Origin of the sequence: Kitasatospora sp. NPDC057542 (genome assembly GCF_042801945.1) — a bacterium.
Lineage (GTDB): Bacteria > Actinomycetota > Actinomycetes > Streptomycetales > Streptomycetaceae > Kitasatospora.
The window spans coordinates 1-50,648 of record NZ_JBHVFE010000012.1 but is presented as its reverse complement, the minus strand read 5'-3'; the positions used below and the strand labels follow the sequence as shown (position 1 = coordinate 50,648).

The following is a 50,648-nucleotide window of genomic DNA, read 5'->3' as shown; positions in this document are numbered from 1 at the left end:
GGGCAGTGTGATCCGTGCGGCCGCACAGCACCGTGCGAATGATCAGTGTGGACATCCAGGACCTCCAGCCGTCCTCGGCTCCACGGGTGGGCCGGTGTACTCCTGGCGCGAGGCGGTCTCAGGCTTCAGGCGTCACGGCGCCAGCGGTCGGCGGCGAACCGGGTCAGCGCAACCTCCAGGTCGAGCGGAACCACTTCGGTGGAGCCCAGCTCCCACACCCGGATCCAGCCGTCCGAGTCGGTGAGGGACGGCGGCGCTTCCCGTCCGGCCACCGGTTTCATGGCGAGGCAGTACGAGACGTTCAGACCAGGGGAGCCGGGCTCCACGTTCCTGCGGGATCGGACCCTGACCACCTGTACCTCCGCCACGTCGTCCCACCGCAGCCGTAGCTTTCGGCCTTCGTTGAGCTCCACGCCCTCGCTGTCGATGCGCAGCCGGGTCGCGACCGCCCGCAAGGCCAGTGCCCCGAGGAGGAGCACGCCGAGCACGCCCAGCAGCGCAGGCCACCAGCGCACCGTCAGCAGCCAGGTCCGGCGCAGGTCGGCCTGAAAGCCTGACCCCGAGGACATCGGGGAGACCACCAGAAGGAACACGGCGGTCAGCCCCAACAGATCGAATGCCAAGGCCCGCAGGGCTCCGATACTGCGCGAACTGCTCCTGAGCACCACCTCGCGTGGTCCTGCGGTACTGCCGGGCATCCAGCCCGGCGCCTCACCGGTGAGCCGTGATCCCAACCCGGCGTGCCGGAACTGGTAGACCCCGCCGAATCGCCGCAGCACGCCCAACTGGCGGCCGTCCTCGAGGAAGCCCAGCACATCGCGTGGCAGACGTCGACGCCCCGCCACGATGAGGCGTGTGGCGGTCCAGCGGCCCCATCGACTGAGGGCGATCAGCACGGCGGCCGAGCACGACCAGCCGATGACGAGACCGCCGGCGATGAGGAGCGGATCGCCGTTGAGCCAGTGGAAGAACGCCAGTGAGGTTCCCGCGATGGCCGGTGCGACCACTGTGGATTCGACAAGAGCGATCCTGCGCTCCTCGCGCAGCAGTTGCCTGGGTCTGGCCGCCGTATCGGACTCGGCCGACCGGGTCAGGAGCACACCGGAGAGCAGGGGAAGAAGAAAGACGCACAGGTTCGCTGACGTGCTGCCGGGCAGCGTCACGCCGACGGCCGTCGTAGCCGCGGCCGATACTGCCAGGAACAGCCGTCCACTGACACCGGCCGCCCGTCGTCGTGGGCGATCGTCGAAGCCGCTGAACAGGTGCCTTGTGAGGATCCTTCCGAACGCCGTTGCGATGATGGCGACTGCGGCGACGGCCCCGAGCACGTGGCCCACTCCCTGGATCCCGAGCCCGGGCCGCGGGGGAGAGACCCCCAGGAGGGCGGCCAGCCCCGCGATTGCATAGCTCGCCGACGTGCCGTAGATGCCTACGGCGACGATGACGACGGTGCCCCAGATGCCCGGCCCGGTCAGCAGGCTCCGCAGCTGCCACCAGGCGATGTCCTGAGTGCGTCGGCGGTGAAGCTCGCCGGCGAGGAAGCGAAAGTACGCGGGCGCTCTGTCGGACCTCCAACGGCGCGCCGGCCCGGGGAGGTAGGACGGCCGGGGCCCCTGTGCGCAGACAGTCGGGATCAGCTCGTCCAGGAGGTGCCCCTCGATGTCCTTCGGGGTGGGCAGCCGCGTCGCATCGAGCAGCTCACGAGGATCGGCGTTCTTCGGCGCGTACACCGTCGCCGCGAGCCAGAGCATCAGGGGCGAGGAGAGGGCAGTGGCGACCGGTCCTTCGGGGTCGCTCTCCATCGCGTCGAAGAGCGACTGCCAGGGGCCGAGGCGATCTTGATGACACATCTGGGTGAGGTAGGCCCTTCCGGCCTCGGGAGGCACCGGGCAGAGGCGCAGAACGGGCACATTGCGCAGCACCGGCGAGTCGTCCACGGCACGCTGGTAGGCCTCCGGCCGGGAGGTCAGAATCAGGGGGTCCGTCGTGCCGATTGCGCGCGTCAGCGCCTTCACCGCGTCCTCGCGAGCCAGCGGTAGCAGCTCGTCGAAGCCGTCGAGTACGGGAACGATCCGCCGATCCCGCACCAGGGACTCCACGGTCGGCTGATCCAGACCTCTGACGAGCCCTCCGTACTCCTCGCTGATGCGCCTGATGACCCAGTCCTGGACGCTGTTCCCCGGCTCCCAGTCCGGCATCGACAGGATGACCGGCACGCTCTCCAGGGAGCTGGGCTCCCTGGCTTTCAGCAGCTCGACCACGAGCAGGACGACCAGGGACGACTTCCCCGCTTCGCCAGGGCCGGTCACCACCAACTGGTGCGGCGTGAGCGCTCGGACCCAGGCAACCAGATCCTCAAGCCCGGCCAGTTCAGGGCGCTGCGCGTTCGGGTCGCTCCAGTGCCCCTGCTCCAGCTTCCAGGGGATCGCCATTGGGACCCGATGGTGCAGACCGCGGATGCCGGCCTCATCCCGCCACTGATCCAGGACCTCGCGGGCCAGCCCGTCCAGGACATCGCTTTCGGCATCGGCGGAGGCCGACCGTCTGCCAGGGGAGGCGCAGTCGGAGCCCAGATAGATGTTGCGGACGTTTCCTGCCTGGATCAGGTTCCGAGGCGAACCCTTGTTGTCGTTGTGCACCGCACCAGTCATCTCGACATGCTGTCAGGCCGGCGTGTGTGGGCGACGGGCTTCCGGGGGAGCGGGTGACGGCTCTTTGACGGCTTGTCCGGACCAGTGGAGGCTGATGACCTCGGACGATCGTGAAATTTCGCGTTGAGCCGTTTCTGCGGTCAACGTGGAGAACATAAAAGACTCATGTAAACCGCTTATAGACGCCACAGGTCGGGCGTGACCTGCTCACGCCAGATTGTCCTGGTGGACAGCAGACCGGCGTGCCCTGGGACTGATCGAGGCTGGTCGCCGGACCCCGGGCACCGCTATCGGCCCCCATTGCCCGGTTCACCGAATCGTTGAGCACGAACGCGAGCCGCCTCCGACGGGATGTGCCATCGGGAAGATCGACGGCAACCCCGTGGGGTACGCGTACGGCTTCGCGCGCACGGCCGACTATCAGCGGCCGGGGCTCACCGGCGTGCTGACCGAGCAACTGACCGAGATCGCACCCGGACCCTCACGTGTGCGAAGCGATGGCGCGCGGCCCGTGTCGGGCGGGGGAGGAGGGCGGAGGGGGTAACCAACCGGATGGCTCGAATGCCTCGGCATTGAGAAGTCATCTCTTTGGCCTCAAGTAGCCTTTGGAGGTGTGATCATGATGGAACGCTTGGCACCCGCTGGGTTGCGGGAACCGCACTGTCCTCGGCTACGACCGAACAACCGCGCACTGGCCACCTCGTGAGCGACAGATACTGCGAACTGGCCCTCCCTTCAACCGATCTTGCGCGCGACACACTGCGCTACGCACAGGCCCTGGTCCCAGCGGCGATCTTCAATCACAGCGTGCGTACCTATCTGTACGGACGCCTCCTCGGCGAGCGACGTGGTCTGCAACCGGACCGCGACTACGACGACGAACTCCTCTTCTTGGGCTGCGTCTTGCACGACTGCGGGCTCAGTATCGAGGGCAACGGTGACCAGCGGTTCGAGCTGGACGGTGCCGATCTGGCAGTCCGCTTCCTGACCGAGCAGGGAGTGCCACCGGAGCGAACGGACGTCGTGTGGGACGCGATCGCGCTGCACATGGACCGTGAGATCGCCCTGCGGAAGCGGCCGGAGGTCGCGCTGGTCGCCCTCGGCGCGGGCTTCGATCTGGGCGGCGGCCCAACCGCACTCCCGGACGGCTACGCGGACCGCGTCCACCAGGTGCTGCCCCGTCTGCACGCTGCGGCGGTCCTGCACGACAGCATTGTCAGCCAGGCGCTGGAGAAGCCGCACAAGGCACCGCCCTTCACGATGCAAGGCGAGCTCGTTCGCCAGGTGACCGGCCGGACCTCGCCAGCCTGGGAACAGCTTGCCCGATCCTCAGGGTGGAACGACTACGACCACTACCGCCCTGATTCACCGAGCACGCCTTCAGACGTCGGCCGCCGGTAGCGGGCCCGTTCTCGTAGCCACGCTGATGCCCTCGCAGGTCACGACGGTCGGCCCCGCATGCGGGGGGTAGCTTCCTCCGTACGAGGGGCCGGAGTCTGCGGGATCTCACGGTCGATCCCGTCCGGGTTCGGGGCGAGCAGACGGTGGTGCGGCGGCCTCCGGTCGGGGCAGGCAGTGGTGGCTGAGTGGTGCGGGGTGGCGGGGTGGCGGGGTGGCGAGCCTGGGGGAGACGCCGTGTCAACCGTGCTGCACCCGACCGAATGTCACAGTCCGGTGCCTGTCATGTCCGGGCGATTGTGACGCCGTTCATGGCACCAAATGCCGTCGGCAGACCGTCATGTGAGGTGTCCACGCAGTCAGCGCACACCGCCATCGGGGAGTCATCATGTCCGTCCGCCACCACCGTCGCCCGCTGTTCGTCCCCGCCGTCCTGGTCGTCGCTGCGGGGCTCGCGTTGACCGCCTGCGGGCCGGAGAACTCCGACTCGGCCGGCGGTTCGGCGGCCTCCGCGCCCGCCACGGCGGCCGTCACGCCCTCGACGGCCGGCGGTCCGGCCTCCGGAGCCCCGTCGGCGGGCGCACCGGGCGCGGGAACGGCATCGCACCCTGCCGCGCAGAAGCCGTCCGGCGCGAGCCCGTCGGGCGGTACCCGGCCCGGCGGTGGGAGTACCGGTTCCGCCGCCGACCACCCCTGCGACATCCAGAACCTCGCGATCCAGGCGACGGCCCGCGCCGGGGCGCCCAACCAGTGGGTGATCGAGGTGCGTAACACCGGCGCGAACGCCTGCAGCCTGAGCTCCTCCCCGGGCGTCGACCTGGGCAACTCCACCTCTCCCGACCAGAGCAAGAACATCAAGCCGGTGCTTGCCAGCGGCACCTCGCGCTTCGCGGTCCCGGCGGGCCAGAAGGCGTACGCGGTGATCGACCTCGACCCGAGCGGCGCCGCCACCGGCACCGTCCCCGGCATCAACGAACTCAACGTGCTGGTCGACCAGGACGGCACCAACATGCCCCTCGCGAACACCCGCAACTTCCCGCTCGACAGCGGCGTACGAGTCCTGAACCCCAAGATGGGCCTCTACCGGTCCAGCGTGGCGGACGCGGTCACCTCCATGGCCGCCGCCCCCAAGTAGCTCCGAGCGCATTTTCGCCACTGACCCACGGCCGGCATCCGCCGCGCCCGCCGCCGCCCCGGCAGGAACTCCCGCCGGCCGTCACAGCGGCGTCGATCGTGGCGGCCAGTGCGGGTGGCCCGTGCTCCACCTCGCCGAGCGGGCGGTGAAAACCCCGTGCCGTGCCGGCCCGGGCGGGGCAGAATCGCTCCCATGACGGACATGCGGGCGTTCCGGGAGGCGGTCATCGGCTGGGCGGCGGGAGAACCCGGCGGGCCGGCGGGTGAGCTGGCCGGCCGGCTGCGGGTCCGGACGGCGGTGCTGCTGGAAGGACCGAGCGACCTCGCGGCCGTCGAGACGCTGGCCGCGCGCCACGGCCGGGATCTGGCCGCCGAGGGGGTGTGCGTCGTCCCCATGGGTGGGGCGATGAGCGTCGGCCGATTCGCCGGCCTGCTCGGGCCGCCCGGGCTGGGCCTGCGCCTCGTCGGGCTGTGCGACGAGGGCGAACGGGGCTTCTACCAGCGCGGTCTCGAACGGGCCGGCGCGCCGTGCGACGGGTTCTTCGTGTGCGCGGCGGACCTGGAGGACGAACTCATCCGCGCGCTGGGCGTGCCACGGGTCGAGGAGATCCTGCGGGCCGAGGGCGACCTCCCGGCCTGGCAGATCTTCGTGCGTCAGCCCGCCCAGCAGGACCGGCCGCCGCACCAGCGGATGCGGCGCTTCCTCGGCACGAAGAAGGGACGCAAGATCCGTTACGGCCGCCTCCTGACCGAGGCCCTCGACCCGGAGCAGGTCCCCGCACCCCTCCAGGGCCTGCTCCTGCACCTGTGACGGCGGTCCACAGCCGAGTCATCCGCACTGTTCGGGCCGGGCCCTGCGCGTGAGGCTGCGGCCTACCAGGTGTCGCCGACGAAGGTGAGCTTCACGGCACACAGCTGCAGGAGTCCGGCGGAGGGTGCGGCTGTGCCCAGCCTTCCGGCTGCTGCTGGCCGGGCCAGCCGTCGCTGTCGCGCGCCGCAGCGGCGGCGAACTGCTGCGGGTGGACGACGGCGGGCCGGCCGTGGATCAGCTCCGGCCACGCGGCTTGGCCGCGGTAGGAGGCGAGGGCGCTGTCCACGCTGATCTACTCGGCCGCCGGTCCGGGAACCGCGGCGGCCCGGGCAGGGCCGGTCGCCGCGCAGGGCGGGCAGGCCCGGATGGTCCGTCAGCAGCTCGTACAGGGCGACGAACCGTGCCTCCGTTGCGTCGCCCAGGCGGTGCCCGGCTCGATCTCGGGCAGGCGGGCGGCGAGGTGGTCGGTGACCAGGTCGAGCAGGCCGGCCAGGTCGGTGCGGCGGCGCTGGAGGGACGCGACGGAGATGTCCAGCGCGGACGCGGGGGTGCGGAAGCTGAGTGCGGTGTGCCCGTCCTGATCCACGATCAACAGGGTTTGCTCGGCGATCGGTTCGGGAGTCGCCCGGTCCAGGGAAGTGGATTGCCTCGGCATGCGAGTGAGCGTACGGTGCAGCGTACCGTCACGGTAGGTCCCCGACTCCTCACGGAGGTGACATGTCGCTGTTCAGCGCGGTGGACAGCACGGTCTTCACCGCCCGGCACCTGGCCGACCTCGCGGCCGGCACTCTTGCGGCCGTCCGCCCTTCGCGTTCTTCCTCGGCCTGACCACCAGCGGCCGGCTCATCGCCTGGTCGTGACCGACTCATCGCAGGAGCAACGACGTGCACCAGCTCACGTACGGCGACATCAAGGCCGCCACCGACCGCACCGCCGGACGCATCCGCCCCGTCGCCCTGGCCCGGCTTGACCCCGGCGCGATCCGCACGGCCCGGCTCGACCCCCTGGACGACTGTGAGGCCGAGCCGTGCGAGGTGTGGCTGGCCATGGAGTTCATGCAGCACACCGGCTCGTTCAAGGCCCGCGGCGCGCAGAACTTCATCCAGGCCCACCGCGACGCCGACACCCTGCCCGACGCCGGGGTGACGATCGCCTCGGGCGGCAACGCCGGTCTGGCGTGTGCCTGGGCCGCCCAGCAGCAGGGCGTCCGGGCGACCGTCTTCCTGCCCGAGACCGCTCCGGCGGTGAAGGTGGCCAAGCTCCACGGCTACGGCGCCGAGGTCCGCCTGGCCGGCGCGGAGTACGCCGAGGCGCTCGCGGCCTGCGAGGAGTTCGCCGCCGCCACCGGCGCGCTCGCCTCCCACGCCTACGACCACCCGCTGATCGCCGCCGGGGCCGGCACCCTGCTGGAGGAGATCCACCAGCAGATCCCCGGCCTGGACACCGTGGTGGTCGCGGTCGGCGGCGGCGGCCTGTTCGCCGGCGTCGCCACCGCCGCCCAGCACCACGGCATCCGCACCGTGGCGGTGGAGCCGGAGAACTGCCGCGCGCTGAACGCCGCGATCGAGGCCGGCCGCCCGGTCGACGTCATGGTGGACTCGATCGCCGCCGACTCCCTCGGGGCCCGCCGTACCTCCGCCATGGCCCTGCACGCCGCCCACCAGGACGGCGTGCACTCCGTGCTGGTGGCGGACGACGGGATCGCCCGGGCCCGCCAGGCGCTGTGGGACCACCGCCGTGTCGCGGTCGAGCACGGCGCCGCGACCGCGCTGGCCGCGCTCACCGCCCCGGACCAGCACGGCGCCGACCGCGACCTGCCGACCCGCCCCGCGAGCGCGGACCGCAGCTACCGGCCCGGCAGCGGCGAGAAGGTCTGCGTCGTGCTGTGCGGGGCGAACACCGACCCGTCCGACCTCGTGACCCCGCCCACCGCGCACTGACGAACACGACGAGGGGGCAGCCGAGCGGCCAACCGCCCGGCTGCCCCCTCCTCGTGTGCGAAGAGCATCACCCGGCCGTTGAGAGGCTCTCTGCAGTCAGAGACCTGGACACACCGGACACATTCCGGGGATCGCGCAGAACTCTCGCAACTGTTCATTGTGAGAGTGGCACATCGTCACGGCCGCCAGGCTCGGCTGCACGAAACGTCTCTCTCGGCCGGGGTGCTTGGGGGGGACGTACGTGTGGTGCGCCGGAACCTGGTCCCGGCGCACCACATCGCCTTCATGTCACCGCGCGAGCGGTCAGCTCCTCGCGCCCGGTCGCGATTCGGCGGCCGCGAGGCCGGCGATGGCCGTGAGCATCAGCACCGTGCCGACGACCGTGGCAGCGGTGAGCCGCTCGCCGAGGAACAACACGGCGAGCACCGCTGCACTGACCGGCTCGATGAGCATCACCACCGACGCCGTGGCCGCCCGGACGGCGCCCGCCCCGGCGAAGTACAGCGGGTAGGCGAGCGCCGTCGTGATGGTGGCGACGTAGAGCATCAGCAGCACGACGTGGCCCGGGTGGGCGGTGTGCGGCACGAGGCCCTCGCCCCAGGCGAACGGCAGCATGACGGTCGCACCGACGGCGAACGACCCCACCGTGAGGGTGTACGGGTCCTCTCCGGCGCCGTGCCGTCCGGTCCACCGGCCCAGGATGTTGGAGGCGGCGTACCCGGCGGCGGACAGCAGGGCCATCCCCACGCCGACAGGGTGGACGGCACCGGCCTGGTTGCCCAGGACCAGGATCGCGAGGCCGGCCAGCGCGCCGGCGACCGCGAGCAGCCCGGCGCGTCCGATGCGCTCGCCCAGGAACAGGCGTCCACCGGCGGCGGTGAACACCGGGGCCGCCCCGAGCGTGACGATGGTGCCGACGGCCAGCCCGGTGTCCTGCACGGCGGCGAAGTAGGCGGTCTGGAAGACCGCCAAGCCGACGCCGGTGCCCGTGAACAGCAGCACACGGCGGCCCAGCGTCTGCCGCGTCCTGGGCGCGGTACGGGAAGGGCGGAAGGCGCGGGCCGCGAGCAGCAGCGCCATGCCGGTCAGAAAGCGCCAGAACGAGACGGCCATGGGCCCGAAGTCGCTGGACCGGTAGACGATGTCCACGGCGGCTCCGGTAGTGCCCCAGGTGATGCCGGCGAACGCCAGGCAGGCAAGGCCGCGGCGCACTGATCGGGGTGCCGCCACGGGGGCAGGGGTCATTGCAACAGCAGTTTTCGACACGGAAGGAATCTCCAGACGGAGCAGATGGTCGTGGTCTCGCGTCTGCGGGCACAACCGATCAGCGCGTCGCGGCCAGTGGCCTGCCTACGCGCCGGTGTCGATGGCGACCCGCCTCAGAGGGCGGGCGGCGAGAGAACTGCTGCAGAAAACATGGTCTCCACCGTACGGCATCCGAGGTACGGCGCCTCCTTTCGGCCCTCGGGTGCTTCCGCCCGGCCAAGGGCCCCGTCAGGTGTCCGACAGCCTCACCACGTGCGCGCTGTACCCTGCCCGTCGGGGGTGAGGGTCCGATGAAGCACACGACGACACCCGACGGGGTCCGTATCGCCTACCAGGTCCAAGGCGAGGGGGCTCCCCTTGTCCTGCTGGCGGGCCAGGCGAACAACCACCACTGGTGGGACGGGGTGCGCGACGACTTCCACGCCGTCCGCAGCACCATCACGCTCGACTACCGAGGTACGGGGGAGAGCGACAAGCCCGACGAGCCCTACAGCACCGAGGTCTTCACGCAGGACGTGATCGCTGTGCTCGACGAACTCGGTATCGAGCAGGCCGACGTCTACGGCACGTCGATGGGCGGGCGTGTGGCCCAGCAGCTCGCGGCCCGCCACCCGAACCGAGTGGGTGCCCTGGTACTCGGCTGCACGTCGCCCGGAGGTCCGCACGGCGTCGAACGCGACAACGACGTGCGCAGGTCACTGGTGCAACCTCGACCGACGGCGGCTCGGCAGGCCCTCCTGGAACTCATGTACACCCCGGACTGGCTGTCGACCCATTCGGGCCCCTACCACACGCTCGGCGACCCGGGCATGCCCGCTCACGCCCGGCGTCGCCACCTCGCGGCCAGCAACCAGCACGATGCATGGGACCTCCTGCCGGGAATCAGCGCACCCACCCTGGTCGTGCACGGAAGCGACGACCTGCTCAACCCCACTGCCAACGCACACCTGCTCGCGCACCGAATCCCCGGTGCCCGGCTGCATCTGATTCCCGGCGCACGGCACGCCTACTTCGAGGAGTTCCGCGCCGTCGCGAGCCCGCTCGTTCTGGACTTCCTCATCACCGCGTGATCAGTCCAGGTCAACGCGCTCGTCAACAAGATCTGAACATCGCGCGGCTTCGGGTGGAGTTCGCGCCGCAGCTCGGCCCCGGAGAGAGCCGACGTTCGCCTGGCCCCCCTGCAGCCCGAGCAGTGGCAGCATCTGCAGCCTGGTGATGTGATCACCATGCACGAGGCCCAACCTGCCACTGGCATCGCCGAAATCATCGAGGTCCTGCCGCCTCGCGTCTGAGGCCACTGCGCAGCCAGGCGGGAAGGGCCCGTAGTCGGACGGCCGTCAGTCGCCGTCAGGGCTCTCTCATCAGGGCGGTGCCGATGGAACGGCTGCGGAGTTCCGTGTGGCTCTGGACGTGGTTGACGGTGCCCCAGTGCGCGACGAGCGCGTTGAGGTCACGGCGGAGGTTCAGCCGGCCCGCGAGGACGCCGTCGACGACGGTGAGGAGGAGTCAGCTGCGTTGAGGAGCGAGGTCGGCGATGAGCCGGTCGGCGGCGGGACCGACTTCGTCCATGCCGACGGGTGGGGAGGGGAAGGAAGAGGTGCGCCGGCCCCGGGAGGGAGAACCGGGGCCGGCGCGCGGAGTGTCATCACACCGGGGTGCCCGGAATCTGGGCGAACCCTGGGCCGCAGGCAGCCGCCAGGTTCGACGCGCTGAACGGCGTTCCGGTGATGTTGCACACGGCCTGGAAGATCTTCCCGTCCTCGCTCTCCACGTTGAGGAAGAGCTTGTTGGGGATGTTCGCGCCGCTCTCGGTGGCGGACAGGTCGGTGCCGATCACACACTTCGGGGCGCCGGGGATGACGTCGATGTCAACCCATGCTCCCGGGTTCCGGCTGTCATTGAGGAACGCCTCGCCCTGGCGGTCCGTAGCCAGGTGGAACTGGGTGTCCGAGAAGTCTCCGAAGTCCACGACGTCGGAGCTGAAGCCGCGCTGTACCCGCTCGCAGTGCTTGTTGCCTCCGGTGCTGCCCTTCTGGTCCGCCGTGTGCCCGGACAGGAGTCGGGGAGCGGTGGAGTCGGTTCGAGCTGTCGAGCCCGTGCTGCCCTGGGCGACCGCGGGCGAGGCGAGGAGGATCGCGGCGGCCACCGCTCCGGTCACCGTGGACAGGCGTCTGAAACCGTACTTCATGTGTGAATCCCTTTCCTCGGAGGTGTGCGACGCCGGCCCGGCAGCTCCAAGGAATTTCTCCGACCGGTTCACTGGCAGTGCGATCTCACTGCGAACGACTTTCAGCGGCCTTCGGAGGTTTCATGGAATCAGGCCGCAGCCCTTCTGCCAGGCACAGGCTGCACACTCGAACGAAGTCGATGATTCCCAGGAATGACGCGCGGGAGTTCACGCCATGCCGGAGCCGTCGCTCGCTGGGGGCAGGGCGTTGCGCCCGAACGGATCAAGCGTCCGCCGCAGCCATGCCGGGCCCGCGGCCGGCGGTCGACGACCACCGGCCGTAGCGCCGTCGCCCGTCGGCTACCAGATGCGGCCTCCCTGCTGCGTGACGCGGGCGGCGGTCCTGGCCCGGGCGCGTTGGGCGGCCTCGTTGCGCTGCGAGTACAGGCGGTCGGTCAAGCGACGGCGGGACTGCGGCGTTCGACCAGGACGACGTCGCGCCAGCGCCCGTGGTGGCGGCCCAGACGCTCGCGGGTGCCGACCACCCGGAATCCGGCCTTGGCGTGGAGAGCGAGACTGGCGGTGTTCTCCGGGAAGATGCCGGACTGCACGGTCCAGATACCGGCGGCGTCGGTGGAGGCCAGCAGCGCCGGCAGCAGGGCCAGGCCGACGCCCTGTCCCCGGGCGTCGGGGTGGACGTAGACGGAGTGCTCGACCACCCCGGCGTACGCGCACCGGTCCGAGACCGGTACGACCGCGGCCCATCCCAGCACCCGGTCGCCGTCCAGGGCGACCAGGCGGTGCTCGGCGAGCCGGGAGCCGTCGAAGGCCTCCCAGGTCGGTGCGGCTTCCTCGAAGGTGGCGTCACCGCCGTCGATCCCGGCCTGGTAGATCGCCAGCACCTGCGCGGCGTGCTCGGGGAGCATCCCGGTGACGGTCACCGCGGTGGTCACGCGGCGGCCTCGATACCGAGCTCGGCGAGCAGGCCCCGAATCCGCTGCTCGATCTGATCGCGGATCGGGCGGACCGCGTCGACGCCCTGGCCGGCCGGGTCCTCCAGCTTCCAGTCCAGGTACCGCCTGCCGGGGAAGTAGGGGCAGGCGTCGCCGCAGCCCATGGTGATCACCACGTCGGAGGCCTGCACTGCCTCGACGGTCAGCACCTTCGGCACTTCGGCGGAGATGTCGATGCCGGCCTCGGCCAGGGCCTCGACCACGGCCGGGTTCACGGTGTCGGCCGGGGCGGATCCGGCCGAACGGACCTCGACCCGGTCGCCGCCGAGGTGGCTGAGGAAGGCGGCGGCCATCTGGGAGCGGCCGGCGTTGTGCACGCAGACGAACAGCACGGACGGGACGGCGGCGGGAGTACTCACAGGGATCTTCCTTCGGGCAGGAGTGGAGGGGCGGGGTTCAGCGGCCGGCGGCGGCCGGGTGGTGCTCGCCCCGCGGGACCGCAACGTCCTTGGCGGCGGGCGCGGCGGGGCGGCCGAACAGCACGGCGACGAGGGCGAGCCCGACGGCCAGGCCGACGAGCTGGGCGGCGACGAACGGGCCGACGGAGGCGGGTGCGATTCCGGCGAAGGTGTCCGTGAAGGTGCGGCCGATCGTGACGGCGGGGTTGGCGAAGCTGGTGCTGGAGGTGAACCAGTACGCGGCGCCGATGTAGGAGGCGACCGCGACCGGGGCGAAGTGCGCGCGGCCGGTGCGGGCCAGGCCGAAGATCAGCAGGACCAGCCCGGCGGTGGCGACGACCTCGCCCAGCCACAGGTGCGGGGCCGAACGGTCGTGGGTGGACCAGCGCACCAGCGGCTCGGCGAACATCGCGTCGGCCAGCACCGCGCCGCCGATCGCCCCGAGGATCTGCGCGGGCACGTAGGCGGCGACCTCGCGCAGGCCGGGGCCCTCGCCGCCGCGGCGGCCGGTCCACCAGGCGGCCAGGGTGACCACGGGGTTGAAGTGCGCGCCGGAGACCGGGCCGAGGAGCGTGATCAGCACCCCGAGGCCGAACACGGTGGCCAGGGAGTCGGCGAGCAGCTGCACGCCGACGTCCGGGGAGAGCTTGGTGGCCTGGATACCGGAGCCGGCCACGACGGCCACCAGCGCGCCGGTCCCGACGAACTCGACCGCCGTGCGGCGGCCCAGCGGGGCCAGCGCGGTCATCTCGCGCCCCCCGCAGCCTGGACGGCGGTGCCGGCCGGGGCCTGCAGCAGGGCGGAGAGCTTGGCCAGGGCGGCGGGCAGCACCCAGTAGTAGACCCAGGTGCCGCGGCGCTCGGAGCCGACCAGGCCGGCCTCGCGCAGCACCTTCAAGTGGTGGGAGATGGTCGGCTGGGAGACGTCGAACGGGCCGGTGAGGTCACAGACGCAGGCCTCGCCGCCCTCGTGCGAGGCGATCAGGGACAGCAGCCGCAGCCGCACCGGGTCGGCCAGGGCCTTGAACATCTTCGCCAGCCTGGCGGCGGCCTCTTCCCCGAGCGGCTCGCGGACCATCGGCGAGCAGCACGCCACCGCGTCGTCCTGCCCGAGCACCATGAGTTCCGAATTCGACATACATCTATGTTGACAGTTGTCTATTCAAAGAGGCAAGCTCACTGTATCGACATCCATCGAAACATGACCAAGGATCGGGGAGACCGCCATGTCCCGTGTACAACTCGCCCTGCGTGTGGCCGACCTCGAAGGCTCCATCGCCTTCTACAGCAAGCTGTTCGGCACCGAGCCGGCCAAGCGCCGCCCCGGCTACGCGAACTTCGCCATCGCCGAGCCCCCGCTCAAGCTCGTCCTCATCGAGGGCGAGGCCGGCGAGGCCACCCGCCTCGACCACCTCGGCATCGAGGTCGAGACCACCGAGCAGGTCACCGCCGCCACTGCCCGGCTGCAGGAGGCGGGCCTGGCCACCTTCGAGGAGAACGACACCTCCTGCTGCTACGCGCTCCAGGACAAGACATGGGTGACCGGCCCGGGCAAGGAGCCCTGGGAGGTCTACGCGGTCAAGGCCGATGCCGACACCCTCGGCAAGAGCGCCGACGGCGCGCCGGACGCCTGCTGCGGCACCACCGCCTGCTGCACCCCGGAGGAGCAGAGCATCGACCTCACCCGGACCCCCGTTGCGGCGAAGGCTGCCGCGGGCTGCGCCTGCGGCAGCTGACCGCAGACCCGGCCCGGAGGGGTCGGCCCGCCATACGTCCGAGCGGGCATCGCGTGCGGAGAGCGCCCGACTGGGCTGGGCGGCGCCGGCCCTTGAGCTGCCAGGTTGTGTCGGCGCCCGGACTCCTGTCCGTGCCCCAGGATGCAGGGCAGAGGCCTTTCCGCCGGCCGGCGCGCCGGAAAGCATGCGCAGTGGGGGAGAGGTACCCCCACGTTCTGCTCACAGGCCGGGTGCCTGGAAGCCGTTCAGGTACCAGAGGGGGGCGGCGTACCAGATCAGGGCGATCGCGGTGACGAGGGTGCCGCCGGCCAGGGGGAGTGCCCAGCCGGGCCAGCGGCGGTGCCGGACCACGATGACCTTGGCGACAAAGGCCCCGTAGAGGAAGCACCCGGTGAGCGAGTGCAGCGCCACACGGGTGTCGGTGAACTGGACGCCGTAGGCGGTGATGCAGTGCCGGGCGATGGGCAGGGAGAGGAGGAAGGCGGTCAGGCCGATGAGGCGGTGCGTGGTACGGACCCGGTGCGGTGCGGTTTGCAGTGCGGGCAGGCGGCCGTAGATCCACAGCGCGAGGACCAGTTGGATCAGCGCCAGGCCCAGGAGCGCCGATCCCAGTTGGGCTTTCAGCAGTTGTGCGTCATCGCCGCGATTTCCGAAGAGGCTGGTCTCGTAGTTGGGGGTGTGTACCCGGCCGTACCAGAGCAGGCCGGCCACCACCGCTACCGGCAGGAGAAGCCACAGGACGTTATGGAGCCGTCGGTGGCCGGCGAGGGGAGTGAGGCCCGCCACGTGGTCGGCCGCCGCCGCTCTCGATTTCACCGCCGCCGTCAGCAAGGGCTTCCAGGCCACGAGGATCAGCAGGGTAAGTGTCTCGGCGATGAGGCTGAGCAGGGCCTGTGGGGCGGGTTGCAGGCCGTTTTCGGAGAACCCGAACAGTCCGGTGGTGCGGGATGCGGCGAACCCGATGAGCGTGCCGATGGCGATGGCGGCGGCGGCGATGCGCAGGAGCAGGGGTGCTGCCAGCAGGAGGAGTGCAGCCACGGCGAAGGCGGTGCTGGCCTGCAGCAGGAACATCGAGCCGATGACGTGGACGAGGCGGTATCCGTCGATGTAGAGCTGGGCGTGGATGTATCCGCTGGCCGCGAGCGTGGCGGCGAGCGCCAGGCGCAGCGCGAGGGCGGGCAGGCGCCGGGCGTTCTCGGCGTCCGCGCCGTCGATGACCGGCCGGGCAGCCACGCGTGCTTGAGGGGCCGGAGGGGCAGCACCTGCGGATTGGGGCCGGGGCCCTGGCCGGGTTTGGGAAACGGATGGCTGTCGGCCCGGGTCGCCTTCGTGCCCGTCGGGACCGTCAGTTGGCCGGGCCCGGCGGGGTCGCCGGGCCTCGGATGCCTGCCAGATCGCGAGGATCAGCAGGGTGAGTGTCTCGGCGATGAGGCTGAGCAGGGCCTGTGGGGCGGGTTGCAGGCCGTTTTCGGAGAACCCGAACAGTCCGGTGGTGCGGGATGCGGCGAACCCGATGAGCGTGCCGATGGCGATGGCGGCGGCGGCGATGCGCAGGAGCAGGGGTGCTGCCAGCAGGAGGAGTGCAGCCACGGCGAAGGCGGTGCTGGCCTGCAGCAGGAACATCGAGCCGATGACGTGGACGGAGCGGTATCCGTCGATGTAGAGCTGGGCGTGGATGTATCCGCTGGCCGCGAGCGTGGCGGCGAGCGCCAGGCGCAGCGCGAGGGCGGGCAGGCTCCGGGTGTTCATGCGAGCGTTTCGTCCTTGACGGCCAGTTCGTGCTTGCCCTGCCAGTAGTTGACGGTGCGGATGCCGAGCGCGTCCTTGAGGCGTCCGGCGGGCAGCACCTGGGGAAGTGGGGCGGGGCCCTGGCCGGGTTGGGGGAACGGGTAGCAGGTGGGGCGGGCCGAGTGGAAGGTGATGTTGCCCTCGGTCTTGCTGAACAGTTGGTGGACGTGGCCGTTGAGGCATGTGACCGAGGAGAAGCGGCGGAACATCGACAGCAGCTGTACCGCGTCGTCGGTGCCCCAGCCCCACGTCGGATACATCGCGAACAACGGGATGTGGCTGAAGATGACGATGGGGGTGTCGGACGACAGGCCGGCGATGTCCTTGCGCACGAAGTCGATCTGGTCGTCGCCCAGGTGGCCGAGTTGTTCCAGGTGCAGCGTGTTGACCAGCGCGATGAAGTGCACCCCGTGGGTGTCGAAGCTGTACCAGCCGTCGCCGATGGTGTTGTGGCCGAAGGTCTGCTGGTAGGCGCGTGGTCCGTTGTCTCCGATCGAGTCGTGCTCGCCCGGCACGGTGAAGACCCGGTCGGTGTCCAGTTGCGACAGCATCTGCTTGACCTGGTCGAACTGGGCGGGGGTGGAGAGGTGCGTCAGGTCGCCGCTGTGCATGACGAAGTCGGGTCGGAACCCGAGGGAGTTGACCTGGTCGATCGCTGCGGCGAACGTCCCGGTGACGTCCATGTTGGCCGGGCCCTGGAAGCCGATGTGGCTGTCGGAGATCTGTACGAAATGCAGGTCCGCGCTGCTGGCCGGGGCCGTGTTCGTCGATCCGGGGATGTGGCTGATCACCTCTCCTGCGGTGACTGTCAGGACCACGGCACCACCGAACCAGGCGGCGTGCCGCATGAGCTGCCGGCGGGTCATGCCGTGCCCGCCACCGCCGTCGGAGTCGTGTGTGTCCTCGGTCATGGGGTCACCTCCACGGTGGCGGTCATGAACGGGTGGATGGTGCAGTAGTAGGGGTAGGTGCCGGGTTGGGTGAACGTGTAGCTGTACGTGTCGTTGGTGGCCAGGGCGGCCGACTGCAGTGGCCCGCCCGATCCTTGCTTGCTGGTGACGGTGTGAGCGTCGGGGTCGGTGTTGGTCCAGGTCACCGTCGTGCCCGCCTTGACCGTCAGTGTGGGCGGGGAGAACGCAAAGTTCTTGATCGTCACCGCGTTGGCGGCCGCTGGAGCGGAGGGCTGGCCGCTGGCAGGTGAGGTCGGGGAGGTGCCTGGTGGTGCGCTGACAGAGACCGTACCGCCCGTTCCGGAGGCACCGGGAAATCCCGCCAGGCCCTGCCCGGGTCCGGGAGTCAGCGCGCTGGTGGGTCCGGGCTGTGACGATCCGCCGCACGCGCTGAGCAGTCCGAGTGCTCCGGCAACGGCGACAGCGGCCAGACACACCGTACGCGACCGCCGGGCCGGCGGAGAGGAGCTCGCATTCATGGCCATCGTTCCTTCTGCGCGTCCCCAGCCGCACGGGCGGGTGTGGTCCGGGATCGGTCCGGGATCGGTCCGGGATCGGTCGTCTCGGCAGACAGACGACCGCGTGACGCCCGCCGGGGGATGCCGGAAGGGGTGCAACCCGGTGGGTTACTGTATGTGAGCGGACAGTACGTTCCGTGGAGCGAAACGAGTTCCACAGCGGAGTCTCGTCGTTTCACCCTGGCGGCGGGCAGTGGGACGCCTCAAGCAGGTCAGGGGCGTCCGGGCCGCTCACTGCCCCCCGCGGGGTGTCGAGCGGGTGATCGTGGTGAGGGCGTGGTGGAGGGCGGTGTCGCTCGGCGGGCGGTCGCGCCAGCGGGCGCCGATGTGGCCGTCGGGTCGGATGAGTAGTGCGCCGTGTGAGCGGAGGCCGCAGAGGTCGGTGTGCTCGTCGGGAAGGGCCTCGATGCGCAGTGGCCATGGTGCGGTGGTCTGCCGCTCCCAGTGAGTGGGGTCCGGGGTGAGCAGGGTGAACCATTCGCCGAGAGCGTCGAGCGTGGAGCGGTCGGGTGTGAGCCAGAGGTGAGGCATGCGACAGCCCGGCTCTGCGGTGGGGATGTAGTCCGTGCCTGTGTCGGATGGTTCGGGTGGGGTGCTGTTGTCGGCGAGGACGGCGTCGGAGTGGTAGGTGACGCCGAGCACGAGACCGAGTTGGGCGAAGTACCGTTCCGACCAGGGAAGTTCGACGTGGACCGGCGCCGCTTCGGCGGTTCGGCGCTGCTCGCGACGCCGGTTCTGCACGTGGAGCAGGAGCCGGGTGTTCTCCACCGCTTGACGGAGAGTCCGGTGGGCGACGGGTTGTCGCTCCGTCTCGTAGCTTGCCAGCAGACTCGGTTCGGCCCACCCGTGGAGAACGCCCGCCAGCTTCCAGCACAGGTTGTGCACATCGGCGATGCCGGCGTTCATGCCCAGGCCGCCGACGATGGGGACCGCGTGCGCGGCATCGCCGGTCAGCAGGATCCGGCCGTGGCGGAAGCGCTCGGCGACGAACGCGTTCATCACCCAGTGCTGAACCCGCAGGACGTCGGCTCGGACCCCGGCGCCGGGGCTGATGGCGCGCGTGAGGAGGTCGGACCAGTCGGCGCGTGCAGCGTTTTCGGGCGTGGGAACGAACCAGGCCCAGCCTCGTTCGGGGTAGAGCGGGCCGAACAGGCCGTGCGCGGTGAAGTAGAGGCCGGCGGGCTGGTGGGCGCACCAGCGGTCGAGGTCGGCGTCGAACACGACGGTGGTGAAGCCCCCCATCGCTCCGGGGCCAGTGGTGTCGATTCCCAGTAGTTGCCGGACGGTGGAGGTCGCGCCGTCGGCGGCGATGACATGGCGGGCCCGGACGCGGGTCTCGTCACCGCGTCGGTGGTCGACGAGCAGGGCCACGACGCTGTCGGTTTCCTCGGCCAGGGAGGTGAGCTCGGTCCCGAAGCGCACTTGTGCGTCTGCTGCGGCGAGCAGGGTGGGTTCCAGCCGATCCTGCGAGGTGACCACGCCGGTCACGGGGCTCTCGGGTACCGGCGCGTCGACCCCGACCATCGCCGCTGTGGCGAAGTCACGGTCGCACAGGGTGTCGCGGAAGCGGATGCGGCCGTACTCCGGTGCGAACGCGTTGGCCGTGATCTCGGCTGAGAGCCCGAGTTGGCGATAGATCTCCATCGAGCGCACGTTGACCAGCCGGGACCGTGGAAAGGGCGACAGTTCGCGGTGTTTCTCGACCAGTAGTACCCGCACGCCCCAGCGTTCCAGTAGCGCTCGGGCGGTGAGCCCGACTGGCCCGCCACCGACGATCAGTACTGCTACCTCGGTGTCTGCTACGGGCATGTCGAGCTTCTCCTGCTCACCTCGGGCCGGGTCTGATGGGGGCGCTTCGTGACGTGACCTTCAGCCCTGCCGGCTCGGGATTTCGGCCGGTTCCCATGGCCGGCCGATGCCGTTTTCGACTCGATGACCGCCTCGACGAGGACCCGAACCGCCGCGATCAATCTTCCTGATCCCACGGCCGACCGCCATGTCCGCGCGTCGACTGCACCCGAACGTCTCAGGCAGGCACGGTCACGCCCCCGGCCTTTCGCCGTCCGGAAGCACTCCTCGATCGCGTCCGCCGGGTTGCCGGCTGTCCTCCGGGGTGTCGGCTTGTAGCCGTTTGTCGCCCCACCTAGGCTTCCGAAAGCCACTCAGATGACATTGAGGAGCACTTCATGGGAAATCCGACGGCCACTCCCGGGCAGCCACTTCCGAAGTTCGAGGAAGCCAAGGGGCTGGGTCCGCAGGACGGCCAGTTCGTGCGCGATCTGGTGGATGTGCTGGAAAAGCACGGAAATCTCGACCGTTTTGGCCTGTGTCTGCTGCACGAGCACTTTCCCGTCGCGTGCGACGAGGTCCTGGTCGAGACCCATGACCTCGCGGCACGCACGCTCCAGATCCGGGTCGACAAGGCGGACGCGACCGGTCACACCAAGCCCTCGCAGTGGCGGTTCGTGAAGAGCGGACACGGCAGCGGTGAGGTCGAGAGCCACGCCTACCAGGTGATCCTGCAGTGCAGTCCGATCAGCGGGTGCCCGGGAAGCAGGAGCACACCGCGTTGAAGAACGAGGACGGCGGCGAGGCGGACACGAACACCTCGCCGCCGTCGCACGGTTGCAGCCCGAGAGTCCGCAGCACCGCGGTGTACCGGTGGGGACTGTGCGCCGTGCCGTTGCTGGTTCTCCTGATTTTCTGGGGTGGACAGTCCGCCCGAGCGGATTCCCCACCCGCGGGCAGCTGCCATACGGAGCAGTTGACTGCCGCCCAGGTGGACGTCGAACTCACAATCGCCAACCACACCCACAACACGGCCGAGGGCCGGGGAGTCATGACCGTCCGCGTACCCAGGTCCTGGGAGTACGCCGAGGGCCTGCTGCTGCAGAGGAGTTCTGTTGCCTACCGCGACGCGATGCACTGTCTCCTGCGCGACGAGCAGGAGTCGGGGCGGCCCCCGGAACAGTACCTGCGCCAATACGAGTGGCGCTCGTCCAACCCGGCGGTGAGCACCGAGCCCGGCTTGGTCAAGGTCGAGTACCCGACGATCTTCTGGTTCGACCACGGCGGCACGTTCCTCGTCGGGCCGTGGGAAATCGATGTGCAGCCCGGCCAGTGGAAGCTGTCCCTCGTTCCGCCGACGGCTCTGGCGGGGGCCCGCTGGAACTCGGTCAAGGTCGATCTGGGCGGCCTGGAGGCATCCAGCATGACGCCCGAACCCTCGACCGCCGGCAACGGGAGCATGGTGTGGAGCGACCCCGACCCGCCCCAGGCGTCGAGCTCCTTGATGATGGTTCAGGTGGCTCCCCCATGGCAACGCGCATGGGCGGCGGTGAGCAGCAACGATGCGCCGTTGCTCGTCAGCAACAAGATCGGGCAGGCCACCTGGTGGGTGGTCATTTCCGCCATCGTCGCGGTGGCCGCTCTACGAGCCCGCCGCCGGCCGGCCCACGACGAGGCCACCGCGCTCGAGATCCGCAGCAGCACGGTCCTGCTGCAGTGGGGTGTGGCCAGCGCCGTCATCATCCTGACGTTCCTGCTACCGCAGTACGCGCTCCTCGACCAACGCTGGATGATCCTGACCGGGATTCTGGTCGGCTGGGCGTTGACGGCCACCGCCCGTCCGAAGAGGTCGGTGCTGCTGGCCGCCTCGCTGGTGGCGGCGGCCGGCGGCCTGGTAGCCGCCTGGCCGTCCCTGTTCAGTCTCCCCGAGAGCCTCTCCTTCTCCGGGACCGGGCCCGTCCACGGCTTCGCCCCACTGGTGGCCACGACCGCGGCGCTCCTGTGGCTGTGGCTGACCGGCCTGGCGCTGTGGATGTGGCGGCTCGCGTGTGAGGGCGGGCTGATCCGGCCACCGACGTCACCCTGGCGGCTGCGCCGCGTCGGACCGGGACTTGCCGTGGCCACCCTCCTTCTGCTCGGATGGCAGTGGTGGACCCAGGCCCGCGGGTGGGAGCGGGCCAGCTGGCTGAGCAACCGCGCGATGCCGGAGTACGGTTGGCTGCACCGGTCCTTCCTGAACGAGCGTCTGGTGTCCTACGCGACCCAGATCCCCTCGTGGTGCGCCTCCTGGACCTGGGTGCTGACCGGCATCGCCGTCGTGGCCCTGCTCCGGGCCAGGGACCTGGCGTTCCCCGTGCCGCGCGCGTATCCCACCAGGCTGGACCGCCTCCTGCTCGCCGTGTTCTTCGCCGTCGTGGTCGCCTACCGCCAGGGCTCGTTCGCCGGCAGCCAGGCCGTGGCTGTCCTCTGGCTCGTCCTGGACATCGCCGGGCTCTACGCCCTGCTGGCGGTCGGGAGCCGTTGGGCGGTCCTGGCCCATCACCTTGAGGGAAGCGGGAACACTCCGAGGCTGAGCGAAGCGATCACGGAGGCGAGCCGCTCCGGCCTCATCGTGCGTGCCCGCCGCTACCGGGAGCTGACCGACGAGCTCCGGGACATGGGGAAGAGCGAGGGAGCCGCCGGCCGACATGCGGCGGAGAAGGAACGGCACGCGATGGAACGGGAGCTGAGCGGGCTGCACCGCTGGCGATCGCCGACCGGAACCGCCGACACGGCACGGGCCTGGCTACCCGGCCAGTACACGATCATGGACGTCGCCCTGAGCTGGGGCCCACACGCCAGGTGGTGGGAGAACGCCCGCCGGGCAGCCCTGTTGGCGGCCGCCTTCGGCCTTCCGGGCACTCTCGTCATCCTCTGGTTCTCCTACCAGGCGGAGCAGACCCAGTGGATGTACACCGCGCAGGACTCCTTCGGGGCACCCAACATGGTCAGGCTGTTCTTGACCTTGGAGCTCGCCTCGGCAGGTGCGGGCCTGGTCCTGGGCGGGCTCTGGCGCCTGCTGCCCGGACGCCGCGGTCCGGCACGCGCCCTGAGCCTGGTCGCCGTCTACACCCTGCTGATCGTCATGGGGACCCTGGGCGACCTCATCACCGACCAGCCGCTCGGCAACGTGGCCATCGCCACCTGCCAAATGCTTCTGGTACTGACCCTCACCGGCCTCGCCATGGACGCGGACACCTTCCATGCCGAGCGGCGTCTGTGGCCCAGCCGCTTCGGACTGCTGCTCTGGATCTACCAGCTTCGCGGTTTCTCCGCACAGATCGCCTATGTACTGGCCCAGTTGGGCGCACTGATCGTGATCGCGAAGTTCTTCATCGGACCCGACATTCGGAGCATGAAGCCGCCGTAAAGTCACAATTCGCGCGAGGTGGTGAGTTGCCTCGGAACGCGGCCGGAGGCGCGGAGTTCCTGCAGGTCGGGGATGCGGCTGTCGACGGTGCCGGGGCTGACGCCGAGGATCTCGGCGATCGAGGTGATCGAGTTCTCGGGGTCGGCGGGCATGTCGCGGACGACGACAGGGCCGGTCAGGGTCAGCGGGTCATCGGAGTGAACAGGTCGGGGTCGATCGTCTGGGCCATGGCGTGGTGTCCGGTGTCGTTGGGGTGGAGGTGGTCGCCGGAGTCGTAGTCGGGCCGGATGCGGGTGGGATCGGCCGGGTCTCTGAGTGCGGCGTCGAAGTCGATCACACCGTCGAAGAGCTGGCCCTGGCGGATCGCGTCATTGACGGTTTGCCGGCAGTGTTCGCCGGCGGTCTCGTAGCGTCCGAAGCCGCCGTAGGGCGGGATGGTCGTGCCGACGACCTTGACGTCCCTGGCGTGGGCCTTGGCGACGAAGGATCGCAGTCCGGCGATGATCGCGGCCGGATCGTACTGGTGGGGGGTCTGTTGGATGTCGTTGATGACGTCCGTGAGCACGATGGTGCCCGCTCCGGGAACGTCGAGGGCGTCCCTGTCCTCGCGGGTCAGGGAACTGGGCATGGTGGGGCCGTTGTCGGTGAGCAGCCTGGTGGCGCTGATGCTGGCGTTGACCACCTGGTCCGGCCGGCCGGCCTGCTGCAGGCGGTGGGCGAGTTCGCTGGGCCAGGATGCGCCGGGTGAGGCCTTGTAGCCGTCGGAGACGGAGGCCCCGATGATGACGATGGACTTCGCGGCTGCCGCGTCGGGCTTCGGAGCTGGGGCAGCGGAAGCCGAGACCGTGGCCGGAGGATGCTGGGCGGGCGTGTGAGCCTGTGCCGTCGGCCTGTCAGCGGGTGTGCGCAGGATCGGGGTTGGGGGCGGTGTGTCGCAGCCGGCCAGGGCGGCCTGCGTGGCAAGGAGGACAACGAGCACACCCGCGCGCATCCGTAGCGTGGTCGGCATGTCAGTCCCTTCTTTCCCACTGGCTGGGCACGTGGGTGTGTGCGGTCATGGAGCGGCGCGATGCGGGTTGTGATCGGAGCAGTAGTCGTCGGCCGGGGCGTTCGACGCCGGCGTACAGGGCCCAGGCAAGAGTGAGCGAGAGGGCGAAGGCCGCTGCCGTGGTGGCAAGGGCGGGGACGGTGGCGAGGTGGGGCTGGTCGCCGAACAGGGCCTCGCCGGTGCGCATGACCAGGATGTGGATCATGTAGAAGGCGAAGGACCACTCGCCGAGCCGCACCAGGCGCGGGTGGCGCCAGAATGAGGGGGCGCCGGTGAGGTCGGCCCTGGCGGCAGCGGGGATGAGCATGGCCAGGCCGAGCACGGTGCAGGCGGCGTAGCCGTATTCGCCCGGGAGCTGGGCGACGAGGAAGTAGCCGATCAGCGTGGCCGCCAGGGCGACATCGAGTCCGGGGCCGCGCCAGGTGCCGGTCTTGACCAGGAGGCCGAGCGTGACGCCGAGAACGAATTCCGGGAGCCGGGGGAGCGGGGAGGAGTAGAGCGTCCAGCCGAGGGCGTAGCGGGTGTTCGCCCACGGCATCAGCACGAGGAGCGTGCCTGCGGCCAGGGCGGTGGCGGCAAGGGCGCGGGTGGGCAGGCGGCGCAGGCCTGCGTACAGGACGGGGAAGGCGGAGTAGAAGAAGGCCTCGCAGACCAGGGACCAGCTGACCGGGTTCAGGGTCTGCCACCACTCGGGCTTCCAGGAGCTGACCAGCAGCAGGTTCGCCGCCGCCTCCCGGGCACCTCCGGGCCGAAGCCCGGGAACCAGGCTGTAGGCCAGCACCAGCGCGGTGATGGCGGTGACCAGGTGGACCGGGTAGATCCGGGCCAGGCGCCGCCGCCAGAAAGTGCGGGCCCGTTCCCCGGGCAGGGCGGACCAGGCCAGCACGAACCCGGACAGGATGAAGAAGAACGACACTCCCACGGCGCCGGCCCCGAACGCCCAGTTCACCAGGCGGCCGCTCCGGCCCTGCCCGAAGTAGCCGAAGTTGCGGACGTGGTAGACGAAGACCGTGAACGCGGCCACCCAGCGCATCCCGGTCAGCGACGGCAGCTGACCACCGCCGGGCCGCTGCGGGGTTTTCGGGGTTGATCGTGGCTGTGTTCGCTGTGCTGTCAGGGCCATCGGGGGCACCGCCCGGCGGGTGGTGGCGTGGCTGCGCATGTGAGGGCAGGCATCAGGAACTCCTGTCATGAGGGTGTCGGGTCACGAGCGCGGGAGCGGCAGCTCGGGACGGGTGCCCCGGCGGACGGCCGACAGGTCCGGGAGCGTCGGCCGTCCGCTGTGAAACCGAGGGTCGTGCGCGTCCGGGGCGGGGAGACTTCCGCCAGCCGCTCGGCGAGACCGTGCCTGCACCTGCCCCGGCCCGGCGCCCGCCCGCCGGCGGCCGCGGCCTCACCTTCTCCGACCCCGGCGGATCCGAGCGCTACCACCACGGGTAGCCCCCGCGACTGCGAGACGCCCGTGGGCACGGTCATGGCCCTACTGGAAGTGAACGGTACCGGGCGGCGGGGCCGGCAGGCAGTCCGGGCCCGATCCGTCCAGTAGACCTCCTGTGATCGCCCCGTAGGCGTGGGCGGGGTCGGTCTTGGCGAGCGGGAAACCCACCATGAGCAGCTTGTCAGCGGGGATCTTGCTGGGGCGGATGTAGAGAACGGTCTTACCGTCTTCCCAACCGATGTCCCAGCCGTTGGTGCGCAGACTGATGTCGCCGGGGGCGGGGTTTGCCGAACCGGACGGTGCCGGGGGCAGCGTTTCGCTGTGGGGCGGTTCCGGGCTGGGGGATGTGGACGGGGACGTGGATGGGGACGTGGACGGGCTGGGGGATGCGGACGGGTCGGGGTTGCCCCGCGGGGTGGTGGTGCAGTCGGGGTCACCGGCCAGCACGCGGCTGTGAACGCCGATACGGTCCAGGTCTTCCTGCAGCTTGTCCAGGTCGATCTTGCCGGCCGGGTTGACGATGGTGAGTTTGACGAGGTCGCTCTCGTTGTTCTGCAGGGTGTAGGCGGCCGCGGTCTGGGTCGGAAGCGCGGTCAGGGCGACACCCGCCACGGCGGTGGCCAGGCCCGAGGCCAAGCCGACCGGGACCCAGCGCACGCGGGCGCGGCGGCGGGGTCGGGCAATGGCCGACTGGTCGGGGTGCGGGCTGTCCGCCCGCTGTTGGACGTGGTTCTTGAGCTCGTGCATCAACCGCTCCTCGAAGCGTTCGGCGTTCATTCAGGCCTCCACCAGGGACGAGGGGGGCGGAGCAGATTCGAGATAGGTGTCGGGCTGCTTCAGGGCCTTGCGAGCCCGGTGCAGCCGGACGCGGGCAGCCACGGTGCTGATACGAAGTGCCTTGGCGGCCTCGGCGACGCTCAGACCGTCAACCGCCACCAGTTCCAGCACCTCCCGCAGTCCGAGCGGCAGCAAAGCGATGCGTTCCAGCAACTGCCGTGAGGCGCGCTCGGCGTCGATGCGCTCCTCCAGCCGTGCGATGTCATCGCCGTCCAGCAGTCGGTGGCCGGCTATTCGGTCCTCGGCCGCCCAGATCCGCGCCGCGCGCCGTTCCTGGGACGCGGCCACGTTGCGGGCGATGCCATGCAGCCAGGCGATCGGGGTTCCCAGCTCCGACCGGTACCCGCCGGCGGCGGAGATCGCCGCGAGGAAAACCTCGGCGACCAGGTCGGCCGCAGTGTGCGGGTCCCGGGTCCGCCGGGTCGCGTACCGCAGCACCGCTTGCACGTGCTCGCGGTAGAAGGCCTCGAACGCTTCCGGATCCTCACCGATCCGCGCGACCAGGCCGCTGTCCGGCGGTTGCCTCACATCGACTCCCTTGTCTGTCCGTCCCCCATCTCCTCTTGGTGATGCACGACAGGAGCGTTACATCCGAACCTGAATCCACCCCGAGGGCCTCGGCCGCGGCGGCATGATCCAGACCGGCCCATGCCTGGCTCTGTCACATCCGCGCACCCGAGTTCCCGTGACCCCGCTCACACCGGCAGGAGACCCCCCGGCCGCCGCCGCAGCCGGCTGTCCGCCAGGGCCGCGCCCAGCGGCGTGTGCTCGTAGCGGACGGCCCGGTCGACACGGATGCGGGTGACCAGACCGGCGCCGCGCAGCACCGCCGGCGGTCGCGGGCCTCGCCGCCGCCCTGGCCGCGGCTGCCCTCGCCCTGGACGCGATACGCCACGCCGTGCGGTGAACAGCATTCGGTAAGTCGGGCGGAGGAGGAGCTGTTCCCCCGCCGGGGGGAGCCGGTCCCTCCCCGCGGCGGAGGCCGCGACCAGGGGTGAGCCGGGAGGTTGGAGGCAGTCGGGAAACAGCCCGACTCCACTCTCGCCACTGAGGACTGACCATGCGAAAGCTCACCACCGCCGTCGCACTCACCACTGCGGCCGTGGCCCTTGCAGCCGGGACGGTCGGTACTGCCGCGGCCGCACCCGCGCCGGCCACCCCCGTACCGGCCCAGCACCTCGCCCTGTACAGCTGGACCCTGCTCAACGAGTACGGCCCGGGCCCCAACCCGGGCGAGCGGCTCACCGCGCAGGTCAGCGCCCGTACGGTCGACGGCCACACCCGGGGGCACGCCGTGGTGCAGCACGTCTTCGAGAAGAGCGGCACCATCCGGGCCGAGTTCGACGTCGACTGCCTGACCGTCGACGGGAACGGCGCCATCACCGTGACCGGGCCCATCTCGCAGACCGTGGTCACCCCGATCGGGGGCGAGCCGTACCTCTTCGAGGAGGGCCGGCACCCCGAGGCCGGTCTCACCTTCTACCCGGCCGACGAACAGCACCAGCGCCGGGTCGGCTGGAACCGGACCAACCCCCAGATGCATACCGAAGTCGTCAAGTGCGGCGCGGTTCCGGCCGGCTTCTGGGTCATCGACGGCGGGACCTTCCTGCGCCGCTAGGGGAACGTGTCTCAGTGACCGGTAGCCGCTGTAGCCAACCGGTAGCCGCTGTAACCAACAGGTCAGGTCGGGTGGGTGGTCCAGTGGCCGAGCCGGCCCACACTCTGGGGAGCGTGGGCCGGGCGGCTACGCGCTGCGGCCCAATCCGAAGCGCGTTGCCAGCTGACCGGCCAGGTCGGTGGCGGGAGCGCTGCCGTCGACCGTGATGATGCCGGGGGCGTGACCGTCGGCCTGGTGGCGGACTTCCTCGTCCCAGAGGGCATCGCGGGCGAGGCGCATGGTCAGCATGGTCGCGGGATCATTGCTGCCCCAGTTGGCTTGCGCACGGGCGGGATCCGCGTAGCGCGCACGGAGTGCGTTCTGCCGGAACCCGGGTGTGGGCAGGAGAAAGACCGCTTGGTCGGACCGGTGCAGCAGCGGTGCGAGATGGCCGGGCAGGATCCCGAAGTAGTCCACCAGGATGATGTGATCGGCCGGCATGGCGAGCAGGTCTTCGGTGACGAAGCCGATCGTCTCTCCGTGCAGACCCGCCATCGCTTGGAACACCTGTCGCGGGGTGCGGCCCTCCCACATTCCGCCGGGTGGCACTCCCCGCATGGCGGACAGGTGAGGGTGGCGCTGCGGCGTGCATCGCGCCAGCCAGCTGTGTTCCGCGCGGTCGCCGTTGTACACGTGGACGCCGTGCCGGTCGGCCAGTAGGCGGGCCAGCGTGGTCTTTCCGGCAGCCGTACCACCGGCGATCCAGCGTACGTGGGCGAGTCGATCGGTCAGTTCTCTGCTGGTCGCGGTGTCCGGGAATGGAGAATCCATGGGTGCCATGGTCCCGGTCTCGGCCTGGAAATTTCAGTCTTGTTCTTGTGCGGTACATGACCGACGCTGAAAGAGAGGGGTTGGCAATCGCTCCGTCAGCTCGTATCGCCGGCCCCGTGATTGGAACATATGGCGGGAGCCTCTGGGGGCTGTGACCAGTTGGTGTTGTACGTCGGGCGCCCCGGACTTCCGCTCGATCGCCCGGTTCCGCCGCCGTCATCTGTACGCCCTCGCCGGCCTGTTCCTCCAATTGCTCCACCTCGCGCAGAAGCTCGGCATGGTCAAGATGGGGCCGCGTTGCCCTGGACGGCACGAAGCCGGAGGCCGGCGCCCCCGAGCGCAAGGCCTTCCGCCATGTCCAGGACGAGGAATGCCGCCGGCAGTGCACCGACACCACCGGCGAGCAGGCGGCGATCGTCTGAACGGCCCGGAGGCAGGCCAGATCACCCGCCACCGGCACGCAGGCGCGGAAAAACGGCCGGTAACTGGCGATCACATCCACGCAGCCAGTTGCCCGTTACGGACTCACACTCCTGGCTGACGGGGTGTCTAAAGAGAACGTAGCGGCCCACGCTGTTCCTGCCAAGACGGCTGACAATGTGTACGGGATCGCCTACGAACCGTCACGCTTGCGCAGCTCCGATCGGCGTGGCGGAGGGGATCTTTCCGGCATATCGAACGCGTGACGGAAATGTGCTGGTGATCCGTAGATCTTTACCCCACCATCTCCCAGGGCACACCGCCCATTTCTCGCCGACCACAAGTCGATGCAGCAGCAGCCCTCAGGAGAGAGTGATGAGTTCGACGGGACTTCCCCCGCTGGAGCCGGCCGCGCCGCTGGCCGCCCTGGTTACCGCGCAGGTCAGACGGACCCCGGACGCCACCGCCGTGATCGACGGCACGCGCCGGCTGACCTACCGTGAACTGGACGCCGCGGCCGAGGCGATGGCGGGCCGACTGGCCGCCGCCGGTGTCCGGGCCGAGACACTGGTCGGAGTCTGCCTACCGCGAACGGCGGACCTGGTGGTCAGCCTGCTGGCGGTCCTGCGGGCCGGCGGCGCGTACGTGCCGCTCGACCCGGCGTACCCACGCGACCGCCTCGAACTGGTCGTCGGCGACGCGCAGGCCCCCGTCGTGGTCACCGACCGCGCCCACGAGCACCTGCTGAACGGTGCCGGCGCCACCCTCCTGTACGTCGACGGCGAGAGCCCCTCCGCTCCGCTCGACCCGGCCGCCGAGCGCCCCACCACCGGCGACGCCGCCACCGACGCGCTCGCCTACGTGCTCTACACCTCCGGCTCCACCGGCCGCCCCAAGGGCGTCTCGGTCACCCAGCGCGGCGTCAACGCCATGCTCCGCTGGGCCGCCGGCACCTACACCGCCGCCGACCTCGCCGGCGTCCTGTTCGGCACCTCCGTCTGCTTCGACATCTCGGTGTACGAGCTGTTCCTCCCGCTCTCCGTCGGCGGCACGATCATCGTCGCGGAGAACGTCCTCGCCCTGCCCGAGCTGCCCGCCCGGGACGAAGTCACCCTGGTCAACACCGTGCCCAGCGCCATGGCGGCGCTGCTGCGCGGCGACGGCCTTCCCGGCGGCGGGGGTCTGCCGGGCACCGTGCGCGTGGTCAACCTGGCCGGCGAGGCCCTGCCCCGCCACCTGGCCGACAAGGTCTACGCCCAGCCCCGGGTCGAGCGCCTCTACAACCTGTACGGGCCCACCGAGGACACCGTCTACTCCACCTGGTCGCTGGTCCCGCGCGACGAGACCGGCGAGCCGGTCATCGGCCGCCCGCTCGACGGCACCCTCGGCCACGTTCTCGACGAGCACCGGATACCCGTGCCCGACGGCGGCATCGGCGAGCTCTACCTCTCCGGCGAGGGCCTGGCCCGCGGCTACCACGGCCGCCCCGACCTCACCGAGGAGCGCTTCGTCCACGTCGACGGCCTGCGCTGCTACCGCACCGGCGACCTGGTCCGCCGCCTGCCCGACGGCGACCTGGAGTACCACGGGCGCGTGGACCACCAGGTGAAGGTCCGCGGCTTCCGCGTCGAGCTCGGCGAGATCGAGGCCGTGCTCGCCACCCACCCCGCCGTCGAGTCCGCCGCCGCGGTCGTCCAGCGCGACGAGGCCGGCGACTACCTGGCCGCCTTCGTCCAGCCCGCCCCCGGCGCGCCCGAGCCGACGCCCGCCGAACTGCGCGCCCACTGCGCCGCCGCCCTGCCCGGCTACATGGTGCCGCTGGCCGTCGCCGTCCTGGCGCAGATGCCGCTCACCCCCAACGGCAAGACCGACCGCAAGGCGCTGCCCCCGGTCGCCCGCAGCCGCGCCGGGCACGAGCTGTTCGTCGCCCCCCGCACCCCCGTCGAGACCCGGATCGCCGAACTCTGGCAGGCCCTGCTCGGCGTCCCCGAGGTCGGCGTCCACGACGTCTTCCTCGACCTCGGCGGCCACTCCCTGCTCGCCGCCGGCCTGCTCGCCCGGATCGAGCGCGAGTTCGGCACCCGGGTGCCGCTCGCCGAGTTCTTCGCCGCCCCGACCATCGCCGCCCTCGCCGTCCGGGTCGCCAACGGCGGCGGCGGCCGGGCCTCCGTCGAGCCGCCCCGGCGCCAGGCCGAACTGCCCGCCCGCGCCACCGACTTCCAGCGCGAACTGTGGCTGCACGAGTCCATGCAGCACGACAGCCCGCTCTACAACGTGCCGCTGCGGATCCGCGCCGAGGGCGCCCTCGACCGCGAGGCGCTCGGCCGCGCGCTCACCGAGGTCGTCCGCCGCCACGAGGCGCTGCGCACCGCGCTGCGCGGAGCCCCGATCCCGACCGAGCACGACCCGGTCATCGCCGACGTCCGCCCCCCGTACGCCGTCGACGTCCCGCTGCTCGACCTCACCGGGCCCGACGGTGCCGCGCCCGACGAGCAGACGCTCGACGCCGCGCTGCGCGCCGAGGCCGCCCGCCCGCTCGACCTGTCCGACGGCAGGCTGCTGCGCGCCCTCGCCGTGCGCACCGGCGAGGACCGCCACGAACTGCTGCTCACCGTGCACCACGCCGCGATGGACGGCTGGGCCGCCGGACTGCTGCTCACCGAGGTCGCCAGCGCCCACCGCGACGGTGAACTGCCCGAGCCCGCACTGCAGTTGTCCGACGTCGCCCGCTGGGAGGAGCGCAACGTCGAGGCCGGCCGCGAGGCCGCCGAGCGCTGGGGCGAGCGGCTGCGCGGCATCGAGGCCGACCAGCACCTGCCCGGCGACCGCCCGCACCCCAACCCGCAGGACGTCGCCGGCCGCCGGATCTCCCGCCGGCTCGACGCCGGCCTCGTCACCGGCGTCGAGAAGTGGGCCGCCCAGGAGGGCGCCAGCCTCTACATGGCGGTGCTCGCCGCGCTCGGCGGGATGCTGCACCGCTACACCGGCCACACCGACGTCGCCGTGATCAGCCCCTTCGCCGTCCGCCCGGTGCCCGAGCTGGAGACGGTGCTCGGCTCGCTGATCAACACCGTCGCGCTGCGCTTCGACGTGACCGGCACCGACACCTTCCGCGAACTGCTCGCCCGGGTCCGCCCGACCGTCCTGGAGGCCGCCGAGCACAGCGGCCACCCGTTCGTCGAGCACGCCCGCCGCTCCGGCGGCTCGGCCGGCCTCACCGCCTCGCCGATCTCCCAGGTGCTGCTCGCCGTCCAGAACCACCCGGTGGCCGGCGTCGAACTGCCCGGCCTGCGCCTGACGTTCGTCGGCGAGGTGTGCAACAGCGCCGCGAAGACCGACCTCTCGCTGTTCCTGGAGTTCCCGGCCGACGGACCGCTGCTGTCCGCCGAGTACCGCACCTCCCGCTACGAGGAGCGGTCCGTGCGCGCCGCGCTCGACCACCTGGTCGCGCTGCTCGCCGCCGCCGTCGCCGAACCCGACCGCCCGCTCGGCGAGCTGGCCATGCTCTCCGCCGCCGAACTCGTGGCCGACGAGCCGGTCAACCGCACCGAGGCGCCGATCCCCGACGCCCGGCTGCACGAGCTGGTCGCCGCCCAGGCCGCCCGCACCCCGGACGCGCCCGCCGTGTCCGCCGCCGACGGCACCCTCGGTTACGCCGAACTCGACGCCGCCGCCAACCGGTTGGCCCACCTGCTGGCCGCCCGCGGCGCGGGCCCCGGCAGCCTGGTCGCCGTCGCCGTCCGGCGCGGCCGGCTGCTGCCCGCCGCCCTGCTCGGCGTGCTGCGCAGCGGCGCCGCCTACCTGCCGCTCGACATCGACCAGCCGCTGGCCCGCAACCGGGGCGTGCTCGACGACGCCGGCGTCACCCTGCTGGTCGCCGAGACCGCCACCGCCGGCGACGAACTGCTGCACGGGCGCGAGAGCGTCCTGGTGGACGGCCCCGAGCACGCCGCGGCCCCCGCCGAGGCGCCCGCCGTCACCGTCGGCGCGGAGGACCCGGCCTACCTGCTGTACACCTCCGGCTCCACCGGCCGCCCCAAGGGCGTCGCCGTGCCGCACCGCGCGATCGTCAACTTCCTGACCTCGATGGGCCGCGAACCCGGCCTCACCGAGCGGGACGTGATGGCCGCCGTCACCACCGTCACCTTCGACATCGCCGGCCTGGAGCTGTGGCTGCCGCTGGTCACCGGCGCCCGGGTGGAGATTGCCGACCGTGCCACCGCCACCGACGGGGCCGCGCTCGGCGCCTGGCTCGACAAGCGGGGCGTCACCCACCTCCAGGCCACCCCCGCCACCTGGCGGATGCTGCTGGAGGCCGACTGGGCCGGCCGCTCCGGGCTGACCGCCCTGTGCGGCGGCGAGGCGCTCACCGCCGACCTCGCCCGCGCCCTGCTCGGCCGGGTCGGCGCGCTGTGGAACCTGTACGGCCCGACCGAGACCACCGTCTGGTCGACCGTCCAGCAGGTCACCCCGGAACTCGCCGCCCACGGCGGCGTGGTGGCCCTCGGCGCGCCCATCGCCAACACCCGGCTGCACCTGCTCGGCTCCTCCGGCCAGCCCGTCCCGGTCAACGGCATCGGCGAACTCTGCATCGCCGGCGCCGGCGTCGCGCTCGGCTACCACGGCCGGCCCGACCTGACCGCCGAACGGTTCACCGCCGAACCCGGCCGCACCGACGGCGCGCCGATGTACCGCACCGGCGACCTCGCCTGCCGCCGCGCAGACGGCCGCCTGGAGTACCACGGCCGCGTCGACGCCCAGGTCAAGCTCCGCGGCTTCCGCATCGAGCTGGGCGAGATCGAGGCCGCGATCACCGCCGTCCCCGGCGTCACCGCCGGCGCCGCCCGGCTCGTCGAGACCCCGGCCGGCCCGGTCCTGGCCGGCTACGCCGTCGCCCCCGGCCTCACCGAGGACACGCTGCGCACCGCCCTGTTCGAGCAGCTGCCCGACTACATGGTGCCCGCCGGCCTCGTGCTGCTCGACGCGCTGCCGCTGACCCCGGCCGGCAAGGTCGACCGGGCCTCGCTGCCCGTGCCGCAGCTCGGCGGCGCCGGCGCCCCGCCCGAGGGCGACTGCGAGGAACTGCTCGCCGACCTGTGGATCGAGGTCCTCAAGGTCGAACGGGTTTCCCGGCACGACGACTTCTTCGCGCTGGGCGGCCACTCGCTGCTCGCCACCCGGCTGCTCGCCCGGATCCGGGACACCTTCGAAACCGAACTGCCCCTGCGCGTCGTCTTCGAGGACCGGACGCTGGCCGGCCTGGCCCGCCGCGTCGAGGAGCGCCTGCTGGAGGAGATCGACGACCTCGACGACCTCGACGAGACCGCCGGGAGCACGCTGTGACCCACCGCACCGAATCCGGAGCCACCGGCAACACCGGCGGCTCCGGAACCACCGACGCACGCCCGGCCGCCGGCGACACCGGCGCCCGAACGGGGGAGACCGCATGACCGACCAGCCCACCACCGGGTCCGTCCCGGAACCGGACCCGGCCGCCAGACGGCAGGAACTGCTGCGCCGCCGCCTCGCCAAGGCCAAGGCCGCCAAGGCGGCGGCCGCGGCCGGCGGCACCGAGCGCCACAGCATCGCCCCGCGCCCCGAGGGCACCCCGGTGCCGCTCTCCTCGGCCCAGCGCCGGATGTGGTTCCTGGCCCAGTACGAGCCGGACAGCGCCGCCTACCACATCCCGCTCGCCCTGCACCTCGACGGCGAGCCCGACACGGCCGCCCTCGGCGCCGCCCTCACCGACGTCCTCGCCCGGCACGAGGTGCTGCGCACCGTCTACCCGGAGGTCGACGGCGAGGTGAGCCCCGAGACGCTGCCCGCCGACCGGTTCACCCTCACCACCGCCGACGTTCCCGCCGAGCAGGTCGACGCCTGGCTGGAGACCGAGGCCCGCCGCCCCTTCGACCTCGCCGCCGACCTGCCGCTGCGCGCCGCCCTGCTGCGCACCGGCGACGGCGCCGTGCTCAGCCTGGTGCTGCACCACATCGCGGCCGACGGCTGGTCGATCGGCGTGCTCTTCGACGACCTCGCGACCGCCTACGGCGCCCGGCGCACCGGCACCGCCCCGGCGTTCGAGCCGCTGCCCGTCCAGTACGCGGACGTCGCGCACTGGCAGCAGACCGAGCTCGCCGCCGAACTCGACCGCCAGCAGGCCTGGTGGCAGGAGCGCCTGCGCGGCGCCACCGCCACCGTCACGGTGCCCGCCGACCGGCCGCGGCCCGCCGTCGCGGGCACCGCGGGCGCCCGGTTCACCGCCGAGCTGGGCGTCGAGCGCAGCCGCCGGATCCGCACCCTCGCCGAACAGACCGGCACCACCGTCTACATGGTGCTGCTGGCCGCCCTGCAGACCCTCCTCGGCCGCTACACCGGCAGCGAGGACGTCACCGTCGGCACCCCGATCGCCGGACGCACCCGCAGCGAGACCGAGCCGCTGGTCGGTTGCTTCGTCAACACCCTGGCGATGCGCACCGACCTCTCCGGCGACCCGACGGTCCGCGAGCTCCTGGAGCGCGTCAAGGACGCCACCCTCGGCGCCTACGGCCACCAGGACCTGCCCTTCGAGCGGCTGATCGACGCGCTCGGCCTGGCGCGCGAACTCGCCCACACCCCGCTGTTCCAGGTGCTGCTCAACGTCCACAACCAGGCCGAGGCCCGCCCCGAGCTGCCCGGACACACCGTCCACTGGCAGCCGATCGGCACCGACACCGCCAAGTTCGACCTGTCGGTGGCCGTCGTCGACACCGGCGGCGAACTCGCCGCCGACCTCGTCTGGCGCACCGAGCTGTACGACGAGGCCACCGTGCGCCGGGTCTTCGGCCACCTCACCACGGTGCTCGACGCGATGGCCGCCGGCCCCGACGGCCCGCTCGCCGACCTTCCCCTGCTCACCCCGTCCGAGCAGCGGCAGCTCGCCGACTGGGACAACGAGACCCAGCGCGCCTGGGACCTCGACGGCACCCTGCACGGCCTCGTCGAGGAACAGGCCCGCCGCACCCCCGACGCGCCCGCCGTGCGCGGCGCCGACGGCGTGCTCAGCTACGCCGAACTCGACCGGCGCGCCAACGCGCTGGCCCACCGGCTGCGCGCGCACGGCGTCGGCCCGGACCGCCCGGTCGGCCTGCTGGTCGAGCGCTCCGCTGCCCTGGTGGTCGGCATGCTCGGCATCCTCAAGGCCGGCGGCGCCTACCTGCCGCTCGACCCGGTCTACCCGGACGGGCGCATCCACGGCCTGCTCGACGCCTCCGGGGCCGCCGCCGTCGTCACCACCGACGACCTGCGCGACCGGCTCACCGGCGACCTCCCGGTGGTCGTCCCGGACGGCGAGGAGCGCGCCGACGCGCCCGAGACGGACGTCCGCCCCGAGCACCTCTGCTACCTCATCTTCACCTCCGGCTCCACCGGCGCGCCCAAGGGCGTCGCCGTCGAGCACCGCAACTACCTCAACTACCTGCACGGCCTGCGCGAGCGGATCGGCGGCGACCAGCAGGGCTGGAACTGGGCGCTGGTCTCCACCTTCGCCGCCGACCTGGGCACCACCAACGTGTTCGGCGCGCTCACCGGCGGCGGCTGCCTGCACCTGCTGACCCGCGACCAGGCCACCGACCCGGACGCCTTCGCCGCCTACGCGGCCGAGCACCGGATCGACGCCATGAAGCTGGTCCCCAGCCACCTGGAGGGCCTGGCCGCGCACGGGACCGGACTCGGCGCGATCCTCCCCGCCCGGCTGCTGATCTGCGCCGGCGAGGCGCTGCGGCCCGACCTGGTGGCCCGGATCCGCGCCGCCCGGCCCGACCTGCCGCTGCACAACCACTACGGGCCCACCGAGACCACCGTCTCGATGCTCGGCATGCCGGTGCCCGCCGACCTCGGCGACGCGGCCACCGCGCCGCTCGGCCGGCCGTTCGGCAACGTCCGCGCCCACCTCCTGGACACCCGCCGGCGCCCCGTCCCGCTCGGCGTCCCCGGCGAGCTGTACGTCTCCGGCGGCGGCGTCGCCCGCGGCTACCTCGGCCGCGACGACCTCACCGCCGAGCGCTTCCTGGAGGTGGAGGGCCGCCGCGCCTACCGCACCGGCGACCTGGTCCGCCGCCGCCCCGACGGCGCCATCGAGTTCCTCGGCCGGATCGACCACCAGGTCAAGATCCGCGGCTTCCGGGTCGAGATCGGCGAGGTCGAGGCCGAACTGACCGCCCGCCCCGAGGTGCGCGAGGCCGTCGTGGTCGCCCGGGGCGAGGGCGCCGCCCGCTCCCTGGTCGGCTACCTGGTACCCGCCGACCCGGCCGCCGCGCCCGACCCGGGCGAGCTGCGCGCCGCGCTGCGCACCCGGCTGCCCGACTACATGGTCCCGGCCGCGCTGGTCGTCCTGGACGCCCTGCCGCTGAACGCCAACGGCAAGGTCGACCGGGCCGCCCTGCCCGAGCCGGTCGCCGCCCAGCCGGTCTCCGGCGGCGGCGAGCTGACCACCGACACCGAGCACGCGGTGGCCGAGGTCTACCGCCAGGTGCTGGAGGTCGAGGAGATCGGCGCGGCCGACGACTTCTTCGCGCTCGGCGGCGACTCCTTCTCCGCCGTGCGGGCCGTGCGCCTGATCGGTGACGGCCTGTCGGTCATCGACCTGTTCCAGCATCCGACCGTCCGCGAGCTCGCCGCGCTGATCGACGCCCGGGCCGGCGGCACCGCCGACGAGGGCCCGCGCACCCTGCTGCACAAACTCACCCGCGGCAACGCCCCGGCCGAGATCAACGTGGTCTGCGTCCCCTACGGCGGCGGCAGCCCGATCACCTTCCAGCCGCTCGCCGACGCGCTCCCGGCCGGCCACCGGCTGTACGCCGTCGAGCTGCCCGGCCACGACCCGAGCCGCCCCGACGACGAGCTCGCCGAACTCGCCACGCTCGCCGACACCCTGACCGCCCAGATAGTGGAGAAGGTCGACGGCCCGGTGCTGCTCTACGGCCACTGCCTGGGCGGGGCGCTCGCCACCGCCCTCGGCTCCCGGCTGGAGGAGGCCGGCGTCGACCTGCGCGGCCTCGCCCTCGGCGGCACCTTCCCCGCCGCCCGGCTGCCCGGCCGCTTCGCCGAGTGGATGGCGCGCCGGATGCCGGGTGACCGGGTGCTGTCCAACCGCGGCTACCTCGAATACCTGCGCGCCATGGGCGGCTTCACCGACGTCTACGACCAGGCCGAGCAGGACTTCCTGGTCCGGGCGCTGCGCCACGACGTCCGGCAGGCCGAGGACTTCTACACCCGTGCCTACGGGGACGAGCGGCCGGAGAAGCTCTCCGCCCCGATCCTGTGCGTGGTCGGCGAGAAGGACCGCGCCACCCAGCTCTACGAGGAGCGGTACGCCGAGTGGGAGCACTTCGGCGACACCGTCGAGCTCGCGGTCGTGCCGCGCGCCGGGCACTACTTCCTCAAGCACCAGGCCGACGAACTCGCCCGGGTGCTGGCGGAGTTCGCCGCCACCGGGGCGATATCCACCCCGGCCGCGGTCAAGCGCCCGGCCGCCCGGGCCGAGCTGGGCATCTTCGCCAAGGTGGCGATCGGCCAGTTCGTCTCGATGATCGGCACCAGCCTCTCCACCTTCGCGCTCGGCGTCTGGGTCTACCAGCAGACCAACTCGGCCTTCGACTTCGCGATGATCTCGTTCATCGCGGTGCTGCCGGCCGTCCTGCTGCTGCCGGTCGCCGGTGCGCTCGCCGACCGGGTCGACCGGCGCAAGATCATGATCATCACGGACACCGTGGCCGCCGCCGGCATGCTCGGCCTCGGCGTGCTGCTCTGGACCGACCTCCTGGAGATCTGGCACATCTACGTGGTGGCCTGCATCGGCTCCACCTGCGGAGCCTTCCAACGGCCCGCCTACCTCGCCGCGATCACCCAACTGGTGCCCAAGCGCTACCTCGGACAGGCCAACGGTCTCGCCCAACTCGGCACCGGCGCCGGCGACATGATGGCCATCCTGGCGGGCGGCGTGCTGGTCACGCTGATCGGCCTGCACGGCGTCGTGCTGTTCGACATGGCCACCTTCCTCACCGGCGTCACCTGCCTGCTGCTGGTCCGCTTCCCGGACGCCATGTTCGACAAGCAGGAGGAGCCGCTCTGGCGGGAGGTCGTCACCGGCTGGCGGTACATCGCGCGCCGGCACAGCCTGGTCGCCATGGTGGTCTTCTTCGTGGTGTTCAACTACCTGTTCGCCGTCGCCACCGTGCTGATCACCCCGATGGTGCTGGCCAGCGGCACGCCGATGCAGCTCAGCGTCATCACCGCCCTCGGCGGCCTCGGCGCCATGGTCGGCGCCCTGGTCATGGGGCTCTGGGGCGGCACGCGCCGCCGCACCATCGGCATGATCGGCTTCACCTCGGTGGTCGGCCTCGCCGCCGTCCTCGCCGGCAGCCGCCCCGAGACCGCGCTCACCGCCTGCGGACTCTTCGTCCTCTGGGCGGCCATGATGATCCTCAACTCGCACTGGATGGCGCTGATCCAGACCAAGGTCGGGATGGAGCTCCAGGGCCGCGTCCTGGCCACCAACCAGATGCTCGCCATGTCGATGATGCCGCTCGGCTTCCTCACCGCGGGCCCGCTCTCCGACCATGTCTTCGAGCCGCTGATGCGCCCCGGCGGCGCGCTCGCCGACTCGGTCGGCCTGGTGCTCGGCAGCGGACCGGGCCGCGGCGCCGGACTGCTGCTCGTGGTGGTCGGCCTGGTGCTCTTCGTCTGGGGCCTGATCGGCCTCGCCTACCGGCCGCTGCGCCTGCTGGAGGACCTCCTCCCCGACGCGCTGCCGGACGCCGAGATCGGCGACAAGGACGCCATCCAGGCCGAGGCCGACCGGCAGCTCGCCCTCGCCGAGGCAGCCCGCAAGGGCCGCCGCGCCCCGGGCGCCGTCCGGGTGCCGCACCCGTCCGGCAAGCCCGAACCGGTCGAGGACGACGACCCCGCCGACCGGGTGCACGCCTCCACCGGTCGCCGGTAGACGGTCCCACCGCAACGACCGGCGCCCCCGTCCCCCTCTCCGCGAGGGGGGGCGGGGGCGCAGGTCGTCAGCACGTTGTCGACGTGCCGCCTCCGAACTGACAGGACGGCACACCCGACAGCAGGTGGACACCGATGCGTACACGCGGTCTCCTCGCAGTGGCCGTGGCATCGGTGGCGGCCCTCGGCGCCGACCGGGCGACGAGCCCGCCCGGGTAGTGTTCGGATGCAAAGGATCAAGCGATTCCGCCGGGCCGCGCCACGGCCCGCGGACAAGGGGAGGTCAACGTGATCGTGGGTACCGGCCGGAGGCTCGTCCTGATCCGTCATGCGCAGGCCGAACGGGAGACGGCGGTCGACAAGGAACGGCGTCTCGACGAGCGGGGGCGGGAGGAGGCGTCCCGGGCCGGACGATGGCTCGCGGGTTCCGGCATCACGCCCGATCTTGCGCGGGTGTCCGGCGCCCGCCGGACCAGGGAGACCTGGGAATGCGTGGGCGCCGCGTTGCCGCGGCTCCCCGAGACGCTCCACGAGCAGGGGCTCTACGACCTCAGTGTGGAGATCCATCGGGGGGAAGCGGGGATCGGCGAGCTGGTCGCGATGGTGCGGGGGAGTTCGGACGACGTGGGCGACCTGGTCGTCGTCGGACACAATCCGAGCCTGCCCGAGCTGGTCCGGCTCCTCGTCGGAACGGCCGACGGCGACCTCTCGCGGCGGGTGGAGGAGTCCGGGTTCCCGACCGCCTCCGTGGCCGTCCTCGAGTTCGACGGTTCCTGGCAGGGGATCGGGCCCGGCGCCGCGAGGATCACCGCGTTCTGGACCCCGTCGCAGGGTTGAGACGGTGCACCTCGGGGCGTCGGTGCGTCCGGCGTCCCACGCCCCACCACCCTGGCCGGGCTCGCCGGCAGGGCTACCGGTTCCAGACCGCCCGGTGACCTCGTCGCCGGCGGCATCCGGCGGTCGATGTCCGTCCGACGAGGTGTTCAGCTGGTCATTTGTCTGGTCATGTGTCGGACAGGCCTCAGGGCCCGACGCCGTCGCGCCTGGACGACAGCGTCGCAGGCGTGCCGTGCCGAGCCTCACTGCACGGTGGCGGCTGCGATGCTGTCGAAGGTCGGCAGACCGAGGAACGCCGGCGAGGGTGCGTTCCTGCCGGGCGTCGATCTGAGCGATCTTCGCCTCGGTTCGTGCTGGCCCGGAGCCGGCCAGAGCGGCCGGCTGCGGATCACCAATACGGCTATCAGAGTGCCTTCCGGACATATCGCGAGCGAGAGACGCGCGCCGATGGGTACGTCGTCTCGCACAAGATGACCTGGGGACCGTTAGGAGACCAGCGTGTACGCGGCAGTGCGGCGGTACGAAGGGGTGACCGATCCCGCGGAGGCGGGACGCCGAGTGGCCGAGGGATTCGTGCCTCTCCTTCGCCAGGTGCCCGGATTCGTAGCCTATTACTGGGTTGATGCCGGGGATGGAGTGATGGTCTCCACCAGCGTCTTTGAAGACCGAACCGGGGCCGAAGAGTCGGTCCGGAGGGCGACTGGCTTCGTGCGGGACAACCTCGCGACACTGCTTCCCAACCCTCCCCAGGTCACGGCCGGCCAGGTTGTGGCCGCTGGATAGCGGACCTCCGCAGCGGGTCACCTCGGCGGTCGTCCGGGGCCCCAAGGCCAATCCAGGTGCACCAGTTGGTCAGGTTCGGGCACACTGCGCTGGTGAACGCTCATACAGCCCCGTCTGCACAGGAACAGGCAATCCGTCATGTCGCGTCGCTGTCATCCGGGCCTCCGGTCGACCCCGCGCTGCGAGTGACCCTGAACTTTCACCCGGACCGCACGGTGCGCGGTCGGCCGATCCTGCTCGCATTGGCCGAGGACGGCGTCTATCACTCGCAGTTCGTCACGGGAACGAGCAACGGCGGCTTGACGGCCCACCCCGGCGGTGACCGGTGGCGCTGGGAGAGCCGGATCTTCGGGGGCGCGTATGACCACGCGCCTGGGCACGAGCGCCCTGTCTACGGCGCGCTGGACTTCCGGCGCAGGCCGCTCGGCGGGGCGCCCCGGTTCGGCTCCGCGCACTTTCGGCTGACTGCTGAGGTCCTTCCACGAGCCACGTTCTGCTACCCGGACAGCGTCTTCGAACCGTCGGCCTTCGGTGTCGCGGCCCGCATGTCCCTCATAGAGCTGGCTGAGGCCGACGGCCAGGACGCACTCGACGACTACATCGAGGCACAGGTGCACGGGCCGCTCGTCCTGGACCGCGATGTCGAGGCATTGATCCTGGACCCGAGCTTCCGAGGAACGGCAGTGGAAGCCGCAGCCCGCCGCCTGCCATGCCCGCTCGAATGGCACCCAGGACTCAGGCTTACGGTCGAAGAGCTCGGACGCCACCCGGACTACCGCGGACAGGAGTACGTCGACCTGGGAGCCGAGATCGCCGTTGACGGCTACCTCGATCCCCGGATTGTCGGAGACGCCGCACGCACCGGACTCCATGACCAGCAGGCGCTCAAGAAGGTGTGGCACTGTCTGGCGCGCTTCGGGGCGGCCGAGGAGCGCAACGCCTGATCAGGCAGGCATTCGGGCAGTTCCCGTACCCGACTCCACCACTACGGCAGACCTGGTCAGACGCCGCCGTGGAGGTCGAGGGCGGCCTCGTCGGCACCGGTCTCGCCTGGACGGCTGACCGGCCGGCACCAGGCGCCAGGAGTGGACGCGCATCGCCGGAGGCGGTTCCCCGCTTCCCGACTCGACCACCGACCGGCACACGACCGTCGGAGGCGTCAGGGTGCCACCCCCCGGCGGGGTGCGGGCGAGGCATCACCCGCGCTCCGCCTGCTACGCGCCGATCTGCATCGCGCCGACGGAGACCGGAAACGCTCGGTGAGCCCGAAATACCCGGTCCCCGGGCCTGGTTGATCGCCTGCGTCGTGCTTACGTAGACTCGCTGACCTCGTGTACGGGCGACCGATTGGGCGGATCGACGGTCGGGCAGAGGGCGGAGGGGCAAGGCATGGCCCAGGTGGACAAGGTCGAACAGCGGTTGGCCGGTGAGCTGTTGCCGGGGGAACAGGTGCAGTACGGCATCCTCGGTTTCAGGATCGGCGGAATTCGCAAGACCATGATCGGTGGGGCCGCAGGAATCGCCGGAGTGGCGGGCACAGCGGCGATGGCTGTGGCCACGAGCGGTGCCAAGGCCGACGTTCCCGCCGCGCAGCTTCCATTGCCGGGCCGGTTCATCGTCGGGCTCACCGACCAGCGCCTGATGGTGTTCTCGATCGGGGGATTCTTCGTCGCCAAACCGAAGAAGCTGCTGCATGCCTACGCCCTGGACCAGCTTGCATGGATATCCGAGCCCGAACTGATCGCAGGCGTGGCGCAGGCGCTCAGGGTCTTCATCGGTGTGGCGGGTGCAGGGGTGTTGAGCTTCGAGTTTCCGCGGCTGCAGGTCGCCGAAGCCCGCAGCATGGTCAGGCGGATCGAGAGGGGCATGCCCACTCCTCAAGCGTAGGCCCGCTATGCCGGCCGTCACGCTCCCGCCGCCTGACACGGTCATCCAGGTCCACAAGTCCGAGTTGCGGGCAGAGGGATCACGGGTGATCAGCCCTGCTTGACCAGGACCTGGAACGCCTGCACCAACGGGCCGCCGAACAGAGCAGCCGCGCCGTGGCTCGGCGCTGCCGGCCTCTCACCGGCCGGGTCCCGCAGGACACCCCCCTGCTTCCCGGGCCGGGCTGCGGGCAGGTCGGCCGGCGGCGGGGACGGCGTCTTCCCGTTGACGACCGCCCGCCGTCCCGATGACCCGCGTGTCGTGCAGCCGGGTCACATTGCGCGGGAGAGACGTCGGATGCCTTCGTCGATCTGGTCGACGGAGGTTTCTCCGTAGGTGAGGCGGAGGTAGGCGCCGTCGGGTTCTGCAGGGAACCAGGGGGTGCCCGAGGAGACGAGAACTCCGGCTGCCAGTGCGCGTGCGGCGAGGGCGTCGGAATCGGTGCCGTCCGGGAGCCTGACCCACACGTGCATGCCGCCCCGGGGCACACGTGACGTCCGCCTCGGGCAGGTGGGCGGCGAGGGCCCGTAGGAGGGTGTCGCGGCGGTGGGCGAGCTGGCGGGAGACACCGCGCAGGTGGCGGGGCAGGGCGGTGGAGGTGAGGAAGTCGAGTGCGGTGGCCTGCAAGGGGCCCGAGACGTAGAGGTCGTCGAGGGCCTTGGCCGCGCGCAGCCGGGTGAGGGCCGGGCCTCGGGCGGCGAGCGCGGCGACGCGTAGGCCGGGGGCGATGGTCTTGGTGAGAGAACGGACGTGCACGACGTGTCCGGTCTCGTCCTCGGACATGAGCGTGGGGGGGGGTACGGGGGTGTCGATGGCCAGGTCCCGGGCGTAGTCGTCCTCGATGACGAATGCGGAGTGCCGGGCCGCGGTGTCGAGGAGCCGGGCGCGGCGTTCGGGGGCCAGGGTGGTTCCGGTGGGGTTGGCGTACAGGGGCTGGGCGACGACGAGGTGTGCCCCGGTGCGGGCGAGGGCTTCGTCGAGCAGGTCGGTACGCATGCCATGGGCGTCGGTGGGGACGGGGACGACCTCGGGACGAGCGGCGATCATCCTGGGGTTGCTGCCGGCGGTCACCGCGATGTTCGCCCAGGTGATCGGAGGCGAGCGGCTCCCGGCCGGTTTCTGGGCGGCGTCCCTGGCGGGGATCGCCGTGCTCACCGGATGTCTGCTGCTGACCCGGCCCGGTGCGGCGGCCGCCGGGTTCGGCTGGGGAGACCTGACCATGCTGGGGGCCGCCCTGTGTTCCGGTTTCGGGTACGCGGTCGGGGCCAGGGAGGCCAGGAGTGTCGGCGGTGCCTGCAGCATCTCCTGGTCGCTCGTCCTGCTGCTGCCGTTCTCGATCCCGGCCGCGTCCGTCGCCTTCCTGACCGGCACCTACGATCTGAGGCCCTCGGTGGTCTTCGGGATCGCCTACATCGCCATCGTCTCCCAGCTGCTGGGGTTCTTCGCCTGGTACGGCGGCCTGGCTCGCGGCGGCATCGGCCGCGTCGGCCAGATCCAGCAGATCCAGCAGATCCAGCCGATCCTCACCCTCGTCGCCTCCGCCGTGCTCCTGGGCGAACCCCTCACGGCCGGCGCCTACCTCGTCGGATTCGCCATTGCCGCACTCGTGTGGCTCGCCCAACGCGCTCGTACCACAGCCGCTCAGACGGTCACCCGTACTCGGCTCGCACCCCCATCCGCCGTCACGGACCGGCTGGACCACGAGAACAACGGATCTTGATCAGTGAGGACACCCCGTGGACAACCCCGAGTTTCGCCCGCCGAACTCGCCGGTGCAGGTCGGAGCCGCGCGTCGTACAGGCCGTCACCCACCCGGAGCTGCAGGACGAGGGCACGGTGCATCGCCGCGACAAGCTGGTGCAGCGCCAGGACGAGGAGGTGCAGGACCCCCTCGTCCTGGCACTCCTGCCGGAGGTTGTCCCGGGCAGGTCGGCTTGCCCGGCCTGGTTGCCCCCGAGGTGCAGCAGGTTGCCCCGCCCGGACGCCGCTGCGCCCTCGGCGGTGCAGCGCGACCCGCTGCACCGCGCTGCGTGCTGCACCACCTGGGCCCCGGTGCAGCACGGCGCCGGCCGACGTCACCGCCAAGCTGCTGCACCCGCTGCTCACGGTCCGGCCCGGGCATCAAGGAATCGCCCGGGAAACCTTGGTGACCCCTCCGCATACCTTGATGCCGCAGGTCACAGCCACCGAGCCGTCCGGGTGCCCGGCGTCCTGGCGGTCGACCCGGGAACGGCAGGTCGCTCGGCCCCACTGTGACCACCCGTCCCGGCGGCCGAACCGGGCCGCGTTCGTACGCGGCGCCACTCACCTCAACAGCTCCACCACCGGGTCGCGCGCCACGCCCTCGCAACGTTGAAGGGGTCCACCGCCGAGCACCACCAGCGCCGGCACACCACATCGGACAAGGCGCAGAGCCAAGTCCCGGACGACCTCCAGCCCCCACGGCCTGGCCGCTTCCGACAGCAACACCGCCGCCCACCGCTAGACGTGGCGGCTCGAAGGAGCAGCCGGGCCGGACGCCGCCGGCCTGGACACACCCCATCCGGGTGGATCGGCCGGTCCGCGTGTGTCGAATCGTCGTTCGCACGACGAACGGTGTTCTGATTTCACGACGCGGAACGTTGGGAGGCGAACACGTGGCTACTGAAGCGAGGCCGGGACCGACCGGAACGGGCGCAGGGGCATCACGACGCCGCGTCCTGACCACGGCCATGCTGGGATCGGCATTCGCGGCACTGCCGGGACGGGCCGTCGGTGCCGGGCAGGACGCCTTGCACGAAGGGGCGTACGGCGGCACGGATCACGCCCGCGGAGGTGAGGCGGGCGCTGACGGCACGGAGGCCGGCGCGCTGGTGCGTCCGGCTGAGAGCACCGCGGGGGACTGGACTCACGTCGCAGAGGAGCTGGGCCGCAAGGGCAGCATGCTGGGCAAGCTGATCTACCGGACGGCTTTCCCGCGCACCGACCTGCACGTCGTCTCCCACGGCGTCACCGTGTCGCCGGAACTCGCCGTCGGCTCGCACGTGTCCTTCATCCGCTATGCCGACAACACCACCCTGACCATGGGAGAACTGGCCGTCACCGAGGCGGAACTGCCCCCGGTGATCGGCGCGCTGCAGTCACACGGCATCGAGCAGGTGGCCATTCACAACCACCTGCCCGCTCACACTCCCCGTATCGTGTGGATCCATACACACGGACACGGTCCGAACGCCCCGGCCCTGGCCCGAGGCCTGCGCGCCGCGTTCGCCCACACGGGTACGCCGCCCGCCAAGTCCTCGACGACTCCACCGAAGAAGCTGGAGCTGGACACGGCGGGCATCGACGCCGCCCTGGGCACCACAGGCACCGTCTACGGCAGTGTCTACAAGTCCGCCTTCCTGCGCCGCGAGACGATCACCGACGGCAACTATGCCCTGCCGCCCGGTTCCGGGGCGACCACGGCCTTCAGCTTCCAGCCGGTGGGGGGAGGCCGCGCTGCGCTCAGCGGGGATGTCGCCGTGATGGCCGGTGAGGCGCAGCACGTGCTGGGCGTACTCCAGCGCGACGGGATCGGGATCGTCGAGCTGCACAATCACGGCTTGGTCGACTCGCCCCGCATGTTCTTCATCCACGTCTGGGCCGTCGACGACGCCGTGAAGATTGCGCGGGCCCTGCATTGTGCGGTGGCCGCCACCAACGCCGTACCCGCCAATGGGGCAGGAGGGGGCGAGTAGCGGGCCTGTCGGCAGCGACCCATGGGCCGTGGTCCACGAGAACCGCTTCCTCGGTGACCCCACCGTGGCTGCGCGGGGTCGGCCGTGTGCCCGTCCGGGCACGGTCTCGCGCTGGTCGGCCCCGATCTGCCGCCGGTCACCGTGGTGCCGGACCCCCACGACGACCTCCCCCACACCCGCACCGCCCAGGCCGCCCACAACCCCACAACGGGCCGGGCCACCATCCCCCCACCATCGGCACCGACTCCACCATCGGCCTGGCCTACGGCATCCTCGCCGCCCTCGCCCTGGCCGCCTCGGCCACCGGCTGTCTGCTCACCCTCACCGCACTGGCGCTCACCGCCCTCACCGCCCTCACCGCCGCGAACCCTGCACGCCGCCGCGAGGCCCGCACCCTCCTCGCCCTGCTGCTCAACCGCAGGCCCTGACCGCCGACCGCGCCGACCCCGGAGTTTGAACGGGAACGCATGTCGCCTCCACACGCGCCGCCGCCGGCGGGGGTGGAGGCGGCGACGGCGCTCCCCATCCGGCGGCCCACCGGGCGACAGGATCCCCAAAGCCGCTGGGCCGTCTCGGTGCGGTGCCTGGCCTGCGGGCTGCCTGCCGCCGGATGGGCTGGCCTGTGCGTCGCAGGGTGCCGGAGTCCCGGTACTCCGGAAGGCACTCGGCGAGGGGCCTGTTCAGATGACTCCTCGGGCTGCCTGTCGCTGTGCCGTGGTCGTCCGCCGCTAGCGTGGCGGGCATTCCGTCTCCTCGCGATGCCGCCGCATCGCGAGCCGATCCCTGGAGTGACGCCATGCGCCGCATCACTGCCGTCCTCACCGGAGCCGTTGCGCTGTCGGCCGCTTTCACCTCCCAAGCCGTCGCGGCGCCCGCCGTGATCGATGCCCCCAACGCCAGGGCCGCCGCCGAAGTGGGCTATCGCGGCGAGCTGCTGAGGCAGAAGAACGTGGTCGACAGCTTTCAGGTCGCGGAGGGCCTCTACTGCGTCATCGTCGATCCGAACGCCGGCATCAACCTGCCCAGTGCCCTGATTCTGGGCAACGCTGGTGGCCACGCGACCAACGTCCACACGATCGGGCAGCCCACCACGTCGTGCAACGGCCGGCGGGACGCCATCACCGTCGTGACCCTCAAGGACAACCTGCCGAAGTCCGACAGCTTCACCATCGCGGTGCTGTAGCAGTCGGACAGCCCCCTGACGGAGTCCGGGCACGGCACCCTGTGTCCGGACTCCGAGCGCATCGGGGAGCTTCTCGACGGCCAGACGGATCACGGTGCCCTCGATGACGGGCAGTGGACCGTCGTGGTCGACCCAGGCCGCCCGTCGGGTCAGCTTGGGGTGGAGCGGTCCCACGCCTGCGCCACCGCTGTCCCGTAGCGACGGGTCTCGGCGGTCGTGACCGCCTGCTCGGTGCCCCGGGTCTCGGACTGGCCGAAGACGAACTCGCCGCCGTGCTTGGGCGGCCGGCCTCCCCGCGGGTTGTGGACGCGCGGCCGAGTGGGGCGGCGCATGACCCGGTCCGAGCGGAGCAGGCCGAGGATCTGCACCGGTAGCCCGGCCAGCACGTGGGCGATACGCGGGGCGTCGTAGCCGGCGTCGAGGACAACCAGGATCTCCGGATCACCCTCCTGCCAGTGACTGGCGGAGACCAGGCGTTCGACCCACGTCGCGGAGCTGGGCGGTGGTGACGGCAGCGACGTCGGCGCCGGGCTCCCTGTACTTCCGCTCCTCGGGAAAGGGCGCGCGAACGTACGTGACCCACTGGGGTGCGCAGGCGCCGATCGTCTCGTAGTTACGTTGTGCCTCGGCAAGGCTCAACGTCCCGTTCGGACCGCGCCCTTGTCGTCGCTGGTCACGTTGCCACAGATAGCAGCAGTCACCGACAGTCCGAACACGGCCGGAGGTTGAACGTCAAGCCCAGCGGCGGTGTCCGAACCTCAGGCTGTCCGAGCGGCCTCGACGTGGGTGGCCGAGGAGATGCCATGCTCACAGTCTCATCGGGCCACTACGCTGCCGGAATGATCCATCCGTCGCCCCGACCGCTGACCCTCGAAGCCGCCAAGGACCTCCAGGGTCTCCTCCGTGCCGAGATCGGGCCGGGCCTCGGCGAGCAGGAGCTCGATGACATCGAGGGCCGGTTCGGCTTCCGCTTCGCGGCGGACCACCGGGTCTTCCTCTCCGCCGGACTCCCACACGGGTCGCGAAGCTGGCCGGACTGGCGCCACGGTGACCCTGAGGACCTGCGGGCGCGCCTGTCCTGGCCGGTCGAGGGCGTGCTGTTCGACGTCGAGCACAACGGATTCTGGTACCCGGACTGGGGGCCGAAGCCCGCCGAGACGTCGGACGCGCTGCGGATCGCACGAATCGAACTGGCGGCCGTCCCGCAGCTGGTCCCGCTCTACAGCCACCGCTACCTGCCCGGCACGGCAGGCGAGTCGGGCCATCCGGTGCTCTCGGTCCACCAGACCGACATCATCTATTACGGGAACGACCTCTCCGACTACATTCGGCATGAGTTCACTGGCCGGTCGAATGGGCATTCCCGGACTCGTGCGACGGTCGGATTCTGGTCGTACATCGTCGAGGGTTGCCCGGAGACCGCGTTCACCACGCCGCACGATCACTACGCCGCAACCCCGGCGGAGGCGGTTGAGCACCTGCGGATGCTGGCGCTGGAGCGTCTGCTCGGGCGCCAGGTCCACGACGACCAGTTGGTCCAGGCCGGGCTGGTGTCGCTGGCGCTCGATGTGGAGGCACCGTCTCTACGGCTGCTCGCCGGCCTGTCGCACGACGAATACGGGCAGGCCTGCGTGCTCTTCGAGCAGGTGCTCACCGAGCTGGGTCTCGCCTCAAGTCTTCCCGCCAACGACACCGACCTTCCGTGGGAGTCGGCCCGCTGGGAGCTTGTCCGCTGGTGGCTCAGGCTGATCGTGAAGGGAAGTACGGCACCCGCAGCCGGTGGCGGCGTGATCGCGTACGACGGTTGGGGTGTGCTGGCCCGGCCCGAGGCACTGAAGCCGCTGGTCGACCTGGTCAACGACTGGGAGGCGAACGAGCACGACACACGCGAGGAGATCGCCAACGCAATCGTCACGGAGGCCGAGCGGCTGCTTGCCGGCCCATGGCCCCCGCACACGGGCTGATCCCGATCCCGGACGCGCGGTCATGTCGAGAGGGGCTGTGGACCCCTCCGGTGGCCCCGTGTCGCGGAAAAGGCCAGTCCCGGCCGCCGAAAAGGCGGCCGGGTCTTCGTAAAAGACCCACCCGC

At 71.3% G+C, this 50,648-nt stretch carries 39 protein-coding genes and 3 pseudogenes; 20 read left to right on the top strand and 22 right to left on the bottom strand.

Going from position 1 to position 50,648, the window contains the following annotated elements; translation table 11 throughout:
- Window positions 1–125: 125 nt before the first annotated feature.
- Complete coding sequence (locus ACFU7Y_RS03540; protein WP_380766353.1) at window positions 126–2,651, bottom strand: hypothetical protein; 2,526 nt, start codon at window positions 2,649–2,651, stop codon at window positions 126–128.
- A 702-nt stretch (window positions 2,652–3,353) separates the two neighbouring features.
- Here ACFU7Y_RS03540 and ACFU7Y_RS03535 point away from each other — a divergent pair.
- The 3 genes from ACFU7Y_RS03535 to ACFU7Y_RS03525 all read left to right on the top strand — a co-directional run bounded on the left by ACFU7Y_RS03535 (window position 3,354) and on the right by ACFU7Y_RS03525 (window position 5,994).
- Window positions 3,354–4,052, top strand: coding sequence for an HD domain-containing protein (locus ACFU7Y_RS03535; RefSeq protein ID WP_224273048.1), 699 nt, complete (start codon window positions 3,354–3,356; stop codon window positions 4,050–4,052).
- A gap of 385 nt (window positions 4,053–4,437) precedes the next feature.
- A complete protein-coding gene (locus tag ACFU7Y_RS03530; RefSeq protein ID WP_380766352.1) occupies window positions 4,438–5,184 on the top strand; it encodes a DUF4232 domain-containing protein in 747 nt (248 codons plus the stop codon).
- A gap of 192 nt (window positions 5,185–5,376) precedes the next feature.
- Complete coding sequence (locus ACFU7Y_RS03525; protein ID WP_380766351.1) at window positions 5,377–5,994, top strand: TOPRIM nucleotidyl transferase/hydrolase domain-containing protein; 618 nt, start codon at window positions 5,377–5,379, stop codon at window positions 5,992–5,994.
- 91 nt (window positions 5,995–6,085) lie between these two features.
- On the opposite strand, the gene ACFU7Y_RS03520 is transcribed toward ACFU7Y_RS03525, so the two are convergent.
- Together ACFU7Y_RS03520 and ACFU7Y_RS03515 are read right to left on the bottom strand one after the other, a co-directional pair.
- Complete coding sequence (locus tag ACFU7Y_RS03520) at window positions 6,086–6,280, bottom strand: hypothetical protein (protein WP_224273036.1); 195 nt, start codon at window positions 6,278–6,280, stop codon at window positions 6,086–6,088.
- A gap of 87 nt (window positions 6,281–6,367) precedes the next feature.
- Window positions 6,368–6,649: a hypothetical protein gene (locus ACFU7Y_RS03515; protein ID WP_224273034.1), complete on the bottom strand. Its 282-nt coding sequence runs from the start codon at window positions 6,647–6,649 to the stop codon at window positions 6,368–6,370.
- Window positions 6,650–6,878: 229 nt separating this feature from the next.
- Here ACFU7Y_RS03515 and ACFU7Y_RS03510 point away from each other — a divergent pair, with 229 nt between their 5' ends.
- Window positions 6,879–7,934 carry a threonine/serine dehydratase gene (locus ACFU7Y_RS03510; RefSeq protein WP_224273032.1) on the top strand — a complete coding sequence of 352 codons (1,056 nt, stop codon included), beginning with the start codon at window positions 6,879–6,881 and terminating at the stop codon, window positions 7,932–7,934.
- Between the two features lie 303 nt (window positions 7,935–8,237).
- Here ACFU7Y_RS03510 and ACFU7Y_RS03505 read toward each other — a convergent pair whose 3' ends face one another.
- Window positions 8,238–9,179, bottom strand: coding sequence for a DMT family transporter (locus tag ACFU7Y_RS03505; protein ID WP_380766349.1), 942 nt, complete (start codon window positions 9,177–9,179; stop codon window positions 8,238–8,240).
- Window positions 9,180–9,490: 311 nt separating this feature from the next.
- On the opposite strand from ACFU7Y_RS03505, the gene ACFU7Y_RS03500 reads away from it, so the two are divergent.
- A complete protein-coding gene (locus ACFU7Y_RS03500) occupies window positions 9,491–10,270 on the top strand; it encodes an alpha/beta fold hydrolase (protein WP_224273015.1) in 780 nt (259 codons plus the stop codon).
- Between the two features lie 575 nt (window positions 10,271–10,845).
- Here ACFU7Y_RS03500 and ACFU7Y_RS03495 read toward each other — a convergent pair.
- The 5 genes from ACFU7Y_RS03495 to ACFU7Y_RS03475 form a co-directional block, all read right to left on the bottom strand.
- Window positions 10,846–11,388 carry a hypothetical protein gene (locus ACFU7Y_RS03495; RefSeq protein ID WP_224273014.1) on the bottom strand — a complete coding sequence of 181 codons (543 nt, stop codon included), beginning with the start codon at window positions 11,386–11,388 and terminating at the stop codon, window positions 10,846–10,848.
- 434 nt (window positions 11,389–11,822) lie between these two features.
- Entirely contained in the window at window positions 11,823–12,293 is a 471-nt protein-coding gene (locus tag ACFU7Y_RS03490; RefSeq protein WP_224273240.1) for a GNAT family N-acetyltransferase, read from the bottom strand.
- 23 nt (window positions 12,294–12,316) lie between these two features.
- Window positions 12,317–12,739 (bottom strand): arsenate reductase ArsC, encoded by a 423-nt coding sequence (locus ACFU7Y_RS03485; RefSeq protein WP_380766348.1) that lies wholly within the window; start codon window positions 12,737–12,739, stop codon window positions 12,317–12,319.
- A 37-nt stretch (window positions 12,740–12,776) separates the two neighbouring features.
- Entirely contained in the window at window positions 12,777–13,526 is a 750-nt protein-coding gene (locus ACFU7Y_RS03480; RefSeq protein WP_224273012.1) for an MIP/aquaporin family protein, read from the bottom strand.
- Window positions 13,523–13,915 (bottom strand): helix-turn-helix transcriptional regulator, encoded by a 393-nt coding sequence (locus tag ACFU7Y_RS03475; protein WP_224273011.1) that lies wholly within the window; start codon window positions 13,913–13,915, stop codon window positions 13,523–13,525. Before ACFU7Y_RS03475 ends, ACFU7Y_RS03480 begins: the two co-directional genes overlap by 4 nt.
- Before the next feature lie 88 nt (window positions 13,916–14,003).
- Here ACFU7Y_RS03475 and ACFU7Y_RS03470 point away from each other — a divergent pair, with 88 nt between their 5' ends.
- Entirely contained in the window at window positions 14,004–14,513 is a 510-nt protein-coding gene (locus ACFU7Y_RS03470) for an ArsI/CadI family heavy metal resistance metalloenzyme (RefSeq protein ID WP_380766347.1), read from the top strand.
- 219 nt (window positions 14,514–14,732) lie between these two features.
- On the opposite strand, the gene ACFU7Y_RS03465 is transcribed toward ACFU7Y_RS03470, so the two are convergent.
- The 4 genes from ACFU7Y_RS03465 to ACFU7Y_RS03450 all read right to left on the bottom strand — a co-directional run bounded on the left by ACFU7Y_RS03465 (window position 14,733) and on the right by ACFU7Y_RS03450 (window position 19,578).
- Entirely contained in the window at window positions 14,733–16,262 is a 1,530-nt protein-coding gene (locus ACFU7Y_RS03465) for a DUF6529 family protein (RefSeq protein WP_380766346.1), read from the bottom strand.
- Window positions 16,259–17,212 carry a metallophosphoesterase gene (locus ACFU7Y_RS03460; RefSeq protein WP_224273008.1) on the bottom strand — a complete coding sequence of 318 codons (954 nt, stop codon included), beginning with the start codon at window positions 17,210–17,212 and terminating at the stop codon, window positions 16,259–16,261. The genes ACFU7Y_RS03465 and ACFU7Y_RS03460 overlap by 4 nt, the downstream gene beginning before the upstream one ends.
- On the bottom strand, window positions 17,209–17,730 hold the full coding sequence (locus tag ACFU7Y_RS03455; RefSeq protein ID WP_380766345.1) for a cupredoxin family copper-binding protein: 522 nt from the start codon (window positions 17,728–17,730) through the stop codon (window positions 17,209–17,211). Before ACFU7Y_RS03455 ends, ACFU7Y_RS03460 begins: the two co-directional genes overlap by 4 nt.
- Before the next feature lie 270 nt (window positions 17,731–18,000).
- Window positions 18,001–19,578 carry an FAD-dependent monooxygenase gene (locus ACFU7Y_RS03450; RefSeq protein WP_224273006.1) on the bottom strand — a complete coding sequence of 526 codons (1,578 nt, stop codon included), beginning with the start codon at window positions 19,576–19,578 and terminating at the stop codon, window positions 18,001–18,003.
- 377 nt (window positions 19,579–19,955) lie between these two features.
- On the opposite strand from ACFU7Y_RS03450, the gene ACFU7Y_RS03445 reads away from it, so the two are divergent.
- Window positions 19,956–20,342 (top strand): hypothetical protein, encoded by a 387-nt coding sequence (locus ACFU7Y_RS03445; RefSeq protein WP_224273005.1) that lies wholly within the window; start codon window positions 19,956–19,958, stop codon window positions 20,340–20,342.
- Complete coding sequence (locus ACFU7Y_RS03440; RefSeq protein WP_380766344.1) at window positions 20,294–22,966, top strand: DUF6185 family protein; 2,673 nt, start codon at window positions 20,294–20,296, stop codon at window positions 22,964–22,966. Before ACFU7Y_RS03445 ends, ACFU7Y_RS03440 begins: the two co-directional genes overlap by 49 nt.
- Before the next feature lie 2 nt (window positions 22,967–22,968).
- Here ACFU7Y_RS03440 and ACFU7Y_RS03435 read toward each other — a convergent pair whose 3' ends face one another.
- From ACFU7Y_RS03435 to ACFU7Y_RS03415, 5 genes are all read right to left on the bottom strand, one after another.
- The gene (locus tag ACFU7Y_RS03435) at window positions 22,969–23,118 is read right to left on the bottom strand and encodes a winged helix-turn-helix domain-containing protein (protein ID WP_224273004.1); all 150 of its coding nucleotides are present in this window, start codon (window positions 23,116–23,118) and stop codon (window positions 22,969–22,971) included.
- Window positions 23,119–23,147: 29 nt separating this feature from the next.
- Window positions 23,148–23,975, bottom strand: coding sequence for a GDSL-type esterase/lipase family protein (locus ACFU7Y_RS03430; protein ID WP_224273003.1), 828 nt, complete (start codon window positions 23,973–23,975; stop codon window positions 23,148–23,150).
- Window position 23,976: 1 nt separating this feature from the next.
- Window positions 23,977–25,137: an acyltransferase family protein gene (locus tag ACFU7Y_RS03425; RefSeq protein ID WP_374119883.1), complete on the bottom strand. Its 1,161-nt coding sequence runs from the start codon at window positions 25,135–25,137 to the stop codon at window positions 23,977–23,979.
- A 357-nt stretch (window positions 25,138–25,494) separates the two neighbouring features.
- Complete coding sequence (locus ACFU7Y_RS03420; protein WP_224273001.1) at window positions 25,495–26,229, bottom strand: hypothetical protein; 735 nt, start codon at window positions 26,227–26,229, stop codon at window positions 25,495–25,497.
- Entirely contained in the window at window positions 26,230–26,817 is a 588-nt protein-coding gene (locus ACFU7Y_RS03415) for an RNA polymerase sigma factor (protein ID WP_224273000.1), read from the bottom strand. It abuts the gene before it with no gap.
- Window positions 26,818–27,349: 532 nt separating this feature from the next.
- Here ACFU7Y_RS03415 and ACFU7Y_RS03410 point away from each other — a divergent pair.
- Complete coding sequence (locus ACFU7Y_RS03410; RefSeq protein ID WP_380766343.1) at window positions 27,350–27,907, top strand: hypothetical protein; 558 nt, start codon at window positions 27,350–27,352, stop codon at window positions 27,905–27,907.
- Between the two features lie 126 nt (window positions 27,908–28,033).
- Here ACFU7Y_RS03410 and ACFU7Y_RS03405 read toward each other — a convergent pair whose 3' ends face one another.
- Entirely contained in the window at window positions 28,034–28,726 is a 693-nt protein-coding gene (locus ACFU7Y_RS03405) for a hypothetical protein (RefSeq protein WP_380766342.1), read from the bottom strand.
- A gap of 169 nt (window positions 28,727–28,895) precedes the next feature.
- On the opposite strand from ACFU7Y_RS03405, the pseudogene ACFU7Y_RS03400 reads away from it, so the two are divergent.
- From ACFU7Y_RS03400 to ACFU7Y_RS03375, 6 genes and pseudogenes are all read left to right on the top strand, one after another.
- Window positions 28,896–29,073: pseudogene (locus tag ACFU7Y_RS03400) on the top strand (IS1182 family transposase); the annotation flags it as partial.
- A gap of 439 nt (window positions 29,074–29,512) precedes the next feature.
- Window positions 29,513–34,480, top strand: coding sequence for an amino acid adenylation domain-containing protein (locus ACFU7Y_RS03395; protein WP_380766341.1), 4,968 nt, complete (start codon window positions 29,513–29,515; stop codon window positions 34,478–34,480).
- 103 nt (window positions 34,481–34,583) lie between these two features.
- The gene (locus tag ACFU7Y_RS03390; protein WP_380766340.1) at window positions 34,584–40,115 is read left to right on the top strand and encodes an amino acid adenylation domain-containing protein; all 5,532 of its coding nucleotides are present in this window, start codon (window positions 34,584–34,586) and stop codon (window positions 40,113–40,115) included.
- A 287-nt stretch (window positions 40,116–40,402) separates the two neighbouring features.
- On the top strand, window positions 40,403–40,951 hold the full coding sequence (locus ACFU7Y_RS03385; RefSeq protein WP_224279830.1) for a histidine phosphatase family protein: 549 nt from the start codon (window positions 40,403–40,405) through the stop codon (window positions 40,949–40,951).
- An 875-nt stretch (window positions 40,952–41,826) separates the two neighbouring features.
- Window positions 41,827–42,678 (top strand): DUF3626 domain-containing protein, encoded by an 852-nt coding sequence (locus ACFU7Y_RS03380; RefSeq protein WP_380766338.1) that lies wholly within the window; start codon window positions 41,827–41,829, stop codon window positions 42,676–42,678.
- 445 nt (window positions 42,679–43,123) lie between these two features.
- Window positions 43,124–43,621 (top strand): hypothetical protein, encoded by a 498-nt coding sequence (locus ACFU7Y_RS03375; RefSeq protein ID WP_380766336.1) that lies wholly within the window; start codon window positions 43,124–43,126, stop codon window positions 43,619–43,621.
- A 177-nt stretch (window positions 43,622–43,798) separates the two neighbouring features.
- Here the strand turns inward: ACFU7Y_RS03375 and ACFU7Y_RS03370 are convergent, their stop codons facing one another.
- Window positions 43,799–44,707 carry an aminotransferase class I/II-fold pyridoxal phosphate-dependent enzyme gene (locus tag ACFU7Y_RS03370; RefSeq protein ID WP_380766334.1) on the bottom strand — a complete coding sequence of 303 codons (909 nt, stop codon included), beginning with the start codon at window positions 44,705–44,707 and terminating at the stop codon, window positions 43,799–43,801.
- 7 nt (window positions 44,708–44,714) lie between these two features.
- Here ACFU7Y_RS03370 and ACFU7Y_RS03365 point away from each other — a divergent pair, with 7 nt between their 5' ends.
- The 4 genes from ACFU7Y_RS03365 (at window position 44,715) to ACFU7Y_RS03350 (ending at window position 48,559) form a co-directional block, all read left to right on the top strand.
- Window positions 44,715–45,380 carry an EamA family transporter gene (locus ACFU7Y_RS03365; RefSeq protein ID WP_380766333.1) on the top strand — a complete coding sequence of 222 codons (666 nt, stop codon included), beginning with the start codon at window positions 44,715–44,717 and terminating at the stop codon, window positions 45,378–45,380.
- 991 nt (window positions 45,381–46,371) lie between these two features.
- Window positions 46,372–47,376 carry a DUF1259 domain-containing protein gene (locus ACFU7Y_RS03360; RefSeq protein WP_224279850.1) on the top strand — a complete coding sequence of 335 codons (1,005 nt, stop codon included), beginning with the start codon at window positions 46,372–46,374 and terminating at the stop codon, window positions 47,374–47,376.
- Between the two features lie 53 nt (window positions 47,377–47,429).
- Window positions 47,430–47,804, top strand: a complete 375-nt coding sequence (locus ACFU7Y_RS03355) for a hypothetical protein (RefSeq protein ID WP_380766356.1) — start codon at window positions 47,430–47,432, stop codon at window positions 47,802–47,804.
- Between the two features lie 368 nt (window positions 47,805–48,172).
- A complete protein-coding gene (locus ACFU7Y_RS03350) occupies window positions 48,173–48,559 on the top strand; it encodes a hypothetical protein (protein WP_380766355.1) in 387 nt (128 codons plus the stop codon).
- A 63-nt stretch (window positions 48,560–48,622) separates the two neighbouring features.
- Here ACFU7Y_RS03350 and ACFU7Y_RS03345 read toward each other — a convergent pair.
- Window positions 48,623–49,090, bottom strand: a pseudogene (locus ACFU7Y_RS03345) (transposase); the annotation flags it as partial.
- Between the two features lie 27 nt (window positions 49,091–49,117).
- Window positions 49,118–49,246, bottom strand: a pseudogene (locus ACFU7Y_RS03340) (CPCC family cysteine-rich protein); the annotation flags it as partial.
- Between the two features lie 152 nt (window positions 49,247–49,398).
- Here ACFU7Y_RS03340 and ACFU7Y_RS03335 point away from each other — a divergent pair.
- Window positions 49,399–50,523 carry a hypothetical protein gene (locus ACFU7Y_RS03335; RefSeq protein WP_380766332.1) on the top strand — a complete coding sequence of 375 codons (1,125 nt, stop codon included), beginning with the start codon at window positions 49,399–49,401 and terminating at the stop codon, window positions 50,521–50,523.
- Window positions 50,524–50,648: the final 125 nt, after the last annotated feature.

Excerpts from the sequence above, each read along its gene's own strand:
- ACFU7Y_RS03475 (WP_224273011.1), bottom strand. The coding sequence starts at position 13,915 with ATGTCGAATTCGGAACTCATGGTGCTCGGGCAGGACGACGCGGTGGCG.
- ACFU7Y_RS03470 (WP_380766347.1), top strand. The coding sequence starts at position 14,004 with ATGTCCCGTGTACAACTCGCCCTGCGTGTGGCCGACCTCGAAGGCTCC.
- ACFU7Y_RS03460 (WP_224273008.1), bottom strand. The coding sequence starts at position 17,212 with ATGACCGAGGACACACACGACTCCGACGGCGGTGGCGGGCACGGCATG.
- ACFU7Y_RS03410 (WP_380766343.1), top strand. The coding sequence starts at position 27,350 with ATGCGAAAGCTCACCACCGCCGTCGCACTCACCACTGCGGCCGTGGCC.
- ACFU7Y_RS03500 (WP_224273015.1), top strand. The coding sequence starts at position 9,491 with ATGAAGCACACGACGACACCCGACGGGGTCCGTATCGCCTACCAGGTC.
- ACFU7Y_RS03425 (WP_374119883.1), bottom strand. The coding sequence starts at position 25,137 with ATGGCCCTGACAGCACAGCGAACACAGCCACGATCAACCCCGAAAACC.
- ACFU7Y_RS03480 (WP_224273012.1), bottom strand. The coding sequence starts at position 13,526 with ATGACCGCGCTGGCCCCGCTGGGCCGCCGCACGGCGGTCGAGTTCGTC.
- ACFU7Y_RS03430 (WP_224273003.1), bottom strand. The coding sequence starts at position 23,975 with ATGCCGACCACGCTACGGATGCGCGCGGGTGTGCTCGTTGTCCTCCTT.
- ACFU7Y_RS03350 (WP_380766355.1), top strand. The coding sequence starts at position 48,173 with ATGCGCCGCATCACTGCCGTCCTCACCGGAGCCGTTGCGCTGTCGGCC.
- ACFU7Y_RS03490 (WP_224273240.1), bottom strand. The coding sequence starts at position 12,293 with ATGCTCCCCGAGCACGCCGCGCAGGTGCTGGCGATCTACCAGGCCGGG.
- ACFU7Y_RS03495 (WP_224273014.1), bottom strand. The coding sequence starts at position 11,388 with ATGAAGTACGGTTTCAGACGCCTGTCCACGGTGACCGGAGCGGTGGCC.
- ACFU7Y_RS03375 (WP_380766336.1), top strand. The coding sequence starts at position 43,124 with ATGGCCCAGGTGGACAAGGTCGAACAGCGGTTGGCCGGTGAGCTGTTG.
- ACFU7Y_RS03370 (WP_380766334.1), bottom strand. The coding sequence starts at position 44,707 with ATGATCGCCGCTCGTCCCGAGGTCGTCCCCGTCCCCACCGACGCCCAT.
- ACFU7Y_RS03445 (WP_224273005.1), top strand. The coding sequence starts at position 19,956 with ATGGGAAATCCGACGGCCACTCCCGGGCAGCCACTTCCGAAGTTCGAG.
- ACFU7Y_RS03540 (WP_380766353.1), bottom strand. The coding sequence starts at position 2,651 with ATGACTGGTGCGGTGCACAACGACAACAAGGGTTCGCCTCGGAACCTG.
- ACFU7Y_RS03435 (WP_224273004.1), bottom strand. The coding sequence starts at position 23,118 with ATGCCCGCCGACCCCGAGAACTCGATCACCTCGATCGCCGAGATCCTC.
- ACFU7Y_RS03515 (WP_224273034.1), bottom strand. The coding sequence starts at position 6,649 with ATGCCGAGGCAATCCACTTCCCTGGACCGGGCGACTCCCGAACCGATC.
- ACFU7Y_RS03525 (WP_380766351.1), top strand. The coding sequence starts at position 5,377 with ATGACGGACATGCGGGCGTTCCGGGAGGCGGTCATCGGCTGGGCGGCG.
- ACFU7Y_RS03390 (WP_380766340.1), top strand. The coding sequence starts at position 34,584 with ATGACCGACCAGCCCACCACCGGGTCCGTCCCGGAACCGGACCCGGCC.
- ACFU7Y_RS03530 (WP_380766352.1), top strand. The coding sequence starts at position 4,438 with ATGTCCGTCCGCCACCACCGTCGCCCGCTGTTCGTCCCCGCCGTCCTG.
- ACFU7Y_RS03335 (WP_380766332.1), top strand. The coding sequence starts at position 49,399 with ATGATCCATCCGTCGCCCCGACCGCTGACCCTCGAAGCCGCCAAGGAC.
- ACFU7Y_RS03465 (WP_380766346.1), bottom strand. The coding sequence starts at position 16,262 with ATGAACACCCGGAGCCTGCCCGCCCTCGCGCTGCGCCTGGCGCTCGCC.
- ACFU7Y_RS03505 (WP_380766349.1), bottom strand. The coding sequence starts at position 9,179 with ATGACCCCTGCCCCCGTGGCGGCACCCCGATCAGTGCGCCGCGGCCTT.
- ACFU7Y_RS03450 (WP_224273006.1), bottom strand. The coding sequence starts at position 19,578 with ATGCCCGTAGCAGACACCGAGGTAGCAGTACTGATCGTCGGTGGCGGG.
- ACFU7Y_RS03405 (WP_380766342.1), bottom strand. The coding sequence starts at position 28,726 with ATGGCACCCATGGATTCTCCATTCCCGGACACCGCGACCAGCAGAGAA.
- ACFU7Y_RS03360 (WP_224279850.1), top strand. The coding sequence starts at position 46,372 with ATGCTGGGATCGGCATTCGCGGCACTGCCGGGACGGGCCGTCGGTGCC.
- ACFU7Y_RS03455 (WP_380766345.1), bottom strand. The coding sequence starts at position 17,730 with ATGAATGCGAGCTCCTCTCCGCCGGCCCGGCGGTCGCGTACGGTGTGT.
- ACFU7Y_RS03395 (WP_380766341.1), top strand. The coding sequence starts at position 29,513 with ATGAGTTCGACGGGACTTCCCCCGCTGGAGCCGGCCGCGCCGCTGGCC.
- ACFU7Y_RS03420 (WP_224273001.1), bottom strand. The coding sequence starts at position 26,229 with ATGAACGCCGAACGCTTCGAGGAGCGGTTGATGCACGAGCTCAAGAAC.